We start from the raw sequence: 57,671 nt of genomic DNA on the forward strand, positions 1-57,671 counted from the left end.
GTATCCGGCGGCGACAGCGGCGGGATTCAGCGAGGGCAGCAGCGGCGGCGAACCGTGGGACACCGCCCCAACCTATCAATCCGGTATGTCCGCGCCGATGCGGCCGGGTGGCGTTGCGAATACGTCTCGTCGCCGGGACCCCGTTGACAGCTCCGTGAGGTGGTGAGACTGTCGACATACAGCCTTCTCACATGGAGTTGGGGGTCGACGATGACCGCATCATCTCGCGCCACATCCGCACGCCGCGCGCCCGGCTCGAAGCCGGTGCCGGAATACGATGTCGGCGCCCATCTGGACGGTTCGGCCGCATTCTTCGGGGCCGCCGCCAACGTCATCATGCAGCTGTCCCACGCTCCGGTCGGCTACGGCGTCGTGGAGAGCACCGTCGACAGCGGCAAGGTCATGGTGCACCCGATCAAACGCACCCGCACCACCCTGACCTACCTGGCGGTGGCCATGCTGGGCAGCGACGACGAACGGGCGGCCTACCGCGAGGCCGTGAACCACCAGCACCGTGCCGTCCGATCCACTGCCGCGAGCCCGGTCCGTTACAACGCGTTCGACCCCCGGTTGCAACTCTGGGTGGCCGCCTGCCTGTACTGGGGTTCACGCGACCTCTACGAGCGCATGCACGGACCGATGCCGGCCGAACAGGCCGAGGCGTTCTACCGGCACGCCGCCCGCTTCGGCACCACGCTGCAGATGCCGGAATCGATGTGGCCGGCCGACCGGGCCGCGTTCGATCGCTATTGGGAAACCCAGCTCGCCGCCGCACACATCGATCCGCCGATCCGCGCCTACTTCGACGATCTGGTGGACCTGAGGATGTTCCCGCAGCCGGTGCCACTGCTCTTCGGGAAGTTCCACCGCTGGATGGTGGCGGGCCTGCTGCCACCGAATCTGCGCGCACAGATGCAGATGCCGTGGAGCGAACGCGACGACGCACTGCTGGCCCGATTGCTGCGCACGGTGGGCGCGGTGGAGCAGCGAGTCCCGCGGCAGCTCGAGATGTTCCCGGTGAACATGCACCTGTGGGATATGCGGATCCGGCGTCGGCTGGGACTACGGATGGTCTGACCGCCGGGCACCGTTCGGTCAGGGAATACGGAATCCCGGAACCACGTGATCGCGGGCGAAGGCCCGCCCGGCGGCCTCGTCCTCGATCGGGATCAGGGTCTGCGGGGTCAGCGCCATCGACAGCGCGGTGCGGGCCACCATCTCCGCCAAGGGCAGCGGATCGTAGTGCGGCAGCTTGCCTTCCGACTGCAATCGGGTGATGAACTCGGCGACGTAGTCACGCCCCAGTTCGATCACGGGCGCACCGCGCACGGTGAGATAGGGCAGCACGGTCTCGGGTTCGGTGTTCAGCAATCGGTCGAGGAGCTTGTTCCCGCGCAGCCCGTCCAGGAATGCCACGAACAGTTCGACGATCTGTTCCTCGGCGCCCGCGTCCTGCTCCACCTGCCGCTGCACCGCGGCATCGACCTGATCGATGAACTGGCGCGCCTGCCAGAGCCCGACCGCCTGAATGAGATCGGTTTTACCGGCGAAACGCCGGTACAGCGTTGCCAGCGACAGCCGGCCGCGCCGCGCGACCTCGACCATGCTGGTGCGTTTGATACCGAAATCCAGGAATGCCAGCAGTGCGGCCTCGAGCACCGTCGTCTGGTTGCGGTCCTCCGGTCCCGCCCCACGGATCAGCGGCAACAGCCGGTTCGAGAGTTTGGTCGATTCGGTCATTGCCGTTCCTCTCTCCGCCCGAATACGCCGACACAGTGCGCGACGATCGTCCCATACGGCCGGTGGCTTCCATTGACATGATGCCACACCGGTGAGAAGGTTGGGAGGAAAGCTTCTCACATTCTCTCGCCGATCGGGCGAGGAGGAACAGGAGACGAGTCGACGATGACCGCCGCCCCGCTGCGTACCAACGACTACGAACCCGAGCATCCGGGCGCCGAGCTGACACCGGAAACGGTCCGCGAACACATCGACGGGATCGCCGCCTTCCTGGGCGGCGCCGCCAATGTGATCCTGCAGCTCAGCCACCCGCCGGTGGGGTACGGCGTCCTGGAGAGCACCGTCGACAGCGGCAAGCTCACCCTGCATCCGGTCAAGCGCATGCGCACCACGATGACCTACCTGGCCGTGGCCTGGCTGGGCGACGACCGCGACCGCGCCGACTACCGGGACGCGATCAACGGGTCGCACCGGCCGGTGCATTCCGGCCCGGAGAGCCCGGTGAAGTACAACGCCTTCGACCCGAAGTTGCAGCTGTGGGTGGCGGCCTGCCTCTACTGGGGCGTGGACGACCTGTACCAGCGCATGCGCGGCCCGATGGATCCCGAACTCGCCGAACGCTTCTACCGCTACAGCGCACGCCTGGGCACCACCCTGCAGGTGCGGGCGGAGATGTGGCCCGCCACCCGCGCGGAGTTCTACGAATACTGGGATCGCACCATCACCGAGCGCACCATCGACGAGCCCGTCCGGCGCTATTTCAACGATATGGTCGATCTGAAGATGACGGCCAAACCGGTGCAACTGCTCGCCGCGCGCTTCCACCGCTTCACCGTCACCGCGCTGCTGCCCCAGCATCTGCGCGAACAGATGGGCATGACCTGGTCCGACCGTGACGAACGCTGGTTCCGGCGGATCGTGGGTGCCATCTCTGCGGTCTGGACCCGCATGCCGGAGGTCATCCGGCTGTTCCCGTTCAACTACTTCCTGGCCGATATGCGGCTGCGGCGCCGCTTCGGCAAACCGCTGGTGTAACGGAATTCAGCGTCTCTCGGCGAGGGCACGCAGGAAGAAGCCCAGGTTGGCCGGACGCTCGGCCAACCTGCGCATCAGGTATCCGTACCACTGCACGCCGTAGGGGATGTACACCCGCACCGCATGGCCCCGCTCGGCCAGGCGCTGCTGTTCGACCGAACGGATCCCGTAGAGCATCTGGAACTCGAAATCCCCCGGCGCCCGGTCGTTACGGCCGGCCATATCGTGTGCGGCAGCGATCATCACCGGGTCGTGGGTGGCGATCATCGGATATCCGCGGCCACCCATCAGCAGCTCCAGGCAGCGTAGATACGATTCGTCGACCTCGGCGGTGCGCTGGAAGGCCGCGCGCTCGGGTTCGCGATACGCGCCCTTGCACAACCGGATCCGCGCGCCGTCGGCTGCGGCACGCCGGCACTGCTCCTCGGCTCCGCGCAGGTAGGTCTGGGTGGCCACGGCCAGCCAGGGATGGTCGCCACGCACCGCCCGCACCGTCGATTCCGTCCCCTCGGTCGTGGTGTGATCCTCCGCGTCGACGGTGATCCAGACCCCCGCCTGTTCGGCCCGCTCACACAGGATGCGCAGGTTGGCGGTCGCGATCTCGACTCCCGCCGCCCCCAGGGCCTGCCCCAGCGCGGAGAGCTTGACCGAAACCTCCACCGGCACAACCCTTGCCGCCGCGCGCCGAGCATGCCCCGACGAGGCGGGCGGGGCCACGGCGCCGTTGCGTGCCGGAATTTCACGCTGCTGCTCGACTTCGTGGTGCCAGCGTGCCAGATCGTCGATCAAGCCGAGGTATTCCGAGACCGCGCTGTCGGCCATCGACCGCTCGGTGGTGTATTCACCGAGGAAGTCCACGCTGACCATCCGGCCGTCCCCGAGCAGTGCGCGCACCACGGGCGCCAGCTCCGCGCGCGTCTCGCCCGCCACGAACCGGTTCACCACCTCGGCGGTCACCGGAAATCCGGTTACCGCCCGCTTGATTCGCGTCGACCCGGCCGCTGCCAGGATCGCCGGGCGCAGCGGATTCACTCGGACTCCATATGCGGATACCGATACTCCGACGGCGGGACGAAGGTTTCCTTGAGGGTGCGCGGGGCCACCCAGCGCAGCAGATTCAGATACGAGCCGGCCTTGTCGTCGGTGCCGGAGGCGCGGGCACCGCCGAAAGGCTGCTGGCCGACCACCGCACCGGTGGGTTTGTCGTTGATGTAGAAATTTCCGGCCGCGAACCGCAGCGCTGTGGCGGCGCGATGGATCGCCGCCCGGTCCCGGGCGAACACCGCACCGGTCAGCGCATACGGCGCGGCGGAGTTCACCTCGCCGAGCATGGCCTCGAAGGCACCGGGAACGTCGTCGTCGTAGACGTACACCGACAGGATCGGACCGAAATATTCGGTGGTGAAGGCGTCGTCGCGCGGGGTGTCCGCCAGCAGCACAGTCGGCCGCACGAACCAGCCCTCACTGTCGTCGCAGGTTCCGCCGACCGGGATGTCGAGGCCGGCGTCGCGGGCCCGCTCGATCGCCGCGGCACTCTTGTCGTAGGCACGCCGATTGATCACGGCCCCACCGAAGTTCGACAGATCCGCAACGTCCCCGTACCGCAGTTCACCGACCTCGGTGAGGAAGTCCGCGCCCATCTCCCGCCACACCGACCGCGGCAGATACGCTCGGGAGGCCGCGGAGCATTTCTGGCCCTGATACTCGTAGGCTCCGCGAATCAGCGCGGCACGCAACGAATCCGGGTCGGCGGAGGGATGCGCGAGGATGAAATCCTTACCACCCGTCTCCCCCACCAACCGCGGATATCCGTGATAATTGCCGATATTCGCCCCCACGCGCTGCCACAGGTGCTGGAAAGTACGCGTCGATCCGGTGAAGTGGATACCGGCGAGCCACCGATCGGCCAGCGCCACCTCCGACAGTTCGATACCGTCACCGGTCACCAGATTGATCACCCCGGGCGGCAGCCCGGCCTCCTCGAGCACCCGCATCGTGTAATAGGCGGCGAGGGTCTGATCGGGCGAGGGCTTCCACACCACGGTATTGCCCATCAACGCCGGAGCGGTCGGCAGATTGCCCGCGATCGCGCTGAAATTGAACGGGGTGATCGCGTAGACGAAGCCCTCGAGCGGCCGGTAGTCCATCCGATTCCACACCCCCGCCGACGACTGCGGCTGCTGGGCGAAGATGTCACTCGCGAAGGCGACATTGAAACGCCAGAAATCCACCAGTTCACACGGCGCGTCGATCTCGGCCTGATACACCGATTTCGATTGCCCGAGCATGGTCGCCGCGGCCACCGTCTCCCGCCACGGTCCCGCCAGCAGATCGGCGGCCCGCAGCAGGACCGCCGCCCGCTCGGTGAACGGGAGCGCCCGCCACTGCGGCGCCGCAGCGGCCGCCGCCACGATCGCGGCACGGCTCTCCTCGGTCGTCGCGGCAGTGTAGGTACCCAGCACATGTGCATGCCGATGCGGCATGACGATCTCGGAGCGCGCACCGGTGCCGGAGAGGTGTTCACCGCCGATCACCAACGGCACCTCGACCGTCCGCCCGGCGATTTCGGCAAGTTTGCCGAGTAGTAATTCTCGTTCCCGGCTCCCCGGCGCATACGAGTGGACCGGCTCGTTCGCCGGAGTCGGGACAACCGTGACAGCGTCCATAGGCCCAGGCTAGTCCGCACGTACGCCGATTCCTGGCCTTACCGAGGAGAACTTTCACGCGCGTCGCAGCGAGCTCCACATCGCCCGGATAATTATCCGGAAGTTTGCCGAACCCGGATCAGGTGGTGAGGCGCGCCGCTGCGGCAGCGATCCGCTCATCGGTGGCGGTGAGCGCGATGCGGACGTGCTCGGTGCCGGTGGGGCCGTAGAAGTCGCCGGGTGCGGCGAGGATGCCCCGCTCGGCGAGCCAGTCCAGGGTGGTGCGGCAGTTCTCGCCCCGCGTCGACCACAGGTACAGCCCGGCCTCGGAATGATCGATCCGGAAACCCGAGTGCTCCAGCGCTTTTCGCAGCACCGTTCGACGGGCACGATAACGCTCCCGCTGCACCGTCTCGTGCTCGTCGTCGGCCAGGGCCGCGGTCATCGCCGCCTGGATGGGGAAAGGCACCATCATCCCGGCGTGCTTACGCACCTCCAGCAGTTCCCGGATCAGTTCCCCGTCACCGGTGACGAAGCCGGCGCGATAGCTGGCCAGATTCGATGTCTTCGACAGCGAATGAATGGCGAGCAAGCCGGTGTGGTCACCGTCGCTGACCCGCGGATCCAGAATCGAGACGGCCTCGGCACCCCAGGTCAGGCCGAGATAGCACTCGTCGGAGGCGACGATCGCGCCGCGTTCGCGGGCGAAGGACACCACCTTGCGCAGATGGTCGACACCCAGCACCCGGCCGGTCGGATTCGACGGCGAGTTCAGGAAGATCAGGGCCGGGGATTCCGGCCCGAGCCGAGTCATGCCGTCGGCTCGCAGCATCCGGGTCCCCGCCAGCAGCGCGCCCACCTCGTAGGTCGGATACGCCACCTCCGGGATCACCACCAGATCGGAGGCTCCCAGCCCGAGCAACCGCGGCAGCCCGGCGATCAGCTCCTTGGTGCCGATCACCGGCAGTACCGCATCCGGCCCGAGACCGGTCATACCGAAGCGGCGCGCCACGGCGGCCACCGCGGCCTCCCGCAGCTCGGAAGTGCCGTAGGTGGTGGGATAGCCGGGCACCTCCGCGACCGAGGTCAGCGCCGCGCGGATCAGCGGATCGACCGGATCCACCGGTGTTCCCACCGACAGATCGACGAGGCCGTCCGGATGTGCGGCCGCCTGCGCCTTGGCGCCGGCAATGGTGTCCCAGGGGAAGTCGGGCAGCAAACTGCTGACCCGCACGCGATCGCGGATCACCGAAGCGCTACCTACTCGTTCGCCATCGGCGGCAGCTGAGCGATCAACGGCGGATCGAAATCGGTCTTGCCGACCTTGGTGGCACCGCCGGGCGAGCCGAGATCGTCGAAGAAGTCGACATTGGCGTTGATGTAGCCGCTCCACTGGTCCGGGGTGTCGTCCTCGTAGAAGATCGCTTCCACGGGGCACACCGGCTCACATGCACCACAGTCCACGCATTCGTCGGGTTGGATGTACAGCATGCGGCCACCCTCGTAGATGCAATCTACGGGGCACTCCTCGATGCACGCCTTATCCTTCACGTCAACGCACGGTTCAGCGATGATGTACGTCACTGCCGTTCTCCTAGTCTGTCCTGGCCTACGGGACATTTCCGCCCGCGCAACAGTATCCCGACCACTCGCACTCCGACTGGTCAGCCTTACCTAACTTCCCGCATTCGCGGCACCGCCACAGCATCGTTTTCGCGGCACCGCCGCGGGGACGGATCAGCCGACCGTCAGCGGCAGCGCCGACACCCGATGCTCGGGCACTCCGTAAGAGGTGGTGCGCTCACGAACCGGGCGACCGATCCCCTCGCCGATTTCGACCAACTCGGCCACCGTTTTCGCGGAGCCGTGCTCGGAACCGGCCATCCGCGAGATGGTTTCCTCCATCAACGTACCGCCCAGGTCGTTGGCGCCACCATTGAGCATCACCTGGGTGCCGGTGATCCCCAGTTTCACCCAGCTGGTCTGGATATTGGGGATGCGCCCGTGCAACATGATCCGGGCCAGAGCATGTGCCGCGCGGTTGTCGCGAATGGTCGGCCCGGGACGGGACGCACCGGCCAGGTACAGCGGTGCGCTCTGATGGACGAACGGCAACAGGACGAATTCGGTGAAGCCACCGGTCTCGTCCTGGATGCCGCGCAGCACTCGCAGGTGCCCCACCCAGTGCTTGGGATTGTCGACGTGGCCGTACATCATGGTGGAACTCGACCGAATACCGAGCTTGTGTGCCGTGGTGATCACATCGATCCACGCCGATGCGGGCAGCTTGCCCTTGGTGAGCACCCAGCGCACCTCGTCGTCGAGGATCTCCGCGGCGGTGCCCGGAATGGTGTCGAGCCCGGCCTCCTGGAGTGCCGCGAGCCAGTCGTGCACGCTCTGCCCGCCACGGGAGGCACCGTTGACGATCTCCATCGGGCTGAACGCGTGCACATGCATCGACGGCACCCGCTTCTTCACCGCCCGCACCAGGTCGGCGTAGCCGGTCACCGGAAGGTCCGGATCGATACCGCCCTGCATGCACACCTCGGTCGCGCCCTCGACATAGGCCTCCCAGGCACGCTCGGCGACCTCGTCGGCGGACAGGGTGAAAGCGTCCGCATCCCCCTTGCGCTGCGCGAACGCGCAGAACCGGCAGCCGGTGTAGCAGATGTTGGTGAAGTTGATATTGCGGTTCACCACGTAGGTGACGTCATCGCCCACGGTGTCGCGGCGCAACTGGTCGGCCAGTGCCGCGACGGCGTCGAGTTCGGCGCCCTCGGCGGTAGCGAGGGCCAGATACTCGTCGTCGCCGAGTCCGGCCGGGTCCTTCTCCGCCGACCGCAGCGCGGCCAGCACATCGGTATCGAGCTTCACCGGGGCCGACAGCGACAGCACCTGCTCGCGCACGGTCTCCCAGTCCCCGAACGCACCGAGGCCCTCGCCCTCGAGCGCGGCATCGCTGCGCGCCTCGGTATTGCGGCCCTCGGAATCGATCGCGGTATTGAGATCGGTACGCCCCAGTGACTCCCACGACTGGTCCGGTTCCTGCCAGGGCAGGCCCACCGGATTCACCGCACGCGCCAGACCCGTGACCGGGTCCGACAGCGCCGCCACATGCCCCTGCACTCGCGGATCGATCCACGGGTTTCCGGCCAGCACATATTTCGGATGTGCGGTCAGCCGCTCGGTCAGCACGTAACCGGCCTGCGCGGTCACCTCGGCGAGCACGTCCAGGTTCGGCCACGGGCGTTCGGGATTGACATGGTCGGGGGTCAGCGGCGACACCCCGCCCCAATCGTCGATACCGGCGTCGATCAGCGCGCGGCACTCGTCGAGCGATACCAGATTCGGCGGTGCCTGGATGCGCATCTTCGGCCCCAGCAGCAGCCGTGTCACCGCGATGGTGGCGCGGAATTCGGCCAGATCGGCGTCGGGGGTGTCGCGCATGGCGGTGTCGGTCTTCGCGAGGAAGTTCTGCACGATCACTTCCTGCACGTGACCGAAGGCCTTGTGCGCCTTGCGGATCGCCAGGATGGAGTCGATCCGCTCGGCATAGTTCTCACCGATACCGACCAGGATTCCGGTGGTGAACGGGATGCTGAGCCGACCGGCATCGGTCAGTGCCCGCAGCCGGACCTGCGGATCCTTGTCCGGGCTCCCGTAGTGGGCCTGACCGCGCTCGGTGAACAACCGCTCGGAGGTGGTCTCCAGCATCATGCCCATCGAGGGCGCCACGGGCTTGAGGCGCGAGAGCTCCGCCCAGCTCATCACGCCCGGGTTCAGATGCGGCAGCAGACCGGTCTCCTCGAGCACCCGGATCGACATGGCCCGCACATAGTCCAGGGTGGAGTCGTACCCGCGCTCGTCGAGCCACTGACGTGCCTCCGGCCAGCGATCCTCGGGCCGATCCCCCAGGGTGAACAGTGCTTCCTTACAACCCAGCTCGGCGCCGCGGCGCGCCAGGTCGACGATTTCGTCGGGCTCCAGATAGAGCCCCTCGCCGGCCGCGCGCAATTTGCCGGGCACCGTCACGAACGTGCAGTAATGACATTTGTCGCGGCACAGGCGGGTCACCGGGATGAACACCTTGCGCGAATAGGTGATGGGCAGCGCCGTCTCCGACGCTTCGGCGTTCTCTGCCGTCCCCGCGGCCCCTGCGAAACTCTCCCGCAGGCCCGCGTCGCGCACCCGCACGGCGGACGCACACAGATCCTCCAGATCCGCCTCACGCGCGTGCAGCAGCACGACGGCCTCGTCGAGGTTGAGCGTCGCACCGTCTCTTGCGCGGCGCAGCGCCCGGCGCATGGCCGAGGGCGCAGGTGGGGTGTTCGGTTGCTCCGTCACGCCGTCGATCATGCGTCAACCATCCGAGTGTTCTCCCTTCGGTGCCCTGTGACGTGAGACAACCCGGCATCCTTCGCGCGTTATTCCTTGTTCGCCGGATCGGTTTCGTCGTCACCGATAATGCCCGCTCATGGGCTCGAAGGTCCGCCGGCACCGGGCGCGCACATGCCGGTTTCGGCCGCCGCGCCCGGATTCGTGTCACGATGTCGGCATGGCCCGGCCGCCGGAATTGTCTCCCTCGCGCACGATCATGGCCGCACCGGCCTGCCGGCCCAGCACCCGCGCCCCCTTGCTGTGGGCGGCGGGGCCCGCGGCCGTCTGGCTCCTGGTACTGGTGGGCGGCCTGATCTGGGCCGCGGTCGACAGCGCGCATAGAGCCTGGGCGGTGGAACTGATGGCCGCCGCGGCGGCGCTGGCCGCCTTCACCGCGGTCGTGGTCCCGATGTGGCGGTATGCGGTACATCGCTGGGAGATCACCGAGACGGCCGTCTACACCCGGACCGGATGGTTCACCCAGGAGAGCCGGGTCGCCCCGATCACCCGCGTACAGACCGTCGACACCCATCGGGGACCGCTCGAACGGCTCTTCGGGCTGGCGACCGTCACCGTGACCACGGCGTCGTCCGCGGGTGCGGTGCGCATCGAGGCGCTCGACCTCGACGTCGCCGCGCGCACCGTGCGGCAGTTGACCGATATCGCGGCGCTGCATCGCGAGGATGCGACATGAGCGCCGATACCGGGACCGCCGAAGACGGGTGGCGGCGGCTGGACAAGCGCATGCTGCTGATCCACCCCGTGCGGGAACTGGTGAAATACATTCCGGTCCTACTCGGTGTCGTCATCGTCGGCAGTCAGAGTGACAACCCGGCGTGGAGCCTGGCCGCGGTGGCGGTGATCGTCGTGTTCGCGCTGGCGCGCTGGTTCACCACCACGTACCGCATCGGCCCCGATACGGTGGAATTGCGTCGGGGAGTCCTCGGGCGGCGCACGTTGACCGTGCCGCGCTCGCGCATTCGCTCGGTGGATGTCCGGGCGGATGTGATGCACCGACTGCTCGGGCTGGTGGTTCTGGTCATCGGCACCGGACAGCAGGCCGACCACGACGAGCGGTTCCATCTCGACGGAGTGGACGCGCGGCAGGTACCGCAGCTGCGAGCGCTGCTGCTGCGCCACCCCGAGCAGGCCCGGCCGGCGGGACACGGCGAAGCGGGGCACGACACCCCCGCCGCCGCGGTGCCCGACTCACCGGCGTCGCCGCTTCGCCCTCGGACCGAACCCCGGGCCGATACCACTGGGAATACCGCTACCGCGTCCGCTCGCTCGGACGAACCGGCGGGCGCGACGGCGGTGTTCCGGCCGCACAGCCGCCGGGAGGCATTGACCAGGGCGCTGGCCCAGGACGGCGCGGGCGCCCCGGACGAGGGCATCGAGATCGGCCACTGGCGGCCCGGCTGGGTTCGGTACGCGCCGCTGTCGCTGACCGGGCTGGCGATCGTGGGCCCGGCGATCGGTCTGGCCGCCAAGCTCGGTGTGGCCGATGCCCTGGTGCGCTCGTCCACCGTGCACGATGTCGGTAAGCACAGTGCCGTGTTCATCGCGCTCGCGGTGACGATCTCGGTCGTGGTGCTGCTGGTGGTCTCCGCGATCGCCGCCTGCCTGCACTACCTCACCACCTATTTCCGGTTTCGCGTCCTCGACGACGGCCGGGCACTGCACATCCGCGGCGGGCTGCTCACCACGCGCCAGACCACACTCGATCTGTCCCGGCTGCGCGGTGCCACGGTGCAGGAGCCACTGTTGCTGCGGCTGGCCGGCGGCGCCGAACTGCAGGCCATCATGACCGGCGACGGGGCGCGGCAGAAACTGCTGCCACAGGCACCCCGTGCGGCGGTGGAACGCACGCTGGCGCATCTGCTGAGCCATCGCACCGATCGCGACCTCGAACCGGGACGGCCGCCGGCTGCACGGTCGGTCCCCGAGGATTGCGCCGAGATCGCCGCCGACGCCGATCCGGCCTCGGTGCCACTGATGTCGCACGGCCCGCGGGCCCGGCTGCGGCGCTACACCCGCGCGGCCGCCCCCGTACTCGTCGTCGTGGCCGCAGTGATCGCGGTATCGCTTGCCGGACAGCAGGTTCCGGCCTGGATCTGGGCGATGGTCGTGCTCTTCGCGCTCGCCTCGGCCGCCGTGGCACACGATCGATACCGCGGTCTGGGACATGCCGTGATCGCCTCCGACGGCCACCGCCCGGTCTGGTTGATCACCCGGCACGGCTCCCTGGACCGTGATCGTGACTGCCTGGAGGCGCCCGGCGTGATCGGCTGGACGCTGCGGCGCACCTACTTTCAGCGGCGCGCAGGTGTGGCGACGGTCATCGCGGCCAGCGCGGCCGGCAAGAAGAAGTACGCGATCGTCGACGTACCGATCGACCGAGCCTACGAGGTGATCGAACAGGTCACCCCCGGACAGCTGGGTACCCGCACCCACGACCATTCGCCACCCGGCAATCTCGCGACGATGTGATCGTCGATTCTTTCCGGAAAACAATTCTTTCGGCGGCTGTCGATCCATAAGTGAGCGACGATTCGCTGGCCGTGGTAAGAATCACCCGACGTTGTGAAAGGGTGGAATTCCATGGAACCGACAGCACAGCAGCGCGCCGCCCTGGGCATGATCTGCAATACGTTCACACCGGGAAACGGGGCGACTCTGCCGTCGGCGACCGAACTCGGTTCCGTGGAAACAGTTTTCGAAATTCTCGGCCGCAACCCCCGTGCGGCCGAGGGGAAACAGCTCACCACCCTGCTCGACCTCTGGGATTCCCGTGCGCTCGGGCTGCTGTTCGGCAATCGCGGCCGCCGCTACTCCACCCTGACCGCCGAACAACGGGAACAGACCCTGCTGCGCCTCGGCGATTCTCGAATCCCGCTGAAACGCACCTTATTTCAAGCACTGAAGCAGGCCGCACTGCTGTCCTACAATGTCACTCCCGACGCCACCGGCGGACACCCGCTGTGGAAGGCGATCGGCTATCCGGGGCCGCCCGGCACCCTGACCTCGGCCCCGGCACCCGCCCTGTCGGTGCTGCGCCCGACCGAGGCGACCACGCTGAGTTGTGACGTGGTAATCGTCGGGTCCGGCGCGGGCGGGGGTACCGCGGCCGCCGTACTGGCCGAGTCCGGCCTGGACGTGATCGTGCTGGAACGCGGAAACTATTACGACGACCGCGATTTCGGTCGCGGTGAACTCGACGCACTGTTGAATCTCTACGCGCCCGGACCGCCGGCTACCAGCGAAGGCCAGCTCACGCTCGTTGCCGGCACCTGTCTCGGCGGCGGCACCGTCGTCAACTGGAGTACCGCACTGCCCACCCCCGACGAGGTGCGTGCCGAATGGGCCGGACTCGGCGTCTCCCAGTTCGCCGGCGCCGAATACGGTGATGCTCTCGACGCGGTCCTGGCTCGCCTCGGCGTGAACGATCGACACTCCCCGCTCTCGGCCCGGGACAGCGTCCTCGAACGCGGCGCCACCGCGCTGGGCTGGGATATCGGCTCGCTGACCCGCAACGTCTCCGACGCCTGCGATGCCGGCGTCGAATGCGGCCGCTGCCCGTACGGTTGCCGGGTCGGTGCCAAACAGTCGGTCACCAAGACCTGGCTCGCCGATGCTGCCGAGCACGGTGCCCACTTCGTGGTCGATGCGAACGTGCGCCGGGTAAATGTGAACAACGGCCGCGCCGAAGGCGTTTCGGCGGTGACCGCGGCCGGCATGCCGATCGAGGTCCGCGCCCGTGCCGTCGTGGTCGCCGCGGGTGCCGTCCAGACCCCGGCCCTGCTGCGGCGCTCCGGCCTGGACAACAAGAACATCGGCAAGTACCTGCGGCTGCATCCGGCCGCGGCGGTCTTCGGCGTCTTCGACGAGCAGATCCGGCCGTGGGAGGGTGGTATGCAGGCCCGGATCAGCCGTCAGCACCACGATCTCGACGGTCACGGCTACGGCGTCATCTACGAGACGGGACCGATCCATCCGGGTATGGGGGTGGGATTCATGAACTGGCGGGGCGCCGCGGCCTACCGCACCAACCAGCTCGAGCTGGACCGCTCGCTGGCCCTCGGAGTGATCACCCGCGATCGCGACCACGGCAACGTGCGCGTCGATCGCGACGGTGAACCGGTGGTGTCCTACCGGCTGTCCGACCACGACCGGCGCCACTTGCACACCGGAATAACCGGTGCCGCAGAAATTCTCGAGGCGGCCGGGGCACGCCGCATCTACTCCGGACAGCAGGCCGGTCCCGCCTACGAGCCCGGCCGCACCGGATCGCACGCCGAGTTCGCCGCCGCCTGCGCGGCCGCCGGTTACGGGCCCGGACAATGTGCAATGGGCGCACTGCACATCATGGGTTCGGCGCGTATGGGTGGCTCGCCACAGACCTCGGCCACCGATCCCGACGGCGCCACCTGGGACGTCGGCAATATCGTGGTCGCCGACGCCTCCTGCTTCCCGACCGCCTCGGGCGTGAATCCGATGGTGTCGATCGAGGCGATCGCGTACATGAACGCGAAACGCCTTGCCGCACGACTCCACTGAACGACGACGGAAGCAGGGTCAGATGCCGCGTATGCCGTCGAGCAGGGCCCGCAGCAGGTCGGTGTCGGCGGCACCGACCTCGGCCTGGCGCGGAGTGCGGTAGTCCAGGCGCCCGTCGTCGATCAGATCGCCGACGAGCACCTTGGTCATGGTCAGCGGAAGACGCAGTCGCGCCGCGAGTTCCGCGATGGACTGCGGTGTGCGGCACAACCCTACGATCGCGGCGTATTCCGGCTCGTGGCGGCGCAGTTCGATGCCCTGGCCGGAATCGACCACCAGGGTGAGCATATCGAGTTCGGGCCGTTTACTGTGTCCGCGCCCATGCGTTACCGCATACAGCCGTACCAGTGGTCCGGCATCGGCGTCGAACCAGGCATCACCGTCGTCCACGGGCGGCTCAACGACTATCGACGGCCAGATGCGTACCCACCCGCTGCACGGTCTGGTTCATGGCATACGCCACCATGCCCAGATCCGCGTCTTCCGCGGCGAGCAGGCCCAGGCACGCATTGTCGCCCGCTGCGGTGATGAACAGCACCGCGCGATCGAGTTCCACCATGGTCTGGCACACCCCACCGGCATCGAAATGATGTCCGGCGCTGCGGGCGAGACTGTGCAGTGCCGAGGCCATCGCACAGAACCGCTCGGCGTCGGCGGCTTCGAGCTGCGAGGAATTTCCCAGTAGCAGGCCGTCGGTGGACAGCAGCACCGCGTAGCGCACTCCGGTGAGTCCGTTGACGAGGTCGTCGAGCAGCCACCCGACGTCGGTACGGTTGGGATTAGACATTGTCGCCTTCACGGGTATCGAATCGGTTCGCCGGCGAGCCGGGGTCCGCCGGGAAACGACGTCCCCGGCGACTGCCCTGCTCGACGGCACTGATCAGGTTGCGGGCTTGCTCCGCGGTGCGCCGGCGCACGGTGTTCGTTCCGGTCGCGGGCGCGTCCTCACGAGCTGTGGCCCGGGTGCGACGCGGCAGCGGCGGACGACCCCCACCCGACCGGACCACATCGGGCGACGGGGTGCGTGTCGCCGGCGGCTGTGGAGGCGGCGCAGCGGGGATCGGGGCATCAGGTATCGGGGTGACGGCACCGGCTTCCACGTGCCGGTCCCGCACCGGAGTGAACCATGCCGAGGGAGTCGGGTCGGCGGGCGGCACCGCTGAACGAGAAGCAGCGGATGCGGGGCCCACGTACGGCTGGTAGGGCGCGGGCCGGCGCTCGGTCGTGTCACCGCGGTGCACCGGGTCCCCGGCAGGCTGCTCGTCCGGTGCGGGCCGGCCGATGGACAACCCGCCGACCGCCGGTTCCCCCGTCGTCGCACTGCCGGTCGCATCCACGGTGGCCACGAGTTCGGAACGACGCGTATCGGTCACCGTGGTGCTGGTAGCGGGGCCGATCATCTGGAACTCGCCGGTGACCAGCGCCGAGGTGTCGGTGCCGGAATCGTCCTCGCCCGCCACCAGCACGGGTGTACCGATCAGCACGATCGCCTGCACGCCACCGAACACCGATTCACGCAACGTCACGGCGATGCCGTGCCGGTTGGCCAGCTTGGCGACCACGAACAGCCCCAGGCGGGTGTCGTTCGACAGCGCCGCGACGCTGAATTCCGGTGGCCGGGTGAGCATCTCGTTGCGCTGCTCCAGTTCCGCCGCCGACATACCGAGACCCTGGTCGATGATTTCCACCACGACCCCGCGGCCCACCACCTCGGCCCGCACCTCCACCCGCGCCTGCGGCGGTGAATAGGAGGTGGCGTTGTCCACCAGTTCGGCGATCAAATGGATCAGGTCGGCCACCGCGGTGCCGATCACCCGGGTCCCCGGTATCCGGCCGATCCGGATCCTGGTGTAGTCCAAGCTTTCCGATACCGCACTGCGCACCACCTCGACCAGTGGCACCGGATTGCGCCAGCGCCGGCCGGGCTGCTTACCGCCGAGAATGATCAGATTCTCGGCGTTGCGCCGCGCGCGGGTCGCCAAATGGTCGACCTGGAACAGCAATTCGAGCTGATCGGCGTTCTCCTCGCGCCGCTCGGCCTGGTCGAGCAGTGCCAGCTGCCGATGCACCAGGGCCTGGCTGCGGTGCGCGATATCGAGGAATACGGTGTTGGTACCGGCGCGGGTGTTCGCCTCCGCCACCGCCGCCGAGACCGCGGCGACATGTGCCCGGTTGAACGCCCGCGCGACCTGGCCGAGTTCATCGGTACCGAAATCCAGGCGGGAGACCTCGTCGCGCGCGTCCACCGTCTCACCGGCCGACACTCGCCGCATGATCTCGGGCAGCCGGTCGTCCGCCAATTGCAATGTCTCGCGGCGCAATCGGCGCATCCGGCCGATGAACCGGTTCGCCAGCACCAAGGCCGCGACGAAGGCCAGGATCGATATCAGCAGCACCGCACCGCCGCCGGCCAGCGACCCGGCGGTGGTCCGATCGCCCTGTGCCCGTGCCGCCGCGTGGGCGTCCCGGCTCGCGTCCTCCCATACCTGCTGCAGCCCGGACCCGACCCGGGCCGCATTGTCCTGCCAGGCCTGCATGGTCATCGGCAGCTTGCGCTGCTCTCGGGCGGTGCCGTCCGAATCGGCGGTTGCTCCGGATGTGGCGGGCTCGGAGGTGGAGGTACTGCTGTCCGAGGAGGTGTCGCCGGATGGTTCGGCAGCCGAGTCGGTGGGCTGCGGCCCGCGCGTCGCGATCGCGTCGATCATCGCGTTGGTGGCGGCCCACTCGGGACTGCTGGTGATCGCGTCGAGTTGCGCCGCGCGGTCACCCTGCAGCACCGATCGCGAATAGGCCATCTGCCCACGGAATTCGCCGACATAGTCGGTGAATTGCGACCACTGCTCGGGTGCCATCGTCCCGGTGACGATCGACAGCTCGCCGAGAGTGACGGCCTTGGACAGCGCCTCCGAGGCCCGCAAGGGTTCCACCGCGTACCCCAGTTGCACGGCGATCGCCGCGTCCGGTGCCACCCGGGCGGCGATCATCGAGGCGCCGGCGATCACCTCCACGCATTTGGTGAACAGCCCGAACACCTGATCCGGCGGGGCCTGGCGGGTGTCGACAGCGTGCCGCATCAGTGGCAGCTGCGTGAAAAGCTGGTCGTAGGCAGCGATGTCGGAGGCGGAATCACCCGGATTCATCCGGCGTGCGGCGTCACCCTTGGCGATCAGGGCCGCCAGTGCCGCATCCGAACGCTCCCGCGCGGGCACGAGCAGCGCCGCCGCCGACGGATCGCCGGCCAGGTGCAGCATCGACAACCGGCGTTCCTCACCGACCGTATCGATGATCGCGATCGCGGGAGTGGTGGTGCTACTGGCCAATTCGGCCCATTGCCGGGCGTTCTGACCCGAGCGGACCAGATAGGAGGCAGCACCGATACCGAGTGCGAGCAGGGTGACACTGGAGATGAGCACGATCCCCAGCAGGCGCACCCGCACCCCGACCCGGCCGCGCACGCCTCGGCTCACCAGACCGAACCACCGCGAATGTTCTTTGTTTACAGGCAAACCAGGAATCTTCGACCACTCAACCACGGGCAGACGCCCTGTCGTCGAGTATCGGGCCACCCGAGCCAACCGGCCAGCTGAGCAACCGGTCCCCACTTCCTCACCACACCGTCCGGAGACGGCAGAACCACCGTAACGCCTGAGAGAGTAACCGACCCGGCGTCCGGCTTCAGCACTTCGGGAATATTGTCCGGCCCGACCTGCACCCCGCCGGGCCGGACGAACCCGTCAGCGTTTCGCAGCCGCGGCCTTGGCCCCGCCGAACGTCTGCCGGAACAGATACAACCCCGCCGGGACGACACCGCAGGCCAGCAGCAGTGGTGCGGTCCAGCTGTCGGTGAGCAGCACATCCCCGCCGGGACCGGTGGTGGAGCAGATCAGGAAGCCGAACAGCCACGCGAGGACCGGCAACGCCATGGCCGCCGGGCGCGAAACCACCTCACGCATGCCGCGCACCAGCGCGATATTCACCACCGCGGCGATCAGGGCCGCGATCGGGAACGGGGTGGCACCGATGTAGAGCGGCAGATACAACACTTCCAGAACCAGCGAGAGCAGCCCGTTGAACACCAGAACCGCAGCCAGCAGCCCGCCCAGCACCGACCACGCGATCCGCGGCAGGCCCGGCTCGATCTCGGCCCGGCTCGACATCGTGGCCGTCACGGCACCGGCGGGAAGCCGAGCATCGTCAGCAGATGACTCTGCATATCGATGACTCCGTAGAGGACCGACAGGTACAGGTCGTGCTGCGCCTGCCAGTTCGGCTTCTGGCTTTCGACGAACGCCGCGATGGCGTCCTGCAGGCTCCAGTTGTACATGCGAGCAGTGTATGCCGCCCTGCTCGCGGCCCGAACCGGTCAGTCGAGTCCGGCGAACAAATCGCCCTCGTGGCCGTCGGCCCCCACCGGTCCGCGGCGGCCGCGGGCCAGGATGTAATGCTCCTCGGGCAGCACCGGTTGGGCGATGTTGTTCGACAGCGCGAATTCACGTCCCGAAGACGCCACCGTCACTTGTGTGGCGTGAGCACGCAGTGCCGCGCGCTTGGCCCCCAGGACCTCCGACACATCGACGGTCGCGGTCACCGTGTCACTCGGCACACACGCCAGCTCCCCGATCCCGGGCAGCTGCCACCCCCGGGGCAGGGCACCGGGCAGCCGGTCCACGGTCCGGCGGGCCAAGGCTTCGGTGTGGTGGCGCAGCACCTCGGCATCGGTCACCGTCCAGTACAGCTTCGGCACATTCCAGCCCCTACCGGCCCCCCTACCGGCCGCGGCCTCCACCGCGTCCATGGTCACCCGGTGTGCGCGCACGTGATCGGGATGGCCGTAACCACCGCGCGGGTCGTAACCGACCACCACCCGGGGTTTCAGCCGCACCAGCACCTCGGTCAGCTCCGCCACCGCGGCCGGGCCGGAATCGGCGAAGGCCCGCGGATGGGCCGGCACCATGGGCTGTGGGTCGGCGGTGGTGCCGCTCATGCCGGAGTCGCGCCACCGGCCCGCGCCGCCCAGGAAATACGGCTCGTCAACACCCAGCGCGGCGAGCGCCCGGGTGAGTTCGGTGATCCGGTACCCGCCGAGCTGATCGGCGTGCGCACTGGTCAGGCCCTGCCAGCGCTCCCCGATCACCTCCCCTTCCTCACCGAGAGTGCAGGTCACCACGGTCACCGGGATCCCGCGGCGGCGATAGTGCGCGATCGTGCCGCCGGTGGTGATCGTCTCGTCGTCCGGATGCGCATGCACCAGGACCAGTCCGCCGGTGTCGGTCACGACAGCCGCCGCCAGTTTCCGGCACCACCGAAGATGCCGACCTGGATCGAACCGTTCAACGCCACCCCGTCCATCCGGGAACTGGCCGCGGCCACCCCGGTGTCCTGCATGATCGGCAGCACCGTCCCCTGTGCCCAGAGCTTCGGCTCGGCCTCACCGATCACTCGCCCCACATCCTCACCGCGCAGCGCGGCATCGATCTGCGGTTGCAGCGACGGATCACAGACACCGGAAGCATTACTGGGCGCCTTCTGCATCGCCTCCACCCGCGCGGCGTCGTCGCGCCCGGGCACCACGACCGGCGGACAGCCGTAGCGTGAGGCCAGCATCGTCGCCGGGTCCGCACCGGCGCGCTCCCAGCCGACCACCGCGTCGACGGTGCCGTCGATCAGCCCCTTGCCGTACAACTCGTCGGCGGGCAGGCTGCGCACCGTGGCGTCGATCCCGGCGCTGCGCAGCTGATCGGCAGCGGTATTGGCCACCGCCAGCGTGGTCGCGTCCTTGTCCACCGCACCGATGCGGACCGTCAGCGTGCGGCCGTTCTTGGCGACCGGACGTGGCTGCGGCGCCGGTGAAGTCGTCGGATTGCCGGTCGGAGGAGGTTCCGGCGCCCGGCCGAACCCCGCCTCGTCCAGCAGCCCGAATGCCTGTTCGGGCGTCAGCCGCGGTGGTTGCGTCGGCGCATACCCCGGGTCGGACGGCGCCAGGACCTGGGCGCGGACCGGCTCCACCCACGCGCCCGTCTGCGCACCGACCGAGGCGAGCAGCGCCGGATCCAGCAGGCCCAGCACCGCGTGCCGCACCCGCGGATCGGCCAGATCACCGTTTCGCGAATTCAACGCCATCTGCATCACGCGCGCCTGCGGCATGATCGCCGTGCGCACCGCCGGTATGGCCGCCAGCTGCGCCTGGGTCGCGGCGCCCCCGTGCACGAGCGCCACCTGCGCATCACCCGCGCGCAAGGACTCGGCCAGCTGCGCCGCAGTACCCCCGCGCCGCAGCAGGATCTGGTCGGGAACTGCCGGGCTCCCCCAATAGCGGTCGTTGCGTTCGAGCAGGATCTCCTCGCGACCGGCATCAGCCTGCTTCACCCGGAACTGGCCGCCGGAAATCGGATTCTGATCGATCAGGCCGCGCTCGACCGCGAGGGCCTTCTGGAATCCCCCGGGCGAATCCTTGAGCAGATGCGAGGGCAGCAGATCCGAGAACAGCTGCCGCCACGCGGCGTACGGCTGACTCATCGTCACCGTCACCGTTTTACCGCCCTCCGAGGACGCCACATCGGTGATCAGCCGATAGCCGGCCGGATCCACCACACCGGGCTGACTGATCATCTGCTGCCACAGATAACGGAAATCCTCGGCGGCGATCGGGGCACCGTCGGACCACGAGGCCTGATTCTGGATCTTGTAGGTAATGGTGAACGGTCCGGGCGGGGTCACCTCGGCCGACACCATCAGCGCCGAATCGGGCACCCAATCGGTGCCCCCCGGCGCACCCGGCGCCGGCACCGGACGGAACGGGCTCGGAAACACCATCGAGGCAACGGCATTCGTCGTCGGGGACTGATTCGAACGCAGATGCGGGTTGAATCCGATCCCGATGTCGTCCACCGCCACCACGACGGTGGATTTCGTCGGCTGCGCCGGAGTCGTCTTCGGACTGTCGGTGCTCTCGATCGGCGGCGGCGGATTGGCGGTGCACGCGGTGAGCATGCCCACCGCCAGCACCAAAACCAGCACCGCTACACGCCGTACGGCGCGGTTCACTACTCCCGGCTTCACGATCGGAACCTTAGTGGTGGGAGCGGCGGTTACGCCCCCTGGGCCGCGCGATCGCGGGCCTTGCGCCGTGAGGCTTCCCGGCCCCGCTCGGTGGCGCCGAGCGTGACCTTGCGTACCCGAACGATTTCCGGAGTGACCTCGACACACTCGTCGGCGGCACAGAACTCCATCGCCGCCTCGAGGTCCAGCTGCAGCGGCTTGGCCAGCGTCTCCAGCACATCACCGGTCGCCGAGCGCATATTGGTCAGCTTCTTCTCACGGGTGACGTTGATGTCGAGATCCTCGGCGCGCGGATTGATCCCCACCACATGCCCCTCATAGGTCACCGCGCCCGGCTCCACGAAGAACTGACCACGGTCGGCCAGCTGGATCATGGCGAACGGAGTGACCGAACCGGCACGGTCGGACACCAGCGAACCGGTGTGGCGGGCGCGGATCTCACCGGCCCACGGCGCATAGCCGTCGAATACGGCGTTGGCGATACCGGTACCACGCGTCTCGGTGAGGAAGTCGGTGCGGAAACCGATCAGGCCGCGCGAGGGGACGATGAACTCCATCCGCACCCATCCGGCCGAATGATTGCTCATCTGCACCATCTTGCCCTTACGGGCGGCCAGCAACTGCGTGATCGCCCCCAGATACTCGTCCGGGGCATCGATGGTCAGCTCTTCGAACGGCTCGTGCACCTTGCCGTCGACCTGCTTGGTGACCACCTGCGGCTTACCGACGGTCAGCTCGAAGCCCTCGCGACGCATCTGCTCGACCAGAATGGCCAGCGCGAGCTCGCCACGGCCCTGCACCTCCCACGCGTCCGGACGGCCGATGTCGAGAACACGCAACGACACGTTGCCGACCAGTTCCTGATCCAGCCGGGACTTCACCATGCGCGCGGTGAGCTTGTGTCCTTGCACCCGGCCGACCAGCGGGGAGGTATTGGTGCCGATGGTCACCGAGATGGCGGGCTCGTCGACGGTGATGCGCGGCAGCGCGACCGGATTCTCGGTATCGGCCAGGGTGTCGCCGATCATGATCTCCGGAATGCCCGCGACCGCGACGATATCGCCGGCCACGGCCTCCTCACCCGGCTGACGTTCCACGCCGACGGTCTTGAGCAGCTCGGTGATCTTGACGTTCTTGATGCCGTCGCCGTGCATCCAGGCGACGTTCTGCCCCTTCTTCAAGGTGCCGTTGTGGATCCGCACCAGGCCGATGCGTCCCAGGAAGGGCGAGGCGTCGAGGTTGGTGACATGGGCCTGCAGTGTGGCCGTCGGATCACCCTTGGGCGACGGCACGTACTTCATCAGCACCTCGAACAGCTCGTCGAGGTTCTCCGCCGCGGGAGCGCTGCCGTTGTCGGGGCGCTGCGTGGACGCCTTACCCTCACGGCCGGAGGCGTAGAGCACCGGCAGATCGAGCGCCAGCTCGGCGGCCTCGGACGCCTCGTCGTCCAGGTCCGATGCCAGATCCAGCAGCAGGTCGTGACTCTCCTCCACGACCTCTTCGATCCGGGCGTCCGGACGATCGGTCTTGTTCACCACCAGGATCACCGGCAACGAAGCGGCCAGTGCCTTGCGCAGCACGAACCGGGTCTGCGGCAGCGGCCCCTCGGAGGCGTCGACCAGCAGCACCACGCCGTCGACCATCGACAGACCGCGTTCGACCTCACCACCGAAATCGGCGTGGCCGGGAGTGTCGATGACATTGATCACGGTGACGCTGCCATCGGCGTTATGGCGATGCACTGCGGTGTTCTTGGCGAGAATGGTGATGCCCTTCTCGCGTTCCAGATCACCGGAATCCATCACGCGATCGACCGGCTCCGCTCGCTCGGCAAACGCACCGGACTGCCGCAACATGGCGTCGACCAGCGTCGTCTTGCCGTGATCGACATGAGCCACAATGGCGACATTGCGGAACTCGACAGACGACACGTGAATCCTCCTGCTGAATGAATGGGCTTCGGCCGACCCGCGCCATAGCGGCATGCGGCCGGGTTACACACTACAGAAACGCGGTCGGCCCCTGTTTCCCGCATGGGCGTTTCCATTAGTGTTGGCGCCATGAGCAAGGTGAAGGCCAAACAGGTCGCACAGCTCAAACCCAAGAAGAAATGCTGCCGCAAGAACAAGCGGTGTCTGAAATGCCCTGTTGTAGTAGCGAAAATGCGGAAATGCCAGGCCGCCGGGATCAAGGGCAAAGATCTCAAAAAGGCTCTCAAACGCGCACGAGCCGCCTGAGCAGGCGCGAGCAAGGGTAGAACCGAGATATGAGTACCCCACTGCTCTCCGACAACGAGATCGCCGCTGGGTTGCGCGAACTACCCGACTGGACCCGGACCGGCGCCAGCATCTCCCGAACCGTCGAAGCCCCCACATTCCTGGCCGGCATCGACCTCGTCAGGCGCGTCGCAGACTCCGCCGAACGAGTCGACCACCACCCCGACATCGACATCCGCTGGCGACGGGTCACCTTCACCCTGTCCACCCACTCCGAAGGCGGCCTCACCCGCAAAGACCTGGCCCTCGCCGGCCAGATCGACCGACTCGCCGCACAGAGTTGAACCAACACGCAGCGCTGATCAGAACGCAGCGCTGACCGACACGCGGCGAATCAGCTCGCGCCGACCGGCCCCGCCACCGCCTCGGGGGCCGGACGCACCGGACTCGGCCGCGACCGGCGCGCACCGGCCCGGATGATCCACACGAACGTCCCCACCACACCGAACACATAGATCGCACCCAGCCACGCCAGCACACCCGGACGCGAGATCTCCCAGATCGTCGGCTGGAAGAACGTCAGAATCCACGGAATCCCGACCAACGTCGTCACCATCCAGAACCCCGCCAGCACCCGCGACCCCGTCGAACGCAACGGCCCGTACACCAGCCACATCATCAACGGCAGCAACCAGACCCAGTGATGCGACCAAGAAATCGGCGACACCATCAGGCCGAACAACTGCACCACCAGCAACACGCCCAGCCGATCGTCACTCGCCACCGCACGCCAAGCGAACCAGGCCAGCACCGAGGTCAGCACCACCGCCCCCAGCCACCACGGCCCGAACGGAAGCTCGTGCCCGGCCACCGACCACGGCGCCCCCGCATCGTGGCCCAGAATCCGGCTCAACGCGCCACGCAACGACTGATTCACCACCGACCCAACCGGCCCGATACGGTTCGCATCCCCCAGCAGCGGGCCGAAATAGGTCCGCGTCTCCGACGACGAAATCAAGAAACTGACCCCGATCGTCGCCCCGAACACCACCACCGACCACACCGCCGCCGACCACCGCCGCCGCGCCAGAAAATAGAGCCCCGTCACCCCGGGCGTCAGCTTCACCCCGGCCGCCACGCCGACCAGCAGACCCGACAACCACGACCGCGCCGAATACGCCGCCGCCAACCCCGCCAGCACCAAGAAGACATTGACCTGGCCGTAATCCAAGGTCGTCCGCGTCGGCTCCAACCACACGCCGACCGCAGTCCAGACCAGCGCCGCCGCACGCCACTTCGGCTCCCGCGCGCCCGCACCGAACAACAGCGCGAAGGCCAGACGCACACAGGCATACAACGCCACCACGATCAACCCGAACCACACCAGCGTCACCAGCCCGAACGGCAGGAAATGCAGCGGATAGAACACCAGCGCCGCGAACGGTGGATAGGTGAACGGCAGCGGGAAATCCGGCGTCTTGTCGGCATAGACGAAGTCGTAGAGCCGCCCGGACCCCAGATTCGCGGCCCCGTCGACATAGACCCGCAGATCAACCACGTCCAGGCCGTGCGGGAGAACCAGCATCAGCACCAGCCTGGCCAGCACGGACACAGCCAGAATTGCCCCAGCCACACGAAGGTCGGCCAATCGGAGGTGTCGCACAGTGTTATTTTGCCTACGCTTCGCTCCGGCGGGGCTTCGGCCCCCTGGGCCTCGATTTTTCACTCCTCCGGTCAGTCGCTTCGCTCCCTCCCTCCGTCGCTCCAAAATCGAGGCGGGCCGAAACCCATGAGTAGGAGCACGCTGGGGAGGTTTGCCTGTCCGGTGCACTCATTCGGGTCTGACTCGTTTCGGTCCGGGCTCGCTTCGCATCGGGGTTCGGGGTTGGGGATGGATCTGTGGGCTACAGATCTGTGGGGTGTGCATTCTCGGCAGGGGGCACGATCGGATTATGTTTCGGTAACAGGCCGCGTCGGTGGTTGGGAATGCGCCAAGCGGGGGCAAGATCACGCGCACGGCTGTACAACACAGCGGCACTTTCCTAAAGTGTCGCGAAGCGATGCCCGCATCGCCGATGTCTCGCTTCGCATGACGAGGTACCCCGAGGTTAAGGACGGCAATACCAGTGCTTCGCACCAGAGGAACGCGATTCGCGTTGTCCGTGCTGGCCCTCGCAGCCGGCGCGGCACTCACAACGCCGACCATCGCGGTAGCCGACCCGGCACCCAAATCCCAGGCCGCCGATGTACCACTGGTCCCGGAAGGTGTTCCGGTCGATGCGATCGCCTCGCTGGCTCCGGCCATCGTGGGCGCAGCGGCGCAGGCGGGCAATATCGCCTCTCCCGGCGCGCAGACCATTCTCCAGCAGGCCATCGCCCTGCTCGATCAGACGAATCTGCCGCCCGAGGTCAAAAAGACCCTGCAGGCCATCGTCGCCTTCCTCGACGGCAGCGGTGGCGGCGGGCCGGAGATCCCGGAGAACGGGCCGGCCATCGCGCAATTCCTGTACCCCACCATCGGCAAGGACTGCATCGGCCCGGGCTCCGACTCGGTTGGCACCGCGCTGGCCGTACCCGGCCCCGCCGAGCTGCCGCCGCCCGGACCTGCTGCCGGCCAGGCGGGATTCGTCTTCACCGCCCTGGGCACCAAGGGGGTCACCCCAGAGCAGAATCCGCCGATGACCGTGCAGTGGTACAACATCGACAACCATCGGGGCGGTACCGTCGCGCTCACCGACGAGGCGCACATCAACCCGGACGGCCCGGCCACCCTGTCGGCGGTCGTCGACACCGGGCCCGGCCGTGTCGTCTCGGTGGTCGCCGGGTCGCTGACCACACACTCCGCCGATGATCAGACGCCGGTCACCTGCTCGTTCCTGCCGACGTTGGGTCTGTTCACCGTCGCCCCGGGCGATAACGCGGCCGCGGCGCCGGTGGCCGCACCGGGTGCTGCCGCCATTCCCGCGGCACATGTCCCCGGACAGCCCGCCGCGGTGCGCCCGCGCGGCTGAGTCCCCTTCCCTCCGGCGTCCCCGTCTCTCCGGCCCGGAGTAGTCGCCCCGAAGCGACACTCCGGGCCGTTTGCTGTCAATATGCTGAACTCCGGAAGCGACTGTGGTAGACCGCTAATTATGTCGACTGTCGATCAGCTCGAACGGTCTGCACCACCCGTCGCGGATGCCCTTGCGCCCCCGGAGACGTCACCTCGCCGCGGAAGCGGGAAGTCACGGCATTCGGTCATGTCGCGGCGGTCCTACCGCTCGATTCTGTCCATCCGATCGCACCGCTCGATCCTGTCGATCCGTTCCGAACGGTCGATCCTGTCGATCGGCTCCGCCTATTCGGTGCTGTCGATCGGCAGCGTGGGATCGATGCTGTCGGTGGGTTCCATCGGATCCTTCTTCAGCCTCGGCTCCGCCTTCTCCGGACTGTCGCGCTGGTCGCTGCTGTCCTGGATGGGGGTGCGCGAAGCGCCGGAGGCGCGGCCCACGCTGACCGTGGTGGCCGAGGAACCCGATCTGCTCGCCGATCCCACCTGTCACTGCCAGACCTAGCGGGCGGCCCCGCTCACCACGCGCCGTATTCCGGGGTGAGGATGTTGTTGACGTCCACACCCACGCCGCCGACGGTCCGGTCGTCGATTTCGATCTGGTGCAGGTTGGCGGCCGGGTGCACGAATCCCTCCGGGGTGCCCCAATTGTGCTGCCAGTACCAGGAGCCGAGGCCGGCGATGGATGCCAGCTCGATGGTGGGCGCATTGGCATACACCCCTAGATTCCCGTTGCCCACCACCGATTTCCAGCCCTCGAGGTAGGGCGCGATCAGTCGCGCGAAATCGACGGGAGACGGATTGTCGTCGATGGAGGCGTAGATCGGGGCGCCGTCCGGACCACCCGCATCCCGGTGTAGCTGCAGCCCGCGCTCGGCATGGCGTTTGCCGGCCTCCAGTCCGCCGCGCCAATCCGCGGTGTCGGCCTTGCCGAACTGGTAGCACGACACGACGACCAGTCCCGCCGCGTGCAAGGCCTCGACCTCACCCGAGCGCAACGGTTTGCCGGCCATCCACTCCGCGCCCGGGCGCCGATCGGAGACATACCGGATGGCGCCGGAATGCCCGGCGGCCCGGATCGCCTCCGCCGCAGGCACTCCCCCCGCATAGTCGAGCAGGGTGCCCAGAGATTTGCCGGTGGCAGCCGCGGGTGGGGCGAGCACGGCGGGGGCGAGGGCGGCCAGACCGGCCGCCGACGCCGCCGCACCGGCATATCCGAACAGGGTGCGCCGGGTCATCGGGACAGAACGCATCGAGAACTCCTTCGCACCGCATCGAGAACACCGGTACCGGTCGCCCCCGGGCACCGGCGGAACCACAAGTAAATCCGGCGCGTCTTCCCCGGAGACAACACGCTGTCATCCACGCGCCGGAAGTCCAACGTGGACTTATTTCACCACATGCACATGCGAATCGCCGGGCAAATCCCGTCACTTCCGCACCAGCAATAACAAACCCGCAGCTAACCGGCGGTTGCCGCATCGATTCGCGCCGCGACATCGATGACGCGACCACCCGGCTCCGCCAGTTCCGCTCGGATGACCTGGGCGACCTGGGCGGCAATCTGATGCCGGATCTTGCCGACCGAACCGAGCACCCGGGCCCGCCACCCCTGTGCTCGCAACTCCACAGTGACATCGGAAGCTCGTGGCGGAGTGGCATCGATGACGATCAGCAGCGGATCGGCGGCGCGCGCCCGCAACATCAGCGCGACCTCCACTTCCGCGCGATACCGATTGGACTTGAGCACATCGACGGTGATGTCGAGTCCGACCGGAATCGTCAGATCGAACAGAACCGGATCGTCCCCCGGGCGCCGGACCAGCCGCGGCATGCGCACCGCCCCCGCGACCTCGACGACCGCCCTGTCCCCCGGGCCGGTGCGCAGCGGACCCACCTCGACCGGGCGTCCGGCCAGATTCTCTACCACTTCACGTACCCGGTCGGCGGTGACGATCAGCGGGAAGAAGCGGCGCCCGAACTCCGCGTATTCGGTCCACTCGAAGTCCGTGCGCAGCAGATGCTCCGAGCGGGTGCGATTCATGATGGCCTCGACGTCGAACACCCGGCCGCGACGCGCCGACGGATCGGCGAGCATCGCGTTGAGCCGTGTCGCCACCTCTCGGCGCACCAGCACGGAGATCGGATCGAGCAGCACGTCGACGGCCGCGCCGACCGCTTGCGCGCGCACCGCGAAGCTGACGTCCCGCGCCCGCACCGGGGGAATGTCGATGACGATCAGCAGCGGATCGGCGGTGCGCGCGTGCAGGGTCAGATCGATCTCCACCGTGGCCTCGAGCCGGAACTGCTGTCCGCCCAGGGTGACGGTGAGATGCATGGATACCGGAACCCGGACCTCGAAGGTGACGTGCGGTCCGCTGCGGGCGATCACCGGCTTACCGACGCTGCCCTCGGCCACGAGCCCGGCCATCCCGGCCGGACCGATGGAGAACGGCCCGATCGTCATTCCCCGCCCGGCCATCCCGGCCACCGCCGCCTCGATCCGGTCCCGGTTGACCGCGTGCACGACGAATCGCTCACCGAATTCCGCGTAGTCCAGCCACGCGTAGTCCGTCCACGGGGTGACATCGTGCGCGCCGGGCTGTGCCATCTGCTCCCATTTCTCGCCGGTGACTCACACCTACACACGCAGATCCCCGTCCTGCCGATGAGGGGGCAGCAGGACGGGGACCGCTACGGCGGCGCTGCCGGGCGCCGCCGGGTACATCGTAAGGGCGGGTGCCGTGCACCTCCCCCACGTCACATATGGCCGAAACCGACGATACCGCGAACCTGTGACGGGTCGTACCGGTGAATCCGGACCGCATCGCGTTCGTTGCCGCCGATCGTGGTCAATGTCTCCGGATCGGCGGCCAGGACGATGTTCGTGTGCTGCCCGAACGGGCTCGCGGCCGCGTAGATCACCACATCACCCGGCCGCGGCCGATACCCGGAATCGGCCGCCGCGAATCGACCGTTCGCTTCGAAATACTCCTGCAGGGTCGACACGCCGGGGATCCGCCACGATCCGGAGTTCGGATTCGACAGCGGCCGACCGGCCTCGCGGTACACCCAGCTGACGAAATCCGCGCACCATGCCTCGTCTGCGCCCTGGGCGTATTTGGGTCCCGCACCCGGATTCGAGAATTCGGCACGCGTCACCGCGATGATGCGGTCGCGCTGCGGCTCCAGCGCCCCGGCATCGGTATCGGGGAAGCGATCGAGCCGCTCCCCCGCAATGGGTGCGCCATGGTCCTGCCAGCGCGGCAGCCCCACCACGACCCCCACCGCGAGCGCGCCGATCACCACCAGTACCGACAGCAGCAGCCAATGCGTGCGCTCGAATCCACGCATCCCGGAAATACTCACGAGATTATCTCCGTCCCCGACCGGAATTCGGCCTCCTGACTAGTTCGACGCAGCATCACCCCCGCCGGTTCCACCACACGATGTGATCGGCCCGAACCGCTTCCGGCCCCCGGGGTGCCTGCGCGCACCGCGCGCTATCGATACACTGAGACGCCGCCGAGCTCTGGGAGGACATCGCCGGTGGACACCCTGTGGACCTTCGTGGTCGACCACCGTGAGCAACTGCTCACCGATTCCTATCTCCACGTCTCCGCTGTCGTGCAGTCGGTTGTCATCGCGACCGTGGCCGCGGTGCTGGTCGGGATCGCCGTATTTCGCAGCCCGTGGGGTTCGGCCGCCGCGACCGCGGCCGCGAGCGTCGTGCTGACAGTGCCGTCGTTCGCGCTGCTGGGGCTGCTCATCCCCGTCCTGGGGCTGGGAGTGCGGCCGACCGTGACCGCGCTGGTTCTCTATGCCCTGCTCCCGATCCTGCGCAACACCATCATCGGCCTGGCGTCGGTGGATCCCGCGGTCGCCGATGCGGCGCGTGGCGTGGGCATGAACCGGCTGCGGGTGCTGGCCCGGATCGAACTGCCGCTGGCGTGGCCGTCGATCTTGGCCGGGATGCGGGTCAGCACTCAGATGAGCATGGGAATTCTGGCGATGGCCGCCTACGCCAAGGGACCGGGACTCGGCAATCTGATCTTCACCGGGCTGGCCCGTCTGGGCAGTCCGACCGCCGTCCCACAGGCCCTGACCGGCACGGTGGCGATCATCGTGCTGGCCTTGCTGCTCGACGCCGTACTCGTGGGCGTCGGCAGGCTCACCACCTCGAGGGGAATAGCGTGACCGATACCGCCACCACCGCGAACACCGGCCATCCGCCCGCGGAGATCGTGCTCGATGCGGTGACCAAACACTATCCCGGACAGCCCGATCCGGCGGTGGACCGCATCTCGATGACGATTCCCGCCGGGGAGATCGTGGTGTTCGTCGGCCCTTCGGGCTGCGGTAAGACGACCACGATGCGGATGATCAACCGCCTGATCGAACCGACCTCCGGCACCATCACCATCGCCGGCCGCGATGTGACCTCGGTCGATCCGGACCGTTTGCGCCGAGGCATCGGTTACTCGATTCAACAGTCCGGGCTCTTCCCGCACCTGACCGTCGCCCGCAATATCGCGACCGTGCCCGGCCTGCTCGGCTGGAACCGGAAGCGGGTCGCCGCCCGGGTGGACGAGATGCTGGAGCTGGTCGGCCTGGACCCCGGCACCTACCGGGGGCGCTATCCGCGGCAACTGTCGGGCGGGCAGCAGCAGCGCATCGGTGTGGCCCGCGCACTCGCCGCCGATCCACCGGTGTTGCTGATGGACGAGCCGTTCGGTGCCGTCGACCCGATCACCCGCGGACTGCTGCAGGACGAACTGCTGCGGCTGCAGACCGAACTGCACAAGACCATCGTGTTCGTAACCCACGATTTCAACGAGGCGGTCAAACTCGGCGACCGGATCGCGGTGCTGGGTGACCGCTCCCGCATCCTGCAATACGACACCCCCGCGGCGATCCTGGCCGATCCGGCCGACGAGACGGTGGCCGGTTTCGTCGGCGCCGACGCCGCACTCAAACAGCTCACCCTGGTCCGGGTCGCGGATGTGGAACTGCAGGACTGCGTCACCGCCGGGGTGGACGATCCGGTCGAGGCATTGGGTGCGGCGCTGCGGTCGAGCGGCCGCGAGTGGGGCCTGATCCTGGACTCCGGCCGGCGTCCGCTGCGCTGGGTCTCCGCCCCCCAATTGGATCGCGCCGAGTCGATGTCGGAGGTCGGGGTGCCAGTCACCGGCACCGTCACCGCGGAGTCGACCCTGCAGGCCGCGCTCGAACAGCTGCTGGCCGAAAGCTCCGCCACCGCCGTCGTCACCGGCCACGACGGCACCTACGCCGGACTCGTCGCCATCGACACCCTGATCGGCCATCTGTCGAACGTGCGCGCCGCGCATCGACAAGCCGCCGCGCAGCCGGGCGGACAACCGTGAGCGCGGCGGTCGGGAACGAGCGCCGCGCCGACCGGATCCGGCTGTTCGCCCAGCCGGTTCTGGCCCTCGCGCTGGCCGCGGGGGTGCTGGTATGGGCGTTCGACCGCACCCTCACCGCAACCCAAGCGGCCAGTATCAACGCCGACAACCTCGTCACCGTGCTGCGCCAGCACATCGCCATCACCGCGACCGTGGTGATCATCGTGGTGGTGGTGTCGGTGCCACTGGGCACCCTGCTCACCCGGCCGGGCTATCGACGGCTCGCACCGCTGTTCGTCGGGATCGCCAATATCGGTGCGGCCGCACCCGCCATCGGCCTGATCGTGCTGACCTACCTGTGGACCGAACAGACCGGGTTCTGGGTGGGAGTGGCGCCGATCGCGTTCTACGCGCTACTTCCCGTGCTGCGCAACACGATCCTCGGATATCAGCAGGTCGACCCGGCGCTCGTCGATGCGGGACGCGGGCAGGGGATGTCCGCACTGACGGTGCTGCGACGCATCGAGTTCCCACTCGCGGTCCCCTACATCCTGGCGGGCCTGCGTACCTCGCTGGTGCTGGCCGTCGGTACCGCAACGCTGTCGTTCCTGGTCAGCGCCGGTGGTCTGGGCATCCTCATCGATACCGGCTACAAGCTGCGCGACAATGTCACATTGTGGGTCGGGGCGATTCTCGCGGTGGCGCTGGCACTACTGGTGGATTGGCTCGGTGCACTGGCCGAACAGTTCCTGGGGCCGCGGGGGTTGCGATGACCACGCTCGCGCGGATCGGCCGCCGCAGCTGTGCCGCGGCGGCGATGCTGCTGGTAACCCTGCTGGCCGCCTGTGGGCTGGACGCGGGCGGTGCGGTCCCGCTGCCGGTCGGTCCGGGCAGTATCAGGCCGGTTCCCGCACTCGACGGTGTTCGGGTCACGGTGGGCTCCAAGGACTTCACCGAACAGAACATCCTCGGCTATCTGATCGAGTTCGCGCTCACCGCCGCCGGTGCGCAGGTACGGGATCTGACCAACATCACCGGTTCCAACAGTCTGCGAGATGCGCAACTGCACGGGCAGGTCGATATCGCCTACGACTACACCGGCACCGGATGGATCAACTATCTCGGCAACGAGACGCCGATCCCGGGATCCACGGAACAATTCGAAGCGGTACGCGACGCCGATCTGGCCCAGCACGACATGGTGTGGTCGGATCCGGCGCCGATGAACAACACCTACACCATGGTCACCACCGCAGACAGCGCCGCCCGCACCGGCGCCCGCACGCTATCGGACTACGCCCGGCTGGTGAACACCGACCCGAGCACCGGCGCGACCTGTCTCGGCACCGAATTCAGTGTGCGCCAGGACGGTTTCCCGGGCCTGGCCCGCAAATACGGTATCGATCCGAACAAGGTGAACAAGAAGATCATGCAGGATTCGCTGGTCTACTCGGCCACCGCCAACGGCAGTTGCCAGTTCGGCGACGTCACCGCCACCGACGGCCGCACCAAAGCGCTGAATCTGGTGCAGCTCGACGACGATCTGAACTTCTTCCCCAAATACAATGCGGCGCTGGTGATGCAGAAGTCGTTCGCCGACGCGCACCCGCAGATCTCCGAGGTGATGGCACCCATCTCGACGCTGCTCACCAACGAGGCCATCACGGAACTGAATCGCAAGGTCGATGTCGACGGCGGGGAGCCTGCCGTCGTCGCCCGCGATTGGCTGGTCGAGCAGGGCTTCGTCACCGCCGGTTGACGTTTCGGAGGTCAGGCGAGGGCGCTGCGGAGCCCGAGCCAGCGGGCGCCCGGATCGGCGAAACCGTGATACATCAACGGAATACGCTGGTCCACGCCGAAATACCGGTACACGGCGAGCATCGTCTGCCGGACGGAGTGATCGGCGAAGTCGTCGATCCGACGCGGGCCGACGGCGTGTTCGGGTAGTCCGGCCAACCGGGTGAGCTCCGCCGGGTCGTGCGTGTCGAGTCCGAGCGGGCCGTCGCCGATGTAGTGATCGTGGAAGATGTGGCGGAGATCAGGGGTGCCGACGTCCTGGTCGGGCCGGCCCGCGGCACTCGGCAGCGCGCGTACGCCGGCACCGGGGAGTGTGGTCGACTCCAGTTCGGCGGTCAGGTCCGGATCCGGTCGGAGCCCGCCGCGTACGGGGGCCTGCTCGAGCAGATGCAGCATGTACGCGCCGCGGACTCGTGGTTCGGGCACCAGGAACAGGCTCACCAGCGGGGCGGCCTGTTCGTCGTCGACGAGGCACAGGCGAGTGTGCGACCGGTCGAGCCGATGGTGCGAGGCGGACTGCGGAGGATGCACAGGTTCGGACATGTGGGCTCCTGCTGGAGGGCCACCGGCCCTCTCACGACTACGCGAATGCGGTCCGAGACTTGCCGGACACCCGATTCGGACCGATCCCTCGGCGTCCGACCGCTGCGCCACCAGTATAGAAGCCGGAGCAGACACCGGAAATCCGGAGTTCGCTGTCCGGTTGCCACGCCGCTCGATCAGGCGTTGACTCGATCAGGCATGGAGCAGCCGCACCTTCCGCACCAGTCCGGCGTTGATCCGCGCCCGTACCGCCGGCCACTCCTCATCGAGGATCGAATAGAAGGCGGTGCTGCGGACGGTGCCGTCCAGGCCGCGCGAATGAGCTCGGCGCACCCCGTCGCTGGTAGCCCCCATCCGTTCGATCGCCCGGCGCGAACGCTCGTTCCGCATATCGACGCGCAGCGCGATCCGGCGCACCCGCCACACCTCGAAAGCGTGCGCGAGCAACAGCAGTTTCGACTCCAGGTTGATACCGCAACCCCGCGCCCGCACCGAGAGCCAGGTGTTGCCGATCTCGGCGGCGTCGGGCACCGCGTGCACCGGGTCGCCGGTGGGCATACCGTGCACCACCGGCCAGACCATGGGGCCCTGCCAGTAGTCGAAGCGGTTGAACCGGGTCGATCCCAGCACCGCCCCGTCGGATCGGGCCACGACCGCGAACGCCAGCGCGGTGCCGACGGCCTGCGCGGCCGCGGCCTGGGCGACGTAGTCCGCCGCCTCGACCGAGCCGTGCGGGACGGGAGTGAAGGTATACGCATCGCGATCCGCGGCGCCCGCCTCGGCGAGCCCCGGAACATGGTGCGGTGCCAATGGTTCCAGCCGCACCAGGCGGCCGGTCAGAATGACAGGTGCAGGCACGTTCCCTCGATCTTTCGGGACGGACGGCGGCCCCCAGCACGATCGTCACACCGGCCACAACGCTCCGGATCGACGACCAGTCCTGGCGCGCCGGCAGCAGCATCGGACAATGAGATGAACGATAACCGAATGTGTGCTGTCGACGATACAGGTGCGCGGTGAATTCCGGTATGCCCTTCGCGTGTCGAGCGGCGCGTCGCAATCGGTTATCCGGTCGACACGAAACCGTTGCCGGAGCGGGCGACTCGCACCGAGCAGGCACCGTAACCTGGACAGTGCGACCGGGGAGGGTACCGATGACCGAAGCAGCCCGCGCGGCGATTCTGCTCGATATCGACGGCCCCCTCAACCCCTGCCCACGGCCGGCGCTCCCACCCCCACCCGGTTTCCGCCCGTACACCCTGCAGCACAGCATCATTGCGGCGATACCCCCGATCGAGCAGCGGGTCCTGCTCGATGCCGGGCTGGGCCGGCGGCTGCTGGATCTGGCCGAGTCCACCGATGCCGATCTGGTGTGGGCCACGGCCTGGGAGTACGCGGCGAATACGGTGATCGGCCCGGTACTGGGCCTGCCACCGCTGGAGGTGATCATCTTCGAGGACACCGGGATTCGCCACCGCGACGGGCACCACGGCAAGCTGCCCACCATCGAACGGTGGGCGCGACAACGGCCGATCTGCTGGTTCGACGACGAATTCCAGCCCGCCGACCAGGACTGGGCCGCTGCGCGCAGTGCCGACCGCGCCCCGACCCTGCTGGTGCCGGTGGACCGGCACACCGGTCTGACGAACGAGCATCTGGACCGCGCCCGCACCTTCCTGCAGCGGCTCCCGGCCGGGTGAATGCGGCCGGCCGGAATCCGGCTCAGGCGGGCCGCGCCGGCTGTTTCAGCAGCTCGTCCACGGCGCGGGCCGCACTCTGCACCGCGCTTTCCATGGTCGCCGACCAATCGGTACGGGTCCAGTCCCCGGCGAGCATCAGGTTCGGCACCGAGGTGCGCTGGTCGGGACGCAGCCCGGCGGTGCCCAGGGATTGGGAGAAGGTGGCCTTGGGCATCTTCACCACATGCCCGTGCACCACCCGCGCCTCGGCGGCCTCGGGATAGTAGCGGCGCAGCAGGTCCAGCTGCTCGGTGACGATCTCGTCGTGACTGCGGTGGATCTGTTCGTAAGCACCACTGGTGGTCAGACAGTACAGCCAGGTGCCGTTCGGTTCGCGACCGTGCATGCGTTGCCGGTCGAAGACCTCGTCGATGACACCGGTACCACCGATGATCGCCTCCATGGCACTGCGGGTGCCCAGCGGGCGATCCAGATACAGATTGGTGCTCACAATCGGTGTGACACCCAATTTATCTGCGGCGGCGTAGATCTCGGCGTGCTCGGGTAGGTCGTCCAAGAGCCCGCGCAGGTTCGAGTTGGGGACTGCGCAGATCACCGCATCGGCGGCGATCGTCGTTCCGTCGGCCAGTTCCACCGCGGTGACCGCACCGTCGGAGATCCGGATCCGATCGGCCACCGCGCGATAGCGCACCTCGACCCCGGTGCGGCGGAACAGCTCCTCGGCACCGTGCACGAAAAGGGTGTCCAGGTCGACGGTCGGATAGCCGATGGTCACCGCGCGCCGGTCGCGGATCCCCAGCCGGATACCGGTCGCCAGGACATCGGCGAACACCTTGGCGCACTCCCGCTGCACCGGCTCGGCCGCGATTCCCAACGCCAGCCAATCCCACAGTGCGGTACGGGCTTTCGCTGGCTACCGAGGCGCTCGAACCATTGTTCGGTGGTGATGTCAGCCAGATCGCCGGGCTGGTTGACCGCCTGATAGCCCAGGCGCACCGTGGCGCGGGCCGCGGCCAGCCGTTCGAGTGGTCCGGCATCGGGATGTGCGCCGGTGAGCGTCGCCAGCGCACCGATTCCCCTGGTGTGCAACGGCGTTGCGCGGCCGCCGGGCCAGCGCAAGGTACCACCGCCCGGAAATTCCAGGTACTTCTCGGTCCCGATACTGCGCAGGTACCGGAACAGGTGGTTGTATCCGCTGGCGATCACATGCTGGCCGTTGTCGGGGACATCGCCGACCTCGGGCACGGTCATCGCCTGGGTACGTCCGCCCAGGCGCGCGCGCCGCTCCAGCAGGGTCACCTGCCGCCCTGCCTCGGCGAGCCACACCGCCGACGCGAGCCCGGCGAGCCCTCCACCGATCACTACGAAACGACGACCGTCACCCATCCGAACCTCCGCGTGTACCAGAGGGTTCCGGCCCGAGTCGCACCACGACGCGATACCACGGGGCCGCTCCGGTTGCAGCCACTGTAGACAGCGCCGAATCATAGGGTCAACGGTGAGGCAAATATTGTTGCATTCTCTCGACAGCTCGGGTGCCGGAGAACGACGGCGACGGATCCGACACGGATCGCCGGACCCGCCGCCCTCACCCACGCTTCCGGGGCACTGCGGCTTGCTACTTGAGCATGCTGCCGCCGTCGACCGTGACCGGAAGCCCTGTGACGTACCGGGATTCGTCCGAGGCCAGGAACAACACCGCATTGCTGATATCGACCGGCTCCACCCAGCCGATGGGCAGCACGTGCATGAACTCCGCGACGGGACGGAAATCGTCCACGCCGGGATTCTCCAGATCGGGACGGAACATCTTCATGGTGCCCTCGTTCATGAACATCGGCGTGTTCACGTTCGTCGGATGCACCGAGTTGACCCGGATCGACTGCGCACCCAGTTCGACCGCGAAGGTACGCATCAGGCCGACCACACCGTGCTTGGCAGCGACATAATGCCCGGTATTGGGATAGGCCTTGAGCCCGCCCACCGAGCTGGTCAGGATGATCGAACCGCCGTTGCCACCGCTGATCACGTGGGGCACACCGGCTTTGACCGTTTTCCAGACACCCTCGAGATTGATCCCGAGCATCGTGTCCCAGTCTTCCTGACTGGTTTCGGCGAGCGTCGCCCCGCCGTTGCCGATGCCCGCATTCGCCACGATGATGTCGAGGCGGCCGAGCTGTTCCACACTGTCGTCGACGGCGGCCTTCAGCGCGTCGAAATCACGGACGTCGACCTCCGCGGTGATGATCCGCCGCCCCAGCCCCTTCACCAGTTCGACCGTCTCGGCCAGATCGGCCGGGGTCGAGTGTGGAATCAGATCGGTGCCGCTGACCGGTTTACACACGTCCACGGCGATGATGTCGGCGCCCTCTTCGGCAAGGCGCACCGCATGGCTACGCCCCTGCCCCCGTGCCGCACCCGTGATGAAGGCAACCTTGCCTTCTACCCGACCAGCCATAAAACACCTCGTTCGTTGCCGCTCGAGCACATCGATGCTCGATGTCCCGGAATGTCGACCGCCCGAAACTGAGCGATCGATCAAACTGTGACACCGCACCGAGGGGCTGTCAACGACTCCGCGACGCCGGCACCGGCGATACGGCCCGAGAATCACGGCATATACCCTGATGAACGTCATTCTCTCATAAGGAGAATTATTTTTCCGCAGAGTGGGCCGATCCCGGCGTGGCGGCGCTCCCACGGTCCGCCGACGGCCAACCGGCACCGGCACGGCGCAGGTATCGTTCAGCGAAGGCCGCCAGCTCGGCATGCCCCTGCTCCACCCCCACCGCGCCTTCGTTGCAGATGATGCGCGCCGCGCCGGTGAGCAGCATCGAGACCACCACCGGCGGAAACTCGGCCAGATCCACCCCGTTGGCGCGCAGCACCATCGTGACCGCGGCGGTCTCGATATCTCGCACCCGCTCGGCATAGACCTTCAGCTCGGCACCGATTGCCTTGCGATGGTTGGCCAATGCCATGAATTCGGTGTTGAGCTGCGTGAAACGCGAGTCGGTGTTGATTGACCAGAGCGTGCGCAACGGATCGTCGTCGGTGATGGCCGCACGCATCCGCGACAGCGCCGCCTCGGCGCCTTCGCGCACGACCGCGAGGAACAGATCGTCCATCGTCGGGAAGTAGTAGTAGACCAGCGCCGGCTTCACCCCGGCCACGGCAGCCACCCGGCGCGAGGTCGCCGCGGCATACCCCTCATCGCGCATAATTTGAGCGGTCGCCTCCATAAGACGACGGCGCGCACCACCGTCACCGCGCTTCGTCATCGGCTCGACCGGGTGGTGCCGCCATCACTACCAGGCTCGATACGATCGAAATCAGGTCCGGCCGTTGACCGTCCGCCGCGTCGCGTGATAAGCATGCCCCACTCTAACAGTTTGATCGATCGCTCAGGATTCCATGAGGATCGACGGAGAGCCGAGGCATCATGACGGACCTGGCAGCAATCGACTACTTCTCCGATCCCCAGGTGGCCCAGGACCCCTACGCGTACATGGACTACCTGCGCAGCAGGAATCCGGTATTCCGCGAACCGCACTACGGTGTCGTGGCGGTGACCGGATATCAAGAGGTCACCGAGGCCTTTCGGGCCGGCGACGTCTTCTCGGCGTGCGTCTCGATCGGTGGTCCGTTCCCGCCGCTGCCCTTCGAACCGGCCGGCGAGGACATCGGGGCCCAGATCGAGCAGCATCGACACCGATTCCCGATCTTCGAGCATATGGTGACGATGGATCCGCCGGAGCACACGAAGCACCGGGCGCTGTTGAGCCGGCTCCTGACCCCGAAACGGCTGAAGGAGAACGAGGACTACATCTGGCAACTCGCCGACCGCCAACTGGACGAGTTCATCGGCACCGGCCGCTGCGAATTCCTCGACGAATACGCCCGCCCCTTCGCCACCCTGGCGATCGCCGACCTGCTCGGTGTCCCCGACGCCGACCGGGACGAGTTCCGCTCGGTGCTGGCCGGGCACACCGCCCCCGGCAGCCGGGTGGGCGCGCTCGACCACGAACCGGTGGGCACCAATCCGCTCGAATGGCTCGAGGCCACCTTCGGCGACTACATCACCGACCGCCGCCGCACTCCCCGCGCCGACATCCTGGGCGCGCTCGCCGACACCACCTACCCCGACGGGGCGATTCCCGAGGTGATCGAACTCGTCCGGCCCGCGACATTCCTGTTCGCCGCCGGTCAGGAAACGGTGACCAAGCTGCTCAGCTCCGCCCTGCGCATCCTGGCCGAACAACCGGATCTGCAGCAGCGTGTACGCGAAGACCGCAGCCTCATCCCGTCCTTCATCGAGGAAGCGCTACGCATCGAAAGCCCCACCAAGGTGGATTTTCGGCTGGCCCGCAAGACAACTCGGCTGGGCGAGGTCGATATCCCGGCCGGGACCGTGGTGATGCTGTGCATCGGCGCGGCCAACCGCGACCCGCGAAAATTCGAGTGTCCGGACGAATTCGTGGCCGATCGCCGCAACGCCCGCGAACACATCGCCTTCGGGCGCGGAATTCATACCTGCGCGGGCGCACCACTGGCTCGGATCGAAGGACGAATCACGCTGAGCCGCATACTCGATCGTCTCACCGACATCACCATCGACGAATCCGTGCACGGCTCCACCGCACACCGCCACTACGACTACGAACCCACCTTCCTGCTGCGCGGCCTGCGCGAACTTCACCTGCGCTTCACCCCCACGGGCGGTGCCCGATGAGGGTTTCGGTCGACTCCGATCGCTGCGCAGGTCACGGCGTCTGCGTCGCCTTCTGCCCCGAGGTCTTCGAGCTCACCGACCACGGATACGCCCGGGCACACGCGGCAGCGGTTCCGGCCGCACACGAACGCGCGGCAGCCGAAGCAATCAGCGCCTGCCCGGAAGGTGCGATCAGCCAGGAATAGTTCCGGCGCAACGGGCGGGGATACCCGGTCGACCTGTCGGTCTAGGCCCTGGTGAGCTGCGACGACACTGTTTTCTGGCAACAAGTATTGCCACAAGAGTTATTCTGGTAGAGGATCTTGCCAGATCTCTTGAAGGAGGACATCGTGACGTCGACCGTTCCGCTGCGCCATCCGGCCTCGCCCCGGTCGGTTCCGGGTCCCGGGCTGGGGTCGCTCGCACGCATGCTGGGCGTGGGCAAGCCCACCGCCGAACAGTTCCGCGAGCTGGGCGAAGCGCTGACCGTCGGAGACCGGCCGATGGACGATCTGGTGGAGTGGATGTACCAGGAGGGCATGTCCAGCACGCGCCCACTGTTCGAACGTGCGGTGCGCGACGGCATCGCCACGGTCCCGGAGGCACCGCGGCAGTTACGCGAATTCTTCGAGTACATCGAGGATGTGCCCGACTGGGTGGACTGGGACAGAATCCGCCGGGCCGAACGCATTTCGGCGCTGGGCGGGCGCGACGGACTGTACGTCGCCCGCGATATGTCGTTCCTCGGCGGATATCTGGCCTCCGGCTTCAACAAGACACTGATCCGAACCGGCGCGCTGGAGAAGGGCCCCGCCAAGCGTTTCGCCGAAACCACCCAGTGGGCAATGGATGTCACCGGCCCGGGCGGTATGGCGCCCGGCGGTGTCGGCTATCGCTCGACCCTGCACGTCCGCCTCATCCACTCCCTGGTGCGTCGGCACATCACCGCGATGCCGGACTGGCGCGGTGCGGAATGGGGGCTGCCCATCAATCAGACCGATATGGCCGCCACCATGGTCGGCGCACTGATCGCCCCGATGATCGGCGCCCTCGGTCTCGGTAATCTGGTCACCCCGCGCGAAGCCGAGGACTTCGCGCATTTCACCCGCTACGTCGGCTGGGTGATGGGCGTAGAGGAACGCTTCCTGCCCAAGGACTTCCGCGACAGCGTCCGCATTCTCTACCACACGATGACCGCCATCACGAACCCGGACGAGACGAGCCGGCAGCTGGCGATCCCGATGCGCGACGAACCACTCGGCTGGTACTTCGACCGCTTCCCCACCCTGCGCCGTCACATCGCGCGCTCCCAGCATCTGTCCATCGCGACGATGTTCCTCGGCCCCGCCGCCATGAAGAAGCTCGGTCTGCCCGCCTACACGGTGCCTTGGTACCCGATGACCCGCATCCCGGTCAACGTGGTCCGCTCCTGCTGGGCCCGCCTGGTCCCCGGCCAATTCGACCGCGCCGCGGCGAAGGGACGTGCCGGTCAGGAAGCTTTCATCCGCACCCTGGCCGGACCGCAGGCGGCGGTCATCGGCGAATCCGCGGAGCACATCTCGCACGCCGCCTGAGCACCCGGGTCTCGGCCTTACTCGAGCCGCTTCTCGAACATCAACAGGGTGACCTCCTCGCCCGACGGCGCCGACCCCGTGGCGGCGCTGCCGCGCTGGTGAAATCCGGCCTGCTCGAGTACCCGGACCGATGCGGAATTCGCGGGAGATGTGCGAGCCTCGACAACGGCGCAGCCGGCAGAAGTCGCCAACTGTTCGGCAGCCTGCACAGCTTTGCGCGCCGCACCGCGGCCACGCGCCGCCGGACTCAGCCAGAACCCCACCTCGAGGCGATCGGCGCGGATGTCGAAAAGGACCACACTGCCGAGGAAGGCATCCGATTCGGCGTCGGCGATCGCGAGCACCGCGAGCGAACCGTCCGCCAGCCCGGCCGCGATCACGCCGTCGATCTGCGCACGTACGACGTCGGCCGTGTATTCCGTCAGCGGCAGATGTCCGAACCTGCGCACCAGATCGTCGTCGGTGCCGTGGGCGAACGGCTCCGCGTCCGCATGGTTCAGCTTCCGCACCACGATATCGCCCACCCGGACCGGCAACCGATCAGCCAGCACAGTATTCACACCTTTCCGTTACACCGCTACGGCCCCGCCGCGTTCGCCGCCGAGGATCACTACCGTTGTACCGCAACACACCCGGACGCGGCCGCCGCCCGATATCGACGAGGCTCAGCGGCCGGCCGGTAACGCCGGTGCCACCCAGGTGCTCAGATAGGTGCGGAGTTCGGTGCCACTGCGCGGTGGACGCCCGGGATCGATGACGAACGATTGCACCATGCGCAGCATGTGTTCGACCAGTTCGTCGAGTCCCGCATCGGTGAGCCCCGCCGCGGACCAGTCGACCGAAAAGCGTTGCAGGATGGTGCGACCGAAGGACAATGCGGTATCGGAGGTGACGCCCGCGGAGAATGCGCTCGCGCGACCGGGGGTGAGCAGCAGGTTGAGATATTTCTCGTGCGGCAGGCGCTCGAGGGTATAGGCAATGCCCTCGACCACCGCGGTCGCCGGATCCCGGATGCCGCTCAGCCGCTCCGACAGCACCTCGAGAAATTGCCCGGTGTGCGCGATAGCGGTACTGGTCAGCAGTGTTTCGGCGGTGGGAAAGTAGCGGTAGACCGTCTGGCGGGTGACACCGAGCTCACGCGCGACCTCGGCAATGGTGACCTCGGCGCCCGATCGATCGATCGCCACGCGCGCGGCTTCCAGGATCCGCGCGACCGCTTCCTCGTCGTCGGCCGGCGCAGCCCCCGACCATCCATGCGTGCGCACGGCACCCTCCGTCCCGGCCCGGAGCACGGGCCCGCCGTATCGACCCGTGAGAAATACGGTTCCACCCTTGACCATACATATGGTCGAAGCTGTATGGTCGGCGGACGTACGCCGGAGAGAAGGACACCATGGCCGCCACCACACCGCCGCGCCCGAAACAGCTCGATTCGCCGATGCTGCCGAAGATCTTCAAAATCATGGGCAAGACCCAGGTCTGGGTCTATCAGCGCACCGGTGGCCGGATCGGTGGCAAGTGGCGCGTCGGCGCCGGCTTCCGTAAGCCGGTCCCGACCCTGTTGCTCGAACACCGGGGCCGGAAATCGGGCACCACCTACATCACACCGCTGCTGTACATCACCGACGGCGCCGACACCGTCATCGTCGCCTCCCAGGGCGGGCTGGCCAAACATCCGCAGTGGTACCACAATCTGCGCGCCCACCCCGACGCCACGATCCAGATCGGCCGCGACCGGCACCCGGTGCGCGCGGTGATCGCCGACGCCCCACAACGCGCCCGGCTCTGGCCGCACCTGGTCGACGCCTACGCCGACTTCGACACCTACCAGACCTGGGCGGGCGACCGCGAAATCCCGGTGGTGGTCCTGCAGCCCCGCTGATCCGGTGTCCCCGGCGACCGTGCCGGCATGCGGAATCACGCGGATTCGGATTCGGTCAGTGCGATTGGAGGCCGCGTGTTTCGTGTGCGAAGGGGGGGTCGGCACCCGCGCGGGCGCAGGTGAGCGCGGCGGCGCGGGCTGCGAAGCCGAGCACCTGCCGCCAGTGGTCCTCGGACATTCCCGTCAGTGCCTGCGCCGACAGCAGATCGAGCTCGGAAAGTGCGTGCAGCAGAGCGGCATTGACGGTATCGCCGGCGCCGATGGTGTCGATCACGGCGACGGCCTCGCCGGGCACCGAATAGTCACCCTCGCGGGTGTGCACGGTCAGTCCCGCCGCGCCGCGCGTCACCACCACGGCGGCCGGTCCCGCACTCGACCGGACCGCCGGATCGAATCCGAGCCACTGCGCGTCCTCCTCGCTGAGCTTGAGCAACGACACCGAGCCCAGCATGCGATCGAAGCGAGCCCGATAGGCGTCCGGGTCCTCGATGAGGCCGGCACGAATATTGGGGTCGAGGGCGATGAAACGACCGGCCCGCGCTTCCCGGTACATCAACTCCTCGTAGGCGCCGGCGCCGGGCTCGAGAACCAGTGAGCAGGTACCGAACGAGACCGCCCGGGTCTCGGCCGGTAGTGGGCCCGGCAGGGTGAACAACCGGTCGGCGGTGCCCTGACAGTAGAAGGTGTACGCGGCGGAGCCGTCGGCATCGACGGCCGCGAGTGCCAGGGTGGTCGGCTCCGGGCCACGCTGCACCAGGCCCAGGTCCACGTTGTCCGCGCGCAGCCGGTCGGCCAGCAGCGTGCCGAAGGGGTCCGAGGAGATCCGGGAGCAGAAACCGACCGCGGACCCGAGGCGGGCGAGTGCACGAGCGGTGTTGTACGGCCCTCCCCCACATGCGGGAACCAATGGCGCACAAGTATCTCCGGCGGCCTGCGGTACCAGGTCGATCAGTGCCTCACCGGCGACGACGATCATGGCGCCACAGTAACGAGCACCTTGACGTGCTCGGGTCGCAGTGCCGCGGCGAAGGCCTGGTCCGCCTGGTCGAGCGGGTAGGTGGCGGTGATGATCGCCTCGGCGTCGATCGCACCCGCGGTGATCAGGTCGAAGGCCACCCGATAGTCGTCGGCGGTGTACATCAGGGTGCCTTCGATCCGGATTTCCCGGTCCTGCACCAGGTCCAGCCGGATCGGTGTGGCACCGGGCGCTCCGACGCCGACCACGATGATGTGGCCGCCCTTGGTCACCAGCTCGACGGCCTGCGCCATGGACTGTTCGCGGGACACACAGTCGAAGACCACATCGGCCGGACCGCCCAGTACCTCCCGGGCCCGGTCGGCCAGATCCGGCGCGTCGGCGGGCAGGGCGTCGTCGGCGCCGAGCCGCACGGCCCGCTCCCGTTTACCGTCGAGCAGGTCGGTCACCACGATCCGGGCGGCACCGGCGTGCCGGGCCGCGGCCAGGACGAGCAGCCCGATGGGCCCGGCACCCAGCACGGCGACCGTCTTGCCGGTGAGATCACCGGCCTTGCCGACCGCGTGCACCGGGGTGGCGAGCGGCTCGACCAGGGCGGCCTGCCGGTCGGTCATGGCTGCCGGCACCCGGTGTACGCGATCGGCGCGGATCGTGCAGAGTTCGGCCATTCCGCCGGGTGTCTGGCAGCCGAAAACTTCCAGCTCACGGCAGATGTTGTAGCGGCCGGAACGACACTGGGCGCAACGACCGCAGTACAGGTTGGGCTCGACGACTACGCGGGTCCCCGCGGTGAAATCCCCAGCCCCGGCCCCGGCGGCGACCACCACACCGACCACTTCGTGTCCGGGCCGGTAGGGCAGCTCGATGAAAGGATGGTGCCCGAGAGCGGCATGGGTGTCGGAGCCACAGATGCCGACGACGGTGCTGCGGATGAGCAGTTCGTCGTGGCCGGGTTCTGGCGCGGGGACCTGCTCGACGGTGATGTCGTCGATGGATCGGACGAGCACGCGGCGATTCGGCTGGGACATGGTCGGGATCTTTCGTTCGGTATGGCGGTGTGCGGAACTACGGTCGCGGTGCGGTTTCGCGGATCGAGGTGATCACCACGCCCAGGGTTATCGCGGACAGCAGCATCACGTAGAACGCGGGAGCTAGCCGGCTGCCGGTGCTGGAGACCAGCCAGGTTGCGACATATGGCACCGATCCACCGAAGGCCGCCACCACCAGGTTGTACGGAATGGCCATGGCGCCGCTGCGGATGCGCGCGGGGAACTGCTCGGCCATCGCCGCACTCAACGCGCCGTCGAACACCGCGATCAGCAGGCCGAGGATCAGCATGGCCAGGATCGCCAGCGCGACACTGCCGCGCGACATCAGATAGAACGCGGGCCAGGCGAACACCACGAATCCGGCGGCACCCGCCACCAACATCGGTTTGCGGCCGACCCGGTCCGAGACCGCTCCCATGATCGGTACCGCGATCGCGGTCGCGCCGATGGTCACGGTCGTGGTCGCGAACGCCTGGGAGGTACTGAATCCGAGGTCACCGCTGAGGAAGCTGGGCAGGAATGACACCAGCGCCCAGTGCGCGATCGCCTTGAGCAGCAACACACCACACAGCACCAGCATCGCCTTGTATCCGGTGCGGAACGCCTCCTTCGTCGGAGATTCGGCGACCTGCCCCTCGGCCTCGAGTTCACGGAACGCCGGGGAATCCTCCAGCTTCATCCGGATGTAGAGCCCGACCAGTCCGAGCGGCAGCGCGATCAGGAACGGGATCCGCCAGCCCCAGCCGGTCATCGCATCCTGGCCGAGCACCGTGATCAGCGCGAGGGCGAGCGCGGAACCGACCACGGTCGCCACGAAACCGATGCCGTCCATCCAACTCGTCATGAATCCCCGGCGGGTGCGCGGCGAGTACTCGAACAACAATGCCACCGCATTCGAGGTCTCACCGCCGGCGCCGAAGCCCTGCACCATCCGGGCGACCACCAGCAGCACCGGCGCGAGGATGCCCACACTGTCGTAGGTGGGCAGTACTCCCATCGCGAAGGTCGACCCCGAGGTCAACAACACGACGATGGCCAGGGTGCGCTGCCGGCCGATGCGGTCGCCGAGCGGTCCGAAGAACAGGCCGCCCAGGGGCCGCAGCACGAATCCGATCGCGGAGACAGCGAAGGTGGACAGCAGCGCGGCCGTCGGATTGCCGGACACGAAGAAGTTCGCGGCCAGGAAGGTAGCCAGCAGCCCGTAGATCCCGACGTCGTACCACTCGATGAAATGACCGATTCCGGCCGCGACGAGCACCTTGCGGGCCTGCGGGGAAATTTTCCGACTCTCGGCAGCTGGATCACCTGAGCGGCCCGCCGCTGTATCACCCGAGCGGCCCGCCGCTGTCTCGCCGTGCACTGTGTTCTCCCGAGGTCTCATCGCACCGGCGACGTCACGCGGCCGCCCTGTTCCTGGATCGCGGCCCGGATCTTGGCGCCGTCGAGCTGCCGTGGCCGTTGCCCGCTCGCCGCCGCGAGCGCCGCCGCCACGCCCGCGGCCTGCCCGGTGGCGGCACAGGTGGCCCCCACGCGCGCGGACCCGAGCGCCTCGCGATCGACCGAGATGCAGCGGCCGGCGGCGAGCAGCCCGTCGGTGTGCTGCGGCAGCAGACTGCGATACGGAATCTCGTACGGCAGTGGCACATACATCGCGTGCACACCGACATCTCCGGCCTGATGGACGTCGATCGGCCAGCAGCCGACCGCGATTCCGTCGTCGAACCGGGCGGTGTTGCGGACATCGTCGCCGGTCAAGGTATACGCACCCAGCAGGCGACGGGTCTCGCGCACCCCGATCTGGGTGCTCGTCTGCAGCAGCCGCCCGTCCGCGAAAGCCGGGCTGTGTTCGCGCAGCGCATTCAGCAGGACGACCGTGTCCTGACGGCCGGTGATCTCGGCGCGGGTGAGCTCCTCGGCATCGGAGGCATCGCCGACGACGCGGGTGGTGTTGACCCACGCGATGTCCTTCTCCATACCGCCGAACCACGGTCCGCCGAACGGGGGTAGTTCACCCCGCGACCGAGCCGCTCGCATCGCCTCCACGTCCAGGTCGATATCGCGGCGGGTGGAGGCGTACTGCCCCAGCATCGGTTGCTGCAGCAGCGTCGCCTCGGGGCCGATGGGGATCCGCACCGGTGCGGCATGTTCGCGTTCCGGGTCCGGCGACACGTACCCCACGCGGAACGGCATGGTCATCGGCTGCAACGTGTTGCCTTTGATCCAGTCGGATCCGGCGCCGGCCACGATATCTCCGTTACCGGTGCAGTCGACCGTGACAGCGGCACGGATGGCTCGCCGGCCGTCGACGTTCTCGACGAATATGCCGCGGACGGTGCCGTCCTCGACGATCGGGCGCGCACCCCAGCTGTGCAGCAGCAGGCCGATCCCCTCGGCCTCGATCATCTCGTCGGCGACCCGCTTCATCACCTCCGGATCCGAATTCAGAACCCAGCCGTCACCGTCGACGGCACCACCCTGCTGTGCCGCCCGGGCCACCCACTCCGCGGGGACACCTTCGACGCATCGGCGGTAGGGCCGCAGCCACGAGTTGTAACCGGCGAGGGTGAGGACCATGCCGGCGGTCCACATACCGCCCAGGAATCCGTGCCGTTCGACGAGGAAGGTGCTCGCGCCCGCGCGTGCCGCCGCTACCGCGGCGCACACTCCGGCCGGGCCACCGCCGACTACCAGGACGTCGACATCGGCCACGACCGGTATGTCGCGAGCCGGTTCGTGCACCGTCACCGGATCCATTCCCCTCTTCGGCATCGATTGATTCCTTTCACTCGTTCCGGTCGTCGCCTCCGGCCGAGGCACGAATCCTCAGCTCGGGCGGGAGATAGCTGGTCACGGTCGGTGCGGTCGAGCCGTGAATGCGCTCGAACAGCAGGTCCGCGGCGCGGATACCGATCTCGGTGGCCGGTGGACGGACACTGGACAGCGCCGGTTGCAGATAGGCGGCGAACGGCAGGTCGCCGTGCCCGATCACCGAAACCTGTCCGGGCACATCGATTCCCTGCTCCGACAGGGCGCGATACAGGCCGAGCGCGAAGTAGTCGCTCCCGGTGAGCACCGCCGCGCCCGGTTCGAGCCTGCTCACCAACTGCTGCGCGCACCGGTAGGCGGCACCGGCATCCCAGGGCAGCACCCGCCGCTCGTGCGTCGACGGCGGCACCAGCGTGACGGTGTCTTCGTGCACGGGCAGGCCGCGTTCGGCGAGGGCACGGTGGAAGCCGGTGCGCCGATCGGCGGCCGAGGAGAACGGCACATCCTCTTCGAGCAGGTGGACTGCGGTGGCACCGGCATCCAGCAAATGGGAGACGGCTCGGTAGCTTCCGCGTTCATGGTCGACCCCGACGAAGTCGCAGTCGAAGCCCTCCAGCCCACGGTTGACCAGCACGATCGGCACCCCGGCATCGCGCAGCCGCTGCCAATGCTGCGCACCCTGCTGCACCGGAGTCACCACCGCACCGTCGACGCCCCACCGCAGCAGCGCCTGTGCCGCTTCGCGTTCGGTCTCCAGATCTTCCTCGGTGACCACGAGCAGCAGTGAATAGCCGGCCGCGCGACACCGTTCCTCGACCGCACTGATCAGCAACGCGTAGAACGGGTTCGCCGGGTGCGTGATGACCATTCCCACGGTCATCGCGGCGCCGGAGACCAGCGATCGGGCCATCGAGTTCGGCACATAGCCGAGCCGGTCGGCCTCCGCGCGGATGCGTGCTCGCAACTCCGCGCCCACCGAGTCCTTACCCGCGAGCGCCCTCGACACGGTCTTCACCGAGACTCCGAGAGATTCGGCGATCGTCTTGAGCGTCACGCGCCCGCCAACCGACATGCTGTGTCCTTCCCTGCATCACCATGGGTAAACGTTTACCTACTGTAGCGCGTAGACCCTGGGTAAGCGTTGGGGTTAACGATTACCTTAAGGCGCACCCCGGCCGTCGTCAACGCTGCATCCACCCCCGATCGACGACCACCTCCAGACCGCCGTCGCCCTGTTGACTGAAACTCAGAGTTACGTATACCATTCGTTCTACTTCAAGTCAGCGCCCTGAACAGGCATTTCCCATCACAGGAGGCGACCATGCCCTTCCGGACCCACCGATCAGCGTTCTCGACCACGTCCACCTGCGCGGAAGCCTGAGGCCGGCATGACCGTCACCACCGCATCCGATCTCGCACCGGTCGCCGCCGCACCCACCGGCCCGACCAGGTGGCGACGCGCCGCGATCCTGGTCGTCGTCTGTCTCGCCGAACTCCTGGTCCTGCTCGACAACACCGTGGTCAACGTGGCCCTGCCGTCGATAGGCGTACAACTGGGCGCCGGATTCGCCGATCTGCAATGGATCGTGGACGCCTACACCTTGACCTTCGCCGGACTACTGCTGGCCTGCGGCCATCTCGGCGACCGATACGGACGCCGACGCGTGATGATGATCGGCCTGGCCGGAGTTGCGGTGATGTCCGTCGGAGGTGCACTGGCCACCGATATCGGGATCGTCATCGCCGCCCGCGCCGCCATGGGCATCTTCGCCGCAGCAGTGTTCCCCGCGACCCTCGCGCTGATCACCAACACCTTCACCGCCCCCAAGGCCCGCGGCGCCGCCATCGCGGTATGGACCGCGATGGCCGGATTCGCCGTCGCCATCGGCCCCACGGCAGGCGGTTGGCTGCTCGAACACTTCTCCTGGCATTCGGTGTTCTGGCTGAATGTTCCGATCGCGCTCGGCGTCCTCATCGCGGCGGCCGTGGTGCTCCCGGAATCTCGCACCAAGACACACGGGCGGCTGGACGTGCTCGGCCTGCTGCTCTCGCTGGCGGGGATCATCACACTGGTGTGGTCGATCATCGAAGGACCGCGCAACGGATGGCTGTCCCCGACGAGTATCGCGGTCTACGTTCTCGCAGTACTGTTCATCGCCGCCTTCGTGTGGCGCGAAACCCGCGTCGAGAACCCGGTTTTCGACGTCACACTGTTCCGCAACCGCCGATTCTCGCTGCCCGCACTGTCGATCACGGTGGCCTACTTCTCGATGTTCGGCTTCCTGTTCCTGATCACCCAATACTTCCAGGGCATCCAGGAATACAGCCCGCTGGAGTTCGGCATCCGGTCACTCCCGTTCGCGGCCGCCGTCCTCGTCGCCGCTCCCGCGGCCACCATGCTCGCTCAGCGAATCGGCACCACAGCGGTGCTGGTCGGCGGATTCGTGGTCCTCGCAACAGGTATGGCACTGGCCGGACAGGTCACCGTCGACTCTCCGTATGTGGGCATCGTCCTGATATCAATGGTTCTGATGGGGCTCGGCCTGGCGACCGTGCAGGGACCGGCCACCGAATCCGTCATGGGCGCGGTGTCGCTCGAAGAGGCAGGCGCGGGTTCCGCGGTCAACGACACCACGCGGGAAATCGGTGGCGCGCTGGGCGTCGCCGTCCTGGGATCCATTGTGGCCTCGACCTATACGAACAAGGTGGCACCACTGGTCGACACGATCCCGGAATCCCTCATGGATCCGCAGCAGAAAGAGTATGCGCGCCAATCGGTTCTGACCGTCCTCGAAATCCGCCGGCACGAGATCTCGTCCTTGTTCGCCGGAAGCAGAGAACACCTCATCGTCACGATGAAGGCCGCGGCACTCGATGGCTTCCAGATCGCGTCCTACGCGACCGTGGGCCTGGCCGTACTGTGCGCGATCGCCGTCGCACTGCTGTTGCCGTGGCGACGACCGACCGAGGGATCGGTACTGCTGGGCTGGATGCAGTCCGAAACCACCGGGGAGGACCCGAAGACATCCGACACGGTGCCGTCGAGCGCTGACGAACCGGTTTCGGGTCGGGCCGTCGATGCGTCCGGCACCCAGCACCGGATAGAATGACCGGTATACCATTGATCGTTTGCCGAAAGGGCATCTGAACCGGGAATCCCATGACGGAATCGGTGCGTGAACGTTTGATCGACAGTGCCATCGAGCTGATACAGCGCCAGGGCGTAGCCGGCACCTCGGTCGCCGACCTGCTCAGCCGCAGCGGCGTGGCCCGCCGGTCGATATATCTGCACTTCCCGGGCGGGATGGGCGAGCTGATCACCACCTCCGTGGACGATGCCGGCGCCCGGATCAGCGCCATGATCGAGGCCCTGGCCCCCGACGGCACACCGTCGGAGGCACTGGGCTCGTTCATCGCCTTCTGGGAAATGCTGCTGCAGACTTCGGATTTCACGGCCGGCTGCCCCATCGCCGCAGCCGCCTACGGAGGCCAGGAGTTACCCGCCGCCCGGGACAGTGCCGGCCGGATATTCGAGCACTGGCAGCAACTCCTGACCCCCGTACTGGTCTCCCACGGCGCCGAACGATCCGATGCGGAGGCAGTGGCGACGACGATCATCGCCGCGATCGAGGGCGCGGTCATGCTGTGCCTGGCAGCCCGCTCCACCACCCCGCTCGAACGAGTCCACTCCCAGCTCGAGGTGTTGTTGAGAACGACAACCGGCTGAGAGCCCCGGCATTCAGTTGCGTTCGACGGGCAGCCACAACTCGCATGTGGCAGTGGCGAAGTCGGGCGAATGCTCGAGGATCGACACGATCGAGGGCCCTGGACGCAGCCGCCACGGGTTGGACGGGAACCATTCGGTTGCCGTTGCGGCCCAGGTGGATTGCAGCGCTGCGGGATGCTCCCCGGAGGTGCGGAAGACGACCCACTGCCCGGCCGGGAGCTCGATCGCATCGAGATCGTCGGGTACCGCGGTGGCCGCGTCGACGGCCACCCCGTGCAGGTAGGTCAATGTACTTCCCTCCGTGTAGTCGGGATCGACGTCGGCGCTGACCTGCAGTAGACCGGCCGGGTCCGTATTGCTCAACTGCTTCACTCGTTCGTGCTCGGCAACCGGGAACGACTCGATATGACGCTGAATGTGCGGATTGACGCCCTCGTGGATCAGCGGCACGCGGGCGGCATGCCCGATCAGACGGAAAGCGGGGCGCTCGAGGATACGGGCGTCCATGGGGGTACTCCCTTCGACGGTCAGGCGGAACCTGAGTTGCGGTTGGCTGCGAAGGGGGCCGCCGGCACGGCGAACCTCACCGTGACCGACACCGTGCACGGCACGGAACGCGCGACCGAACGCCTCGGTCGACCCGTACCCGTACCGCACCGCGATGGTCAGCAGATCCTCGTCACCGATCACGTCCGCCGCGGCAACGGTCATCCGCCGCCGTCGCACGTACTCCGACACCGGTATCCCCGCGAGCGAGGAGAACATCCGACGCGCGTGATACCCGGTCGTTCCGGTACGGGCGGCGAACGCGTCGATATCGACCCCATCACCGAGATGCGCTTCGATCTCGTCGACGAGCCGGTTCAGAATCTCGATCATGATCGCTCCCTTCCCGAACCACTCTCGTCGGCAAGCAGGTGCGCGCACCCGATCTTTCCGGTCCGGTTCAGTCGGACGGTGCGGCAGCCCACGCCGCCTGGATCATCCCGAAAATCTCGTCCGCCGCCCTCTCCGGGTCGGCCTCGTCGCGAGCCACACAGTAGGCATCGATCACGAAGCGGGCGAACGCCCGCGCGGCCGTAGGCGTCACCGACGACTCGGAGCCGACAGCGAGCGCTTCGGCCAGGGATGCCGCGTGACGCAGCCGCATCGACTCCTCGTACTCCCGTAGCGCGGGCGTTTCGCAGATCATCTGCCATATCGGTGCGGCTTCGCCGGATGTGCAGTGCCGCAGTAACTCCCGAACCGCCTCACGCAGCGCGGGAATGAACGGTTCGCCGGGTGACCGGCCGGTCACCGCACGGGTGAGGCGTTCCTCGAAGTCCGCGTCCCGCTCGAATACCAGCGCCTCCTTGCAGGCGAAATGGGAGAACAGCGTGGTGACGGCCACGTCCGCCTCGGCGGCCACCTCACGGATACCGACCGCGTCGTAGCCACGCTCCAGGAACAGCCGCAATGCGGTATCGGCGATCTTCTGGCGGGTCGCGGCCTTCTTGCGCTCACGGCGGCCGGGTTGCTCGGTCACGGGATGATGCTATCAACTACAAAACACTATCGGTTCCAAAACACTAACCGTTAGTGTTACTGTCTCGGACATGAGGAAAGTGAGCTTCACCGAGTACGGCGGCCCGGAAGTCCTGCAACTCGTCGATGCGGACCAGCCACACGCCGGTGCCGGCCAGGTACGCATCGCGGTGCGGGCGGCAGGAGTCAACCCGGTCGACTGGAGAATCCGCGAGGGGCAATTCCGCGAGACCACGCCCATCGAACTGCCGGCCGGAGTCGGATTGGATGCAGCCGGAGTAGTGGACGAGATCGGCGCCGGCGTCACCGGAATCGAGTTCGGTGACCGCGTGTTCGGCGAGGGATCGAGCACCTACGCCGAATTCGCAGTGCTGTCGGCCTGGGCCCCGATGCCCGAGGGACTGACCTTCGAGGAGGCTGCCGGCTACCCGTCTGTGGTCGAGACCGCCCTGCGCATCCTCGGCCAGGTAGGCGTGCAGCCGGGCGGGACACTTCTGGTCAGCGGAGCATCCGGAGGCGTCGGATCGGCGGTCTTACAGATTGCCCGCCGGCGCGGCATCACCGTGATCGGCACTGCCGGCCCCGCGAACCAGGACTACCTGCGCAGCCTGGGCGCCCTCGCCACCACCTACCACGACGGCTGGCCCGAGCGCGTGCGGCAACTCGGCCGGGTGGACGCGGCCCTGGACCTGGCCGGCTCGGGGGTACTCGGTGAACTGGTCGAGCTGACCGGAGATCCCGCCCGGGTGGTTACCATCGCCGATCTCACCGCCGCCGAATTCGGTGTTCGATTCTCCGGCGTCGCGGGCAGTGTGCAGGACGCCCTGACGGAGGCCGCAACCCTCATCGCGCAGGGCACACTCCATATCCCGGTGGAGAAGGTATACCCGCTCGCCGATGCGGCGACGGCACATGTCGACAGCCGAGCGGGACACAGCCGCGGGCGCCGGGTGATCGTCATCTGAACGCCGGTGTCTCCGTTCCCGAGCACGAGCCGGGACCGATCGATAACCGGCCGCGTATGATCCCGTAAGCAGCCATTATCGATAGGGAACGCTTATGGATCCGCGCGATATCGACCTGCGCGACATCGAGATCTTTCTGACGCTCTCGGCGGAGCTGCATTTCGGTCGCACCGCTGAACGCCTGTACATTTCGCAGGCTCGGGTCAGTCAGGTGATCCGGAAGCTGGAAAACCAGATCGGCGCCAAGCTTTTCGAACGATCCAGCCGCATGGTGGCGCTGACGCCGATCGGGCGGCAGCTCAGTATCGACCTGCAGGCCAACTATCACGACCTACGCGCGAGCCTGGGGCGCGCGACTCGGACGGCCCGCTACGGCGACGACGGTCTGCTGCGGATCGGGGTGACCAGCAGCAGCCTGGCGGAGATCCGGCCGGTCCTCAACGCTCTGCAGACCCGGCATCCGAACATCAACCTGCACCTCGAGCACGTCCACTTCGGAAATCCCTTCGGGGCGTTACGTGCCGACGAGATCGACGTCCTGGTCAGCTGGCTTCCCGTCGAGGAACCCGATCTGATCGTCGGGCCGGTCCTCTACGAGGAACCGTTCATGCTCCTCGTCGCCGCGGACCACCCACTGGCGCAACGAGAATCGGCCTCCTATGAGGATCTCGCCGACTACGGCGTCTTCTCGGCCGGCACCGATCCCACCAACCCGGCACCGGACTACTGGCAGAGTGCTACCGTCCCCTTCACCACCCCCTCCGGCCGCACCATCGCGCGGATCGCGCACGCCGACACCTTCCAGGACATGCTCATGCTGGTGGCATCGGGCCGAGCCATCACACCCGTGCACGCCCACGCGGCCCTGCACTACCCGCGCCCCGACGTCGTCTATATCCCCATGCCCGACGTTCCCCCGGCCCGGTGGGCGCTGATCTGGCGGCGCGGCGGGGAGACCGGTCTGATCCGCGAGCTCGCTGCCGTCGCAGCAGGCGCTACCTGAACCTCGGGAACGGTCTCGACGGTCGAAGCTGGTGTGCGCGGCGGTTGCCGGCGCCCCGGCGATGTGATCGATCGTCATCTGCCGGGGCACATCTCAGGCACGCAACCAGCCACGATAATTCACGCTTATGTGAAATTGAATAATCTCCCGTTGATCACTCCGCGCCGCGCGGGCGAGGGTTGGCCGGTGACCAGCACACAGACCACCGCGCTGTGGACCCGAGATGCGCATTCCCTGGCCGGCATGATCGCTGACCGGCACGTGACCGCCGCCGAGGTGGTCGAGACCCATCTGCGCCGCATCGCCGACCTCGATCCGACCCTCAACGCCACCACCACTCTGCTCACCGATACCGCCCGGGCCGCCGCGGACGCGGTCGACCGTGGGGACACTCCACCCGGGCCGCTGGCCGGGGTTCCTTTCACCGTGAAGAACAATCTCGATGTCGCGGGCAGCCCGACCACTTGGGGTGTGGGGGCTTTCTCCGGAGCGGTCGCCACCGAGGACGCCCCGACGGTCGCGGCCTTGCGCCGGGCGGGGGCGATTCCGATCGCCCGCGGCAATATGCCCGACTTCGCCACCCGCTGGCATACCGACAACGATGCCGCCGGTCCAACCGTCAACCCCTGGAACGCTTCCCGCAGCCCCGGCGGTTCGAGCGGCGGTGACGCGGTGGCCGTCGCGACGGGCATGGCTCCGCTCGGGCTGGGCACCGATTTCGGTGGGTCGCTGCGGGTACCCGCGTCGTTCTGCGGTGTCGCGTCACTGCGGATGACGCCGGGCAGGGCGCCGGTGGCCTCCAGCCTGCCCGGCCCGGCACCCGCGCCGACCAATCAGATGTTCGCCGCGCCGGGACCTTTGGCGCGGTCGGTGCGCGATCTCGCACTGGTCTTCGACTTGCTGCTGCGCGGTGATTCTCGGGACCCGTCCTGGATTCCGGTGCACGACACTCCCGATCTCGCGCCGCCCGCGGTGGCGGTCACCTACGACGGCGGTGCGGGCAGGGTCGATCCCGAAGTTCGTGACGCGGTCCGGCGAGCCGCGGACGCACTCGCCGACGCCGGATATCGGATCACCGAGCAGACCCCACCGCATCTGACCGAAGTCACCGACGCGTACGGCCGTTTGGTCTCCACCGAGGTGGTGGCTCAGCGCCGCGAGATCATGCGCCGGATCGGCAGCGCCGGCCTCAACACATTCCTCGACGCCGCCATCGAGTTGTTCCCACCTCTCGACCTCGCGGGATACATGTCCGGACTCGGCGAGCGGCTTCCGCACCGCGCGGCCTGGTCGCAGTTCTTCGCCGAGCATCCGATCGTGCTCGGACCGGTGTCGGCGCAGTTGCCCTGGCCGGTCGGCTACGACCTCACCGGCACGACGGCGGTCGCCACGATGTACGACGCGCAACGCCTC

Annotated in this window: 55 protein-coding genes and 1 pseudogene (2 of these 56 cut by a window edge); 23 read left to right on the top strand and 33 right to left on the bottom strand. The window is 67.6% G+C overall.

The window, feature by feature from the left end; all coding sequences use genetic code 11:
• Window positions 1-63, bottom strand: the 5' portion of a protein-coding gene (locus tag NV2_RS03910; RefSeq protein ID WP_067869493.1) for an acyl-CoA synthetase. It extends 1,362 nt beyond the left edge of the window; only the first 63 of its 1,425 coding nucleotides appear in the window; it begins with the start codon at window positions 61-63; the stop codon falls past the left edge of the window.
• 147 nt (window positions 64-210) lie between these two features.
• On the opposite strand from NV2_RS03910, the gene NV2_RS03915 reads away from it, so the two are divergent.
• Window positions 211-1,077, top strand: a complete 867-nt coding sequence (locus tag NV2_RS03915; protein WP_067869496.1) for an oxygenase MpaB family protein — start codon at window positions 211-213, stop codon at window positions 1,075-1,077.
• Window positions 1,078-1,095: 18 nt separating this feature from the next.
• Here NV2_RS03915 and NV2_RS03920 read toward each other — a convergent pair whose 3' ends face one another.
• On the bottom strand, window positions 1,096-1,740 hold the full coding sequence (locus NV2_RS03920) for a TetR/AcrR family transcriptional regulator (protein WP_067869499.1): 645 nt from the start codon (window positions 1,738-1,740) through the stop codon (window positions 1,096-1,098).
• 165 nt (window positions 1,741-1,905) lie between these two features.
• Between NV2_RS03920 and NV2_RS03925 the strand changes: the two genes are divergently transcribed.
• A complete protein-coding gene (locus NV2_RS03925; protein WP_067869501.1) occupies window positions 1,906-2,775 on the top strand; it encodes an oxygenase MpaB family protein in 870 nt (289 codons plus the stop codon).
• A gap of 6 nt (window positions 2,776-2,781) precedes the next feature.
• On the opposite strand, the gene NV2_RS03930 is transcribed toward NV2_RS03925, so the two are convergent.
• The 5 genes from NV2_RS03930 to NV2_RS03950 form a co-directional block, all read right to left on the bottom strand.
• Window positions 2,782-3,807: a proline dehydrogenase family protein gene (locus tag NV2_RS03930; protein WP_067869503.1), complete on the bottom strand. Its 1,026-nt coding sequence runs from the start codon at window positions 3,805-3,807 to the stop codon at window positions 2,782-2,784.
• A complete protein-coding gene (pruA, locus tag NV2_RS03935) occupies window positions 3,804-5,441 on the bottom strand; it encodes an L-glutamate gamma-semialdehyde dehydrogenase (protein WP_067869506.1) in 1,638 nt (545 codons plus the stop codon). Before pruA ends, NV2_RS03930 begins: the two co-directional genes overlap by 4 nt.
• Window positions 5,442-5,559: 118 nt before the next feature.
• Window positions 5,560-6,666: a succinyldiaminopimelate transaminase gene (dapC, locus tag NV2_RS03940; protein WP_067870279.1), complete on the bottom strand. Its 1,107-nt coding sequence runs from the start codon at window positions 6,664-6,666 to the stop codon at window positions 5,560-5,562.
• Window positions 6,667-6,680: 14 nt separating this feature from the next.
• Entirely contained in the window at window positions 6,681-7,004 is a 324-nt protein-coding gene (gene fdxA / locus NV2_RS31915) for a ferredoxin (RefSeq protein WP_067869508.1), read from the bottom strand.
• Window positions 7,005-7,157: 153 nt separating this feature from the next.
• Window positions 7,158-9,776 carry a bifunctional FO biosynthesis protein CofGH gene (locus NV2_RS03950; protein ID WP_067869511.1) on the bottom strand — a complete coding sequence of 873 codons (2,619 nt, stop codon included), beginning with the start codon at window positions 9,774-9,776 and terminating at the stop codon, window positions 7,158-7,160.
• 199 nt (window positions 9,777-9,975) lie between these two features.
• Between NV2_RS03950 and NV2_RS03955 the strand changes: the two genes are divergently transcribed.
• The 3 genes from NV2_RS03955 to NV2_RS03965 all read left to right on the top strand — a co-directional run bounded on the left by NV2_RS03955 (window position 9,976) and on the right by NV2_RS03965 (window position 14,354).
• Window positions 9,976-10,491: a PH domain-containing protein gene (locus tag NV2_RS03955; protein WP_067870281.1), complete on the top strand. Its 516-nt coding sequence runs from the start codon at window positions 9,976-9,978 to the stop codon at window positions 10,489-10,491.
• The gene (locus NV2_RS03960) at window positions 10,488-12,287 is read left to right on the top strand and encodes a PH domain-containing protein (protein WP_067869515.1); all 1,800 of its coding nucleotides are present in this window, start codon (window positions 10,488-10,490) and stop codon (window positions 12,285-12,287) included. The genes NV2_RS03955 and NV2_RS03960 overlap by 4 nt, the downstream gene beginning before the upstream one ends.
• Window positions 12,288-12,398: 111 nt before the next feature.
• Window positions 12,399-14,354, top strand: coding sequence for a GMC family oxidoreductase (locus NV2_RS03965; RefSeq protein WP_067869518.1), 1,956 nt, complete (start codon window positions 12,399-12,401; stop codon window positions 14,352-14,354).
• A gap of 18 nt (window positions 14,355-14,372) precedes the next feature.
• Here NV2_RS03965 and NV2_RS03970 read toward each other — a convergent pair whose 3' ends face one another.
• From NV2_RS03970 to typA, 8 genes are all read right to left on the bottom strand, one after another.
• Entirely contained in the window at window positions 14,373-14,744 is a 372-nt protein-coding gene (locus tag NV2_RS03970) for a DUF742 domain-containing protein (protein WP_067869521.1), read from the bottom strand.
• A gap of 7 nt (window positions 14,745-14,751) precedes the next feature.
• The gene (locus NV2_RS03975; RefSeq protein ID WP_067869524.1) at window positions 14,752-15,141 is read right to left on the bottom strand and encodes a roadblock/LC7 domain-containing protein; all 390 of its coding nucleotides are present in this window, start codon (window positions 15,139-15,141) and stop codon (window positions 14,752-14,754) included.
• Window positions 15,134-17,821, bottom strand: a complete 2,688-nt coding sequence (locus NV2_RS03980) for a sensor histidine kinase (protein WP_245662428.1) — start codon at window positions 17,819-17,821, stop codon at window positions 15,134-15,136. The genes NV2_RS03975 and NV2_RS03980 overlap by 8 nt, the downstream gene beginning before the upstream one ends.
• Window positions 17,822-18,088: 267 nt before the next feature.
• Entirely contained in the window at window positions 18,089-18,523 is a 435-nt protein-coding gene (locus tag NV2_RS03985) for a hypothetical protein (protein ID WP_245662429.1), read from the bottom strand.
• Entirely contained in the window at window positions 18,520-18,678 is a 159-nt protein-coding gene (locus NV2_RS31670; RefSeq protein WP_168436058.1) for a hypothetical protein, read from the bottom strand. The genes NV2_RS03985 and NV2_RS31670 overlap by 4 nt, the downstream gene beginning before the upstream one ends.
• A 39-nt stretch (window positions 18,679-18,717) precedes the next feature.
• Entirely contained in the window at window positions 18,718-19,629 is a 912-nt protein-coding gene (gene mshB, locus NV2_RS03990; RefSeq protein ID WP_245662430.1) for an N-acetyl-1-D-myo-inositol-2-amino-2-deoxy-alpha-D-glucopyranoside deacetylase, read from the bottom strand.
• Window positions 19,626-21,344 carry an ABC transporter family substrate-binding protein gene (locus NV2_RS03995; protein WP_084473941.1) on the bottom strand — a complete coding sequence of 573 codons (1,719 nt, stop codon included), beginning with the start codon at window positions 21,342-21,344 and terminating at the stop codon, window positions 19,626-19,628. The genes mshB and NV2_RS03995 overlap by 4 nt, the downstream gene beginning before the upstream one ends.
• A gap of 98 nt (window positions 21,345-21,442) precedes the next feature.
• Window positions 21,443-23,344, bottom strand: a complete 1,902-nt coding sequence (typA, locus tag NV2_RS04000) for a translational GTPase TypA (protein WP_067869529.1) — start codon at window positions 23,342-23,344, stop codon at window positions 21,443-21,445.
• 129 nt (window positions 23,345-23,473) lie between these two features.
• Between typA and NV2_RS31675 the strand changes: the two genes are divergently transcribed.
• Together NV2_RS31675 and NV2_RS04005 are read left to right on the top strand one after the other, a co-directional pair.
• Entirely contained in the window at window positions 23,474-23,650 is a 177-nt protein-coding gene (locus NV2_RS31675) for a hypothetical protein (protein WP_168436057.1), read from the top strand.
• Window positions 23,651-23,679: 29 nt separating this feature from the next.
• Window positions 23,680-23,973 carry a 4a-hydroxytetrahydrobiopterin dehydratase gene (locus tag NV2_RS04005; protein ID WP_067869532.1) on the top strand — a complete coding sequence of 98 codons (294 nt, stop codon included), beginning with the start codon at window positions 23,680-23,682 and terminating at the stop codon, window positions 23,971-23,973.
• A 50-nt stretch (window positions 23,974-24,023) separates the two neighbouring features.
• Here NV2_RS04005 and NV2_RS04010 read toward each other — a convergent pair whose 3' ends face one another.
• Complete coding sequence (locus NV2_RS04010; RefSeq protein ID WP_084473849.1) at window positions 24,024-25,355, bottom strand: mannosyltransferase; 1,332 nt, start codon at window positions 25,353-25,355, stop codon at window positions 24,024-24,026.
• 400 nt (window positions 25,356-25,755) lie between these two features.
• Between NV2_RS04010 and NV2_RS04015 the strand changes: the two genes are divergently transcribed.
• Window positions 25,756-26,640: an Rv1157c family protein gene (locus NV2_RS04015; RefSeq protein WP_245662431.1), complete on the top strand. Its 885-nt coding sequence runs from the start codon at window positions 25,756-25,758 to the stop codon at window positions 26,638-26,640.
• Window positions 26,641-26,868: 228 nt separating this feature from the next.
• The gene (locus NV2_RS04020) at window positions 26,869-27,183 is read left to right on the top strand and encodes a hypothetical protein (RefSeq protein ID WP_067869538.1); all 315 of its coding nucleotides are present in this window, start codon (window positions 26,869-26,871) and stop codon (window positions 27,181-27,183) included.
• 13 nt (window positions 27,184-27,196) lie between these two features.
• Here NV2_RS04020 and NV2_RS04025 read toward each other — a convergent pair whose 3' ends face one another.
• The 3 genes from NV2_RS04025 to NV2_RS04035 all read right to left on the bottom strand — a co-directional run bounded on the left by NV2_RS04025 (window position 27,197) and on the right by NV2_RS04035 (window position 30,047).
• Window positions 27,197-27,931: a DUF1906 domain-containing protein gene (locus NV2_RS04025; RefSeq protein WP_067869541.1), complete on the bottom strand. Its 735-nt coding sequence runs from the start codon at window positions 27,929-27,931 to the stop codon at window positions 27,197-27,199.
• 209 nt (window positions 27,932-28,140) lie between these two features.
• On the bottom strand, window positions 28,141-29,289 hold the full coding sequence (locus tag NV2_RS04030) for a hypothetical protein (protein WP_067869543.1): 1,149 nt from the start codon (window positions 29,287-29,289) through the stop codon (window positions 28,141-28,143).
• Between the two features lie 149 nt (window positions 29,290-29,438).
• Entirely contained in the window at window positions 29,439-30,047 is a 609-nt protein-coding gene (locus tag NV2_RS04035) for a CHAP domain-containing protein (RefSeq protein WP_245662432.1), read from the bottom strand.
• A gap of 180 nt (window positions 30,048-30,227) precedes the next feature.
• On the opposite strand from NV2_RS04035, the gene NV2_RS04040 reads away from it, so the two are divergent.
• From NV2_RS04040 to NV2_RS04055, 4 genes are read left to right on the top strand one after another with little or no spacing between them, the layout of a single operon-like run.
• The gene (locus NV2_RS04040) at window positions 30,228-30,875 is read left to right on the top strand and encodes an ABC transporter permease (protein WP_067869549.1); all 648 of its coding nucleotides are present in this window, start codon (window positions 30,228-30,230) and stop codon (window positions 30,873-30,875) included.
• Window positions 30,872-32,062, top strand: a complete 1,191-nt coding sequence (locus NV2_RS04045; protein WP_067869552.1) for an ABC transporter ATP-binding protein — start codon at window positions 30,872-30,874, stop codon at window positions 32,060-32,062. The genes NV2_RS04040 and NV2_RS04045 overlap by 4 nt, the downstream gene beginning before the upstream one ends.
• Window positions 32,059-32,814: an ABC transporter permease gene (locus tag NV2_RS04050; RefSeq protein ID WP_067869555.1), complete on the top strand. Its 756-nt coding sequence runs from the start codon at window positions 32,059-32,061 to the stop codon at window positions 32,812-32,814. Before NV2_RS04045 ends, NV2_RS04050 begins: the two co-directional genes overlap by 4 nt.
• Window positions 32,811-33,800: a glycine betaine ABC transporter substrate-binding protein gene (locus NV2_RS04055; RefSeq protein ID WP_067869560.1), complete on the top strand. Its 990-nt coding sequence runs from the start codon at window positions 32,811-32,813 to the stop codon at window positions 33,798-33,800. Before NV2_RS04050 ends, NV2_RS04055 begins: the two co-directional genes overlap by 4 nt.
• Before the next feature lie 11 nt (window positions 33,801-33,811).
• On the opposite strand, the gene NV2_RS04060 is transcribed toward NV2_RS04055, so the two are convergent.
• Both NV2_RS04060 and NV2_RS04065 read right to left on the bottom strand, forming a co-directional pair.
• Entirely contained in the window at window positions 33,812-34,381 is a 570-nt protein-coding gene (locus NV2_RS04060; protein ID WP_067869563.1) for a hypothetical protein, read from the bottom strand.
• A gap of 192 nt (window positions 34,382-34,573) precedes the next feature.
• Window positions 34,574-35,239 carry a GNAT family N-acetyltransferase gene (locus tag NV2_RS04065; protein WP_067869566.1) on the bottom strand — a complete coding sequence of 222 codons (666 nt, stop codon included), beginning with the start codon at window positions 35,237-35,239 and terminating at the stop codon, window positions 34,574-34,576.
• 296 nt (window positions 35,240-35,535) lie between these two features.
• On the opposite strand from NV2_RS04065, the gene NV2_RS04070 reads away from it, so the two are divergent.
• Window positions 35,536-36,081: an HAD domain-containing protein gene (locus tag NV2_RS04070; RefSeq protein WP_067869570.1), complete on the top strand. Its 546-nt coding sequence runs from the start codon at window positions 35,536-35,538 to the stop codon at window positions 36,079-36,081.
• 22 nt (window positions 36,082-36,103) lie between these two features.
• Here the strand turns inward: NV2_RS04070 and hpnE are convergent.
• The 3 genes and pseudogenes from hpnE to NV2_RS04085 all read right to left on the bottom strand — a co-directional run bounded on the left by hpnE (window position 36,104) and on the right by NV2_RS04085 (window position 39,362).
• A pseudogene (hpnE, locus tag NV2_RS04075) lies at window positions 36,104-37,467 on the bottom strand (hydroxysqualene dehydroxylase HpnE).
• A 232-nt stretch (window positions 37,468-37,699) separates the two neighbouring features.
• On the bottom strand, window positions 37,700-38,539 hold the full coding sequence (locus tag NV2_RS04080) for a mycofactocin-coupled SDR family oxidoreductase (RefSeq protein ID WP_067869573.1): 840 nt from the start codon (window positions 38,537-38,539) through the stop codon (window positions 37,700-37,702).
• A 196-nt stretch (window positions 38,540-38,735) separates the two neighbouring features.
• Window positions 38,736-39,362 (bottom strand): TetR/AcrR family transcriptional regulator, encoded by a 627-nt coding sequence (locus NV2_RS04085; RefSeq protein WP_067869576.1) that lies wholly within the window; start codon window positions 39,360-39,362, stop codon window positions 38,736-38,738.
• A 161-nt stretch (window positions 39,363-39,523) separates the two neighbouring features.
• Between NV2_RS04085 and NV2_RS04090 the strand changes: the two genes are divergently transcribed.
• From NV2_RS04090 to NV2_RS04100, 3 genes are all read left to right on the top strand, one after another.
• A complete protein-coding gene (locus NV2_RS04090; RefSeq protein ID WP_067869579.1) occupies window positions 39,524-40,813 on the top strand; it encodes a cytochrome P450 in 1,290 nt (429 codons plus the stop codon).
• Window positions 40,810-40,998, top strand: a complete 189-nt coding sequence (locus NV2_RS04095) for a ferredoxin (RefSeq protein WP_067869583.1) — start codon at window positions 40,810-40,812, stop codon at window positions 40,996-40,998. Before NV2_RS04090 ends, NV2_RS04095 begins: the two co-directional genes overlap by 4 nt.
• Window positions 40,999-41,142: 144 nt before the next feature.
• Window positions 41,143-42,366 carry an oxygenase MpaB family protein gene (locus NV2_RS04100; RefSeq protein ID WP_067870289.1) on the top strand — a complete coding sequence of 408 codons (1,224 nt, stop codon included), beginning with the start codon at window positions 41,143-41,145 and terminating at the stop codon, window positions 42,364-42,366.
• Between the two features lie 17 nt (window positions 42,367-42,383).
• Here the strand turns inward: NV2_RS04100 and NV2_RS04105 are convergent, their stop codons facing one another.
• Window positions 42,384-42,917 (bottom strand): GNAT family N-acetyltransferase, encoded by a 534-nt coding sequence (locus tag NV2_RS04105; protein ID WP_067869586.1) that lies wholly within the window; start codon window positions 42,915-42,917, stop codon window positions 42,384-42,386.
• 114 nt (window positions 42,918-43,031) lie between these two features.
• A complete protein-coding gene (locus NV2_RS04110) occupies window positions 43,032-43,631 on the bottom strand; it encodes a TetR/AcrR family transcriptional regulator (RefSeq protein ID WP_067870291.1) in 600 nt (199 codons plus the stop codon).
• 128 nt (window positions 43,632-43,759) lie between these two features.
• Between NV2_RS04110 and NV2_RS04115 the strand changes: the two genes are divergently transcribed.
• The gene (locus NV2_RS04115) at window positions 43,760-44,248 is read left to right on the top strand and encodes a nitroreductase family deazaflavin-dependent oxidoreductase (protein WP_067869588.1); all 489 of its coding nucleotides are present in this window, start codon (window positions 43,760-43,762) and stop codon (window positions 44,246-44,248) included.
• 55 nt (window positions 44,249-44,303) lie between these two features.
• Here the strand turns inward: NV2_RS04115 and NV2_RS04120 are convergent, their stop codons facing one another.
• The 5 genes from NV2_RS04120 to NV2_RS04140 are packed head-to-tail and all read right to left on the bottom strand — an operon-like array spanning window position 44,304 to window position 50,111.
• A complete protein-coding gene (locus NV2_RS04120) occupies window positions 44,304-45,224 on the bottom strand; it encodes a carbohydrate kinase family protein (RefSeq protein ID WP_067869591.1) in 921 nt (306 codons plus the stop codon).
• Complete coding sequence (locus tag NV2_RS04125; RefSeq protein ID WP_067869594.1) at window positions 45,221-46,252, bottom strand: zinc-dependent alcohol dehydrogenase; 1,032 nt, start codon at window positions 46,250-46,252, stop codon at window positions 45,221-45,223. The genes NV2_RS04120 and NV2_RS04125 overlap by 4 nt, the downstream gene beginning before the upstream one ends.
• A 37-nt stretch (window positions 46,253-46,289) precedes the next feature.
• Window positions 46,290-47,633, bottom strand: coding sequence for an MFS transporter (locus NV2_RS04130; protein ID WP_245662433.1), 1,344 nt, complete (start codon window positions 47,631-47,633; stop codon window positions 46,290-46,292).
• Window positions 47,634-47,650: 17 nt separating this feature from the next.
• On the bottom strand, window positions 47,651-49,042 hold the full coding sequence (locus NV2_RS04135) for an FAD-dependent oxidoreductase (protein ID WP_067869597.1): 1,392 nt from the start codon (window positions 49,040-49,042) through the stop codon (window positions 47,651-47,653).
• Window positions 49,043-49,055: 13 nt separating this feature from the next.
• Window positions 49,056-50,111: a LacI family DNA-binding transcriptional regulator gene (locus NV2_RS04140; RefSeq protein ID WP_067869600.1), complete on the bottom strand. Its 1,056-nt coding sequence runs from the start codon at window positions 50,109-50,111 to the stop codon at window positions 49,056-49,058.
• Window positions 50,112-50,427: 316 nt separating this feature from the next.
• Here NV2_RS04140 and NV2_RS04145 point away from each other — a divergent pair, with 316 nt between their 5' ends.
• Together NV2_RS04145 and NV2_RS04150 are read left to right on the top strand one after the other, a co-directional pair.
• Complete coding sequence (locus NV2_RS04145) at window positions 50,428-52,149, top strand: MFS transporter (RefSeq protein ID WP_084473853.1); 1,722 nt, start codon at window positions 50,428-50,430, stop codon at window positions 52,147-52,149.
• A 50-nt stretch (window positions 52,150-52,199) separates the two neighbouring features.
• On the top strand, window positions 52,200-52,766 hold the full coding sequence (locus tag NV2_RS04150; RefSeq protein WP_067869603.1) for a TetR/AcrR family transcriptional regulator: 567 nt from the start codon (window positions 52,200-52,202) through the stop codon (window positions 52,764-52,766).
• A gap of 12 nt (window positions 52,767-52,778) precedes the next feature.
• Here the strand turns inward: NV2_RS04150 and NV2_RS04155 are convergent, their stop codons facing one another.
• Window positions 52,779-53,645 (bottom strand): AraC family transcriptional regulator, encoded by an 867-nt coding sequence (locus NV2_RS04155; RefSeq protein ID WP_067869606.1) that lies wholly within the window; start codon window positions 53,643-53,645, stop codon window positions 52,779-52,781.
• Window positions 53,646-53,712: 67 nt separating this feature from the next.
• A complete protein-coding gene (locus NV2_RS04160) occupies window positions 53,713-54,291 on the bottom strand; it encodes a TetR/AcrR family transcriptional regulator (RefSeq protein WP_067869608.1) in 579 nt (192 codons plus the stop codon).
• A gap of 70 nt (window positions 54,292-54,361) precedes the next feature.
• On the opposite strand from NV2_RS04160, the gene NV2_RS04165 reads away from it, so the two are divergent.
• The 3 genes from NV2_RS04165 to NV2_RS04175 all read left to right on the top strand — a co-directional run.
• The gene (locus NV2_RS04165) at window positions 54,362-55,255 is read left to right on the top strand and encodes an NADP-dependent oxidoreductase (RefSeq protein ID WP_067869611.1); all 894 of its coding nucleotides are present in this window, start codon (window positions 54,362-54,364) and stop codon (window positions 55,253-55,255) included.
• 94 nt (window positions 55,256-55,349) lie between these two features.
• The gene (locus NV2_RS04170) at window positions 55,350-56,258 is read left to right on the top strand and encodes a LysR family transcriptional regulator (protein WP_067869614.1); all 909 of its coding nucleotides are present in this window, start codon (window positions 55,350-55,352) and stop codon (window positions 56,256-56,258) included.
• A 186-nt stretch (window positions 56,259-56,444) separates the two neighbouring features.
• On the top strand, window positions 56,445-57,671 hold the 5' portion of the coding sequence (locus NV2_RS04175) for an amidase (RefSeq protein ID WP_157102736.1). The gene runs 183 nt beyond the window's last position; the window shows 1,227 of its 1,410 coding nt (coding positions 1-1,227); the start codon lies at window positions 56,445-56,447; the stop codon falls past the right edge of the window.

It is taken from the genome of Nocardia vermiculata NBRC 100427, from assembly GCF_001613265.1.
GTDB classification, from domain to species: Bacteria; Actinomycetota; Actinomycetes; order Mycobacteriales; family Mycobacteriaceae; genus Nocardia; species Nocardia vermiculata.

Bases quoted from the DNA above. Each gene is read 5' to 3' on its own strand.
- NV2_RS04165 (WP_067869611.1), top strand. From the start codon at position 54,362: ATGAGGAAAGTGAGCTTCACCGAGTACGGCGGCCCGGAAGTCCTGCAA.
- NV2_RS04115 (WP_067869588.1), top strand. From the start codon at position 43,760: ATGGCCGCCACCACACCGCCGCGCCCGAAACAGCTCGATTCGCCGATG.
- NV2_RS03995 (WP_084473941.1), bottom strand. From the start codon at position 21,344: ATGCTCACCGCGTGCACCGCCAATCCGCCGCCGCCGATCGAGAGCACC.
- NV2_RS04005 (WP_067869532.1), top strand. From the start codon at position 23,680: ATGAGTACCCCACTGCTCTCCGACAACGAGATCGCCGCTGGGTTGCGC.
- NV2_RS04120 (WP_067869591.1), bottom strand. From the start codon at position 45,224: ATGATCGTCGTCGCCGGTGAGGCACTGATCGACCTGGTACCGCAGGCC.
- NV2_RS04150 (WP_067869603.1), top strand. From the start codon at position 52,200: ATGACGGAATCGGTGCGTGAACGTTTGATCGACAGTGCCATCGAGCTG.
- NV2_RS03915 (WP_067869496.1), top strand. From the start codon at position 211: ATGACCGCATCATCTCGCGCCACATCCGCACGCCGCGCGCCCGGCTCG.
- NV2_RS04145 (WP_084473853.1), top strand. From the start codon at position 50,428: ATGACCGTCACCACCGCATCCGATCTCGCACCGGTCGCCGCCGCACCC.
- NV2_RS04055 (WP_067869560.1), top strand. From the start codon at position 32,811: ATGACCACGCTCGCGCGGATCGGCCGCCGCAGCTGTGCCGCGGCGGCG.
- NV2_RS04020 (WP_067869538.1), top strand. From the start codon at position 26,869: ATGTCGCGGCGGTCCTACCGCTCGATTCTGTCCATCCGATCGCACCGC.
- NV2_RS31670 (WP_168436058.1), bottom strand. From the start codon at position 18,678: ATGTACAACTGGAGCCTGCAGGACGCCATCGCGGCGTTCGTCGAAAGC.
- NV2_RS04080 (WP_067869573.1), bottom strand. From the start codon at position 38,539: ATGGCTGGTCGGGTAGAAGGCAAGGTTGCCTTCATCACGGGTGCGGCA.
- NV2_RS31675 (WP_168436057.1), top strand. From the start codon at position 23,474: ATGAGCAAGGTGAAGGCCAAACAGGTCGCACAGCTCAAACCCAAGAAG.
- NV2_RS03920 (WP_067869499.1), bottom strand. From the start codon at position 1,740: ATGACCGAATCGACCAAACTCTCGAACCGGCTGTTGCCGCTGATCCGT.
- NV2_RS03960 (WP_067869515.1), top strand. From the start codon at position 10,488: ATGAGCGCCGATACCGGGACCGCCGAAGACGGGTGGCGGCGGCTGGAC.
- NV2_RS03925 (WP_067869501.1), top strand. From the start codon at position 1,906: ATGACCGCCGCCCCGCTGCGTACCAACGACTACGAACCCGAGCATCCG.
- NV2_RS04060 (WP_067869563.1), bottom strand. From the start codon at position 34,381: ATGTCCGAACCTGTGCATCCTCCGCAGTCCGCCTCGCACCATCGGCTC.
- NV2_RS03955 (WP_067870281.1), top strand. From the start codon at position 9,976: ATGGCCCGGCCGCCGGAATTGTCTCCCTCGCGCACGATCATGGCCGCA.
- NV2_RS04135 (WP_067869597.1), bottom strand. From the start codon at position 49,042: ATGCCGAAGAGGGGAATGGATCCGGTGACGGTGCACGAACCGGCTCGC.
- NV2_RS04070 (WP_067869570.1), top strand. From the start codon at position 35,536: ATGACCGAAGCAGCCCGCGCGGCGATTCTGCTCGATATCGACGGCCCC.
- NV2_RS04025 (WP_067869541.1), bottom strand. From the start codon at position 27,931: ATGCGTTCTGTCCCGATGACCCGGCGCACCCTGTTCGGATATGCCGGT.
- NV2_RS04090 (WP_067869579.1), top strand. From the start codon at position 39,524: ATGACGGACCTGGCAGCAATCGACTACTTCTCCGATCCCCAGGTGGCC.
- NV2_RS04125 (WP_067869594.1), bottom strand. From the start codon at position 46,252: ATGTCCCAGCCGAATCGCCGCGTGCTCGTCCGATCCATCGACGACATC.
- NV2_RS04155 (WP_067869606.1), bottom strand. From the start codon at position 53,645: ATGATCGAGATTCTGAACCGGCTCGTCGACGAGATCGAAGCGCATCTC.
- NV2_RS03975 (WP_067869524.1), bottom strand. From the start codon at position 15,141: ATGTCTAATCCCAACCGTACCGACGTCGGGTGGCTGCTCGACGACCTC.
- NV2_RS04030 (WP_067869543.1), bottom strand. From the start codon at position 29,289: ATGGCACAGCCCGGCGCGCACGATGTCACCCCGTGGACGGACTACGCG.
- pruA (WP_067869506.1), bottom strand. From the start codon at position 5,441: ATGGACGCTGTCACGGTTGTCCCGACTCCGGCGAACGAGCCGGTCCAC.
- NV2_RS04095 (WP_067869583.1), top strand. From the start codon at position 40,810: ATGAGGGTTTCGGTCGACTCCGATCGCTGCGCAGGTCACGGCGTCTGC.
- NV2_RS03965 (WP_067869518.1), top strand. From the start codon at position 12,399: ATGGAACCGACAGCACAGCAGCGCGCCGCCCTGGGCATGATCTGCAAT.
- NV2_RS04140 (WP_067869600.1), bottom strand. From the start codon at position 50,111: ATGTCGGTTGGCGGGCGCGTGACGCTCAAGACGATCGCCGAATCTCTC.
- NV2_RS04170 (WP_067869614.1), top strand. From the start codon at position 55,350: ATGGATCCGCGCGATATCGACCTGCGCGACATCGAGATCTTTCTGACG.
- NV2_RS03950 (WP_067869511.1), bottom strand. From the start codon at position 9,776: ATGATCGACGGCGTGACGGAGCAACCGAACACCCCACCTGCGCCCTCG.
- NV2_RS04085 (WP_067869576.1), bottom strand. From the start codon at position 39,362: ATGACGAAGCGCGGTGACGGTGGTGCGCGCCGTCGTCTTATGGAGGCG.